The following is a 56140-nucleotide window of genomic DNA, read 5'->3' as shown; positions in this document are numbered from 1 at the left end:
GAATGGCCGGCCGAAGGCTTGTCCGAGGCGCGCTACGGGCATCGGGAATGGGATGCATCCCGCGCCTCAGACCGGGCGGAAATCCTTCAGGAGCCGGGGCTTAAGAAATTGCTGACCGAGGGGTGAACGGCAGGGTTTATTGCATTATATTCAAAATTTCATTGGTTTGGATGCGTAATATTTCTTAAATGGTTATTTTAGCTTAAAATTTTTTGAAATGGGCAAAGTTAAATTGGACGAAATCGATCACCAGATCCTGGATATGCTGATCGACAATACCCGTACCCCCTTTACTGACATTGCAAAAAAGCTGCTGATTTCTGCCGGCACGGTCCACGTCCGGGTTAAAAAAATGGAAGAAGCCGGGATCATCAGGGGCAGCTCTTTGACTCTGGATTACGTCAAGCTCGGGTATTCTTTTATCGCCTATGTCGGGATTTTCCTGGAGAAGACCCACCAGACCAAGTTTGTGTTGGAGCGGCTTACCCAGATACCAAATGTTACCGTTGCGCATATCACCACCGGGAAATTCAATATTTTCTGCAAGATCCGGGCAAAGGATACCAACCACGCCAAGAACATTATCTTCAAGATCGATGATATCGAGGGGATCAGCAGGACGGAAACCATGATTTCCCTGGAGGAGAGTATCAACGATAAGAAGCGGCTAATGCACACCATTTTCAACGAACTGTAGCCGCCAGGGCCCATGAAGCGTTCCGAACTGACTTCCTCCGATTGCCCTGCGTATTACCAGGGCTACCTGAATACCCTGCCTCCCGATGCCGACCTGCTGACCATGCTGGGGCGGCAGCTGGGAAATTTCCCCGAATTCATCAAAAGCATCCCCCCGGACCTGTGGTCGTACCGGTATGCCGACGGGAAGTGGACCCTGGCCGAAAGCCTGGGACATGTATACGATACCGAGCGTGTTTTTCAATACAGGGCACTGCGGTTTGGGCGGAAAGACGCTACACCGTTGCCGGGCTTTGAACAGGATGAGTGGATTTGGGCCAGCCCTGCGGGGAAATGGTCGGCCGAAAGGCACCTGGAAGAGTACCAGGCAGTGCGGCAGGCCACACTATCCCTGTTCCGGGATTTCTCCAGGGAGGATCTCAGCTGGAAGGGTACGGCCAGCGGCAAGCCCATGAGCCTGGGAGCCATTGGGTTCATTATCTGCGGCCACCAGCGGCACCACCGCAACATTATCCGGGAGCGCTACCTGGATCAGTAAGCTGCCGGGGTCAGTCTTCTTCCAATTGCAGGTCGGTTTCCAGGGACCCGTCGTATTCGGATTCAAACAGGTCCTCTGACGGAACATCCGTATCGTCATCGAGGGACAGGAAATCCGACATGAGCCGGTTTAAGTCCTTGCCGATTTTCACCAGGTAAAGAGCCTCGGGAGTGCGTAGTTCCACAGCTTCTATCCATTCCCCCTTGGCATTGCGAAAGGTGAGCACGTCCTCATCTCCATATCCCTGAGGATACCGCTGCAGGAGTGCCGCAGCCAGCTCCTGGGTGAGTTTTTTGTAATCGATGATAATGCGCTTCATAACAACAGGTTTGGTTGCCCGGGCCTACACCCGGAGGTTCTTACTGTCGAATCTAATTGATTTTCAGGCCTGTTGCAGAAAAGAGTTGTGAAGCGCGGGGTTTTAGTGTATCAACCTGCTAATCCCTGTAGTAATCAAAGGCTTCTGCCAGGATCCCGGCAGGTACCTCCTGGTTGTAAACGGCCTTTCCGATCCGTTCCAGGAGGGAAAAAAGCACCCGGCCGTGCGTGTTTTTCTTATCGTGGATCAGCAGACGGAAGATTTCGGGTTGTTGCTGCTTCGGTATCCGGGTTTTTGGGAAAAATTTCAGCAACCCCTCCCGGATCCGGTTGCATTCGTCCATACCCAGCCCGGATATGCGCGTGGAAATGTACGCCTCCATAATCATCCCGATCGCGATGGCTTCCCCGTGGAGCAGGGGCTCAAGGTCCGGCCGGCCCAGGAAATGGGATTCGATGGCATGTCCCAGGGTATGCCCGAAATTCAGGATCTTCCGCAGGTTCTTTTCTGTAGGGTCAGCCAGGACCACTTCATTTTTCAGGGCAACGGAATGCCGGATGTGCGGGATAGATTCCACCGGGGATTCCAGGGCAGCCAGTTCCTCCCAGTAACCCGCATCGCGAATCAGCCCGTGCTTGAGCATTTCCGCAAAACCGCTGCGAAGTTCCCTGGCATCCAGGGTCTCCAGGTAGGTGGGGGATATGAGGACCATCTCGGGTTGGTTGATCACGCCGATCTGGTTCTTGAGGGGCCCGAGGTCCACCCCGGTTTTCCCGCCTACCGAGGCATCCACCATGGATAGCAGGGTGGTGGGGATGTTGATAAACCGGATGCCCCGCTGGTAGGTGGAGGCCACGAAACCGCCCAGGTCCGTTACCACGCCCCCGCCCAGGTTGACCAGCAGGCTCTGCCGGTCGGCCCCGTTCTCGGACAGCCCCTGCCAGACAGCCGTGCAGCTTTCGATATTCTTATGTGCCTCCCCGGCAGGGATCCCCAGGTGTACCCATTGGCCGGCCTCCGGGAAATTTTCGCAGAGGACCGGTCTGCACAGGCGCGAGGTATTGGAGTCCGTCAACAGGAAAATCCTGGAATAGGGGGTTTCCTCCAGGTGGGTTTTCAGGGCCCCCAGTGCCGCTTCCTCAAAATGGACGGAGTGGGAGGCCGTCTGGATCGGATTCATGGATGGATTGCTTTCCGGGCAAAATAACCGTTTTTTTTGATTAAATCTTTACAACCCGTCTAAGTATATTTGTGGCCTACAGAAACAGCATTGCATGAAGCGCATCTTTGAGAATACCGAAACAGCCTTTATACTGAAATCCGATGCAGAATTGGAGCGCGCCTACTACCTCTTCAAGCTCATTTCCCATGAGCCGCTGGTAAAGATCGGGACGAGCCTAACCAATTTTGCGATCAAGGCAAAGCTCCCCGTCGAAGGGATTATCCGCACCACGGTATTCGACCATTTTTGCGGGGGCGTCAGCGAGGAGGATTGTATGCCGGTGGTGGAACATATGTGGGAAAAGGGGGTATGCACCGTCCTGGATTACTCGGTGGAAGGCAAGGATTCGGAAGACCCCCTGGACGATGCCCTGGCGAAGACCCTGGAAATCCTTCAGTTTGTGAAGGAAAAGGAGGCCATGCCCTTTGCCGTATTCAAACCAACCGGGTACGGCCGCTTCGGGCTTTTTGTCAAGAAGAGCCGGGGCGACCAGCTGACCCCCTCCGAGGCAGCGGAGTGGGAGCGGGTGGTCAAACGCTTCGACACCACCTGCAAAAAGGCCTATGACCTTGGGGTTTCCCTCCTGATCGATGCAGAGGAAAGCTGGATGCAGGATGCCGCCGACGACCTGGTAGAAGAGATGATGCGGACCTACAATACCAAAGAAACCATCGTCTTCAATACGCTGCAGATGTACCGCTGGGACCGGATGGATTACTTTCGCGCCATGCACGAGCGGGCCATGAGCGGCGGGTACCGGATCGGCGTCAAGGTCGTCCGGGGCGCCTACCTGGAGAAGGAAAACGAAAGGGCGGAGGAGAAGGGGTATCCAACCCCCATCTGCAGCTCCAAAAAGGAAACGGATGAGAATTTTGACGCAGCCGTCCGGTACGGGCTGGACAACCTGGAAACCGTCTCCCTTTTCTCCGGCACCCATAACGAGCTAAGCAGTTACAAGCTCATGGAATGGATGGAAGAAGCCGGCATTGACAATAACGACCCGAGGATCTGGTTTGGGCAGCTTTACGGCATGAGCGACAACATCAGTTTCAACCTGGCCAAAGCGGGTTACAACGTGGCCAAATACCTGCCGTTCGGGCCCGTCCGAGATGTAATGCCCTACCTGATCCGCCGTGCAGAGGAGAACACCTCGGTTGCGGGGCAGACCAGCAGGGAGCTCGAATTATTGAAAAAAGAAAGGAAGCGGCGGAAACTTTAGTCTTCCATGACACTGTTGTACCGGGTAAGCCGGGTCACGGAATCGCACCGTTCCAGGGTGAGCTGGAATAAATCCTCCTCGAAAGCACCGGTTACCACAAAGACGCCGCAAGGTTCCGAGCGGGGGTCACTCAGGTCGAACTCCACATCGCCCTCCCTGAGCAGGTAGGCCACCGCCAGCGTATCGACCCTGGCACGTATTTCCGGGTCTACTTCCAGGGGTTGTTCCCGCAAGGCCTTCAATACCCGGCAATTGGGCAGGTAACAGAATTCAACCCCGGTTTCCTCCGACTTTCTGCGCAGGAAAAAAGCCAGGAACAACAGGCCCACTGACAAGCCAATGGCGTAATAACCAAACCGCTTCAGGAAGGACATATTAAAAAATAAGGAAGTTGATATCGCTGAACTTCATTCCGAACCATTCGCCCACCGTGCGGTTGGTGAGTATCCCGTGGTACATATAGAGGCCATTGCGAAGGCCCTTGTCAAAGCGCAGGGAATTTTCGAGCCCCCCGTCTTCGCCGATCTTCAGCAGGTAAGGGGTGAAAATATTGCTGATGGATACCGAGGACGTTTTCGGGTAGCGGGCCGGGATGTTGGGGACCGCATAGTGGATGACGCCGTATTTTTTGTAAGTGGGCTTGTTGTGCGTTGTCAGTTCGCTGGTTTCGAAGCAGCCGCCCATATCGATACTCACGTCGATGATCACCGAGCCCTTCTTCATGTTTTCGACCATGGTCTGCGAAACCAGGATGGGGGAGCGGTCCTTTCCCCGAACGGCGCCAATGGCCACATCGCAACGCTTCAGGGCTTTCAGCAGGTTTTTGGGTTGGAGGGTGGAGGTATAAAGGGGCCTGTTCAGGTTGGTCTGTATGTTTCGGAGTTTGGTAATGGAGTTGTCAAAAATCTTGACGTTGGCGCCAAGCCCCAGGGCGGAGCGCGCCGCAAATTCCCCAACCGTCCCCGCGCCCAGGATCACTACTTCCACCGGGGGCACCCCGCTGATGTTCCCGAACATCATGCCGTTGCCCTGGTCGGCCGCCATAATCTCGGCCGCGATCAGTACAGAGGAGATCCCCGCAATTTCACTCAGGGAACGGACGGCCGGGTATTTGCCGTCGTCGTCACGGATGTACTCAAAGGCGATGGCGGTTATCCGCTTTTTGGCCAGGGTCTCAAAATATTCCTTGTCCCGCGTCTTGATCTGCAGTGCGGATATAATCGTACTCTGGGGGTTGATCTGTTCAACTTCCGAAAGGGTAGGGGGCTCCACCTTGAGGATCAGCGGGCAACCGAACACCTTTTTGGTGTCACGGGTAATCCTGGCCCCGGCATTGGTATAGTCCAGGTCCGAAAAACTGGCGCCTTCGCCGGCACCCGACTCAATGAGCACCCTGTGCCCGTGGGCTACAATGGCCCCTACCGCATCGGGCGTAAGGCAAATGCGTTTCTCCTGGTACAGGCTCTCTTTGGGGATACCGATAAATAACTCGCCCTTTTGCTGGAGGACTTCCAGCTTTTCTTCCTGAGGGAGTAACTGCTGTTTGCTGAAGGGAGAAGAAGGTTGGTCCATAGGCCCTGTGTCGTAAACTACTGCTTGGGTCTTCTATCAAAAGTACAATAAAATGGCATAATCTACCGCAATCAAAAAAAGAGGACCAGGGTCCTCTTTTACTACTGTTGGGTTCGCCTTTTTAGAACAGGCTTTTTAGGGAGTGCTGTAGGCTATTGAAAATCCGATTTAGTGCTCTCCTAGGCGTTTTATCCGAAAGATCGTTCACTGCCACATTTGAGTCATCTATTGGATCTACATTGATGTTAATTCCTACTTTCTTCAGTTGTTCTTGCTCCTTGTCCTTATAATATTTTAGCTCAGCGTTCATTGCTTCCAAATCTATTCCATGTACATACTTATCAAAAAGTTTAAGCCTAATGAAATATACAAAAGGAATTACAACCATACATATAGGTAGCAACCAGAGAATATTGTCCGTATCAACAACATCGTCCGTAGAATAGACTACTTCAAAGAGTTGAAATGCATACATACATATGGGGATCAAAAGAATATGGTACCACCAATGTTTACAAGTAAAAAACCATATGGTTAAAAGGTACATAGGAATTATTTTTCCTATTAAAAACCACATATACGTGCTTACATCGGCAAAGCCATTGCTGTCAATTACTAAACCAAAAAATTCAAAATTAACTCCTTCAGTTTTCGGGAAATATTGATGAAGTTTAAACAGAAAGGGAGAACAAATTATAAGTAATAACGCAAGGGATTCTAAAAGGAATCTCTTTCGTGCTATTTTCTGTGTTGTAATTGGTCGATCCATAATTGACTAGTATTCTTAAAAGAATATTGCTTATATGCAACGAAAAAAGGGCCAGCTTATTGGCTGACCCTTATATATTATCGACTAAAAGCTATTTTCCTCGACGAATACCTCTAAACTTTTCTTGAAAGAAAATTGAGGTTAGTTATTTCTTCCTGGAATAACAATTTTACTTTTTTCAACTGATTGGGTGTCATTTCGTCCAGGAATCTTTATTTTACTTTTTTCAACTGAATCGGAGTTATCCCGTCCAGGAATTTTAATTTTACTTTTTTCAACACCTTCATATAATTCATCACCTGAATCATTAGAGCAAGCAGCAACTGATAAAATTGCCATAGTCAGGAAGGCGTAAAAGAATTTTCTAGTGTTCATCATGGTTCGGAGGGTTTAATGGCAACATTTCATTGTCAAATGTAGGAATTATTATATCCTACTCATATCAATTAAATTCAAAAATAATGTATTTCATCGATAGAATCAAACATTTTACCGAAAAAAGTGTAATTCATCGATTAACATGCAATAAAAATGCAGTCTGAGCGATACGAAAATCCTTACACTTAGAGTTGGGAAAGAAGTAGTTTTCGTGAAGAATTCTCTAAGATCTCAATATTTATTTCTATTCGGTTTTCTGGCAGTAGTGTTTCTATAATTGAGGGCCATTCAATAAATACCCATTTATCAGAGTCTAAGTATTCCTCGATTCCAAAGTCTAAAGCTTCCTCTTCCGTTTTTAGTCTGTAACAATCTAAATGATAAGCTATTACATTATTATTCGAATATTCATTAACTATCCCGAATGTGGGGCTATTGCCCGAGTCTTTTATCCCCAAGAATTTAAGGCAATGCTTTACTAAAGTTGTTTTACCGGATCCCATAGGACCTCGTAAGCAAACGATTCCTGGATCTTTAGAGGCCATTACTTTTGACGCTACTTCATCAATTTTAGATAGCTTATAAATTAGTTGCTCCGCCATTATATAACGTTTTGATTTTTTTGACTTAATAATGTTCGGCACATCGAAAATATTCTGTATATTGAGGTTATATTAATTATAGTAGAGCCTATTCAATTAACTAAGTATGAATCGTCATCAACTCTGGTTAGAATTGACTTTAGCAATAGTTATTACAATCTCACCTTTTGTAATATTCACTCATTTATTTTTTAGTCCCACCCAAGATTACTTAACTTTTTTTGAAAGTCGGTATTTTCATGGTTTCTCTAATAATCAAAAATATATTTGGCTTTTACTAAATTCTTTTTGTCCACTCCTTCTCAACTCACTTTTCTTCATTTGTACTTATCAAAAGTGGAGGTTTTTCATTTTGCCAATAATCGCTTTGAATTTTGGTAGTTTCCTATTTTACTTTTATCAGGATGTCAGGCTAGTTTCATTTGTACTTTCTAAAGAAACTATTATACCTGCGATAATCCTTCTTTCTGTTTTAATAATAATTGATCGAAGGTTAATTTCTAACTATCGTAGATCAATATTTAAGGTTGAATTAAATGTTGTAATTAAAGAATTGTTAAGTGGGAATTTCAGATTATTTATTTCGAAATCGAATGAGATAATTAATTCAAATTCTAAAAAGAGTTTAAAGAATTTCACATGCAAAGTCTATCATTTAATTCAAATATCCGACCAAAAGGCGGAATTGATAAAAAGAGAAGAAAGACATATCAAAGAGAATTTTTTATGCTCTGATTTAATAACTGGATTCTTAATTCTGGCAATTGGATCACTTTACTTGATATATGATTTATTTCCAAGATCAAGTTCGTTGGAATTCGCAGGATTTAACTTGCCTACTTTTGGTTTCAGGGATATTCAATCACTTATATGGTATTCCGGCCAAAAATTAGCTATGATTTCACTTCTATCTTTATGGTTTATATCAAGTATGCATTGGTGGAGGTGGTCATTGATGTCTCCTATTGCACTATATTCATATCAATTTTGGGATATCTTCTCTGTAAGTTCAGTTGTTGAAGAGGGTGGGAATTTAATTGTTCTACCAATGACCTGCATAACTCTTATAATGATTGTTTGTTTAGGCACTACAATAAGAAATTATGTCAGAGTTTTGAATTATCGAAATCAATTGCGACAAATCATGGAGAGAAATATCAGGCTGTTGAGTAATGGCTCCAATTAAAGAATTTCACACTATCCTAGGGTAATCCTAATCCCTCCCCATTTCCTTTGCGACTTCTTTGACCAGGTTACGAAGCTCCTGGTGTTGCCGCTCCTTAATTTTTTCCTCTATGATGCGCTCGATGATTGCCTTTTTCTTTGGCGGAAGCTGGTCAAAGTCCAGGATCTCATCTGCCTGCTGTGATTTGAGCATCGCACCCTCCCCTGTTAGTAGCCAGACCACATTGAGATCCGGGTAAGTCCGCAAAATGGTTTCAATGACATCACTTCCCACGGAAGCATTATTTTTTTTCATTCTGAGGGTATAGCCGTTGCTGGCACCTATAGAAAGATCGAATTGCCGGGCACTCAACCCGATATGCTGTATAAACTGGATGAGCCGGTCGATAGTTTTGATCATAATGCTGCGATTGCTTTGCACTAATATACGCTATCTTCACGAAATAAGAAAATATACTCTGTAATAGAATAAAAAATATAAATAAATAGAATATATTTTAAACTATAGAATTTATTCTATATCTTTATTTCAATCGGTCCCTCATAGAATCAATCATAATCTTACAACCTCCTTCTATGAAAAACATAAAGCATATCGAACGGCTTCAAAGGCTTCACAACCTGATTAAAATGGAATGTACAGGTTCTCCTTCTGAAGTAGCCTTCCGACTTGGGATCAGCGAACGAACTGTTTATTATCTGATAGAGCAGCTCAAAGATTACGAGGCACAAATTGGATATGACCGCAGCAGAAAGACCTACTTCTATAAGGATGACTTTGTACTTGAAGTCAATTTCTCCATTTGCATCGGTGCCCATGACCATGTTATGGAAATACTGGATGGCAGTTATCTGAAAGGCAATCGTTTCCACCCGCAACACTAAGAGTCCTGGGCTTGGTGACCGCTTAAGGTGGCCATGTTGCAGGCATCACCTCGGTCGCGGACATCACTTTGGCCGCAGCACCACAAACGGCACCACCATTTCTTCCAGGGATACGCCCCCGTGCTGGTAGGTGTTGCGGTAATAGCTTACGTAATGATTGTAGTTGTTGGGGTAGGCAAAAAACAGGTCGTTTTTGGCAAAGATGTAAGAACTGCTCATGTTGATGGTGGGGAGGTGCAGTTCTGCCGGTTTCCTGCAGGCCAGCACGTCCTTCTCCTCATAGGTAAGGCTCCTTCCCGTTTTATACCGCAGGTTCAGGCTCGTTTCCTTATCGCCGATAACCCGGGAGGCCTGTTTGACATTGATGGTTCCATGGTCTGTGGTGATAATCATGCGGAACCCGAGCAACTGTGCCTCCTGTATAAGCGCCAGCAGCGGGCTGTTCCGGAACCAGCTGAGGGTTAGGGAGCGGTAGGCTTTGTCGTCCGAGGCCAGTTCCTTGATGACTTCCATCTCTGTCCGGGCGTGGGAGAGCATGTCCACAAAATTATATACGACGGCAACCAGGTCAAGGTCCTTAAAAGACTTGAACTGCTGCACCAGCTGTTTCCCCTGCTTGAGGCTGCTGATCTTGTGGTACTCCCATTTCAGGTGGAGCCCGAGCCTTTTGAGCTGCGCCCCCAGGAAGTCTGCCTCGTGCAGGTTCTTCCCGCCCGTATCCGTATCGTTCTTCCACCAATCCGGGAATTTCCGCTCCATCTCCAGGGGCATCATCCCCGAAAAGATGGCATTGCGCGCGTATTGGGTGGCCGTAGGAAGGATGCTGCAGTAAGCCTCTTCGGATTCCTTTTTATAATAGGGAGCCAGGGCGTCTTCGAAGGCAAACCACTGGTCGTACCGGAGGTTATCGATCACCACCAGCAGGGTAGGACCCTCCCGGAGTATGGGGGCAATGCGCTGGTTGAAAAGCGTGTGGGATAGGACTGGCGCGTCGCCCCCGGAAAACCATCCCGGGTATTCTTTTTCGATAAATTTGCCGAATTGCTGGTTGGCTTCTGCTTTCTGGGATTCGAGGATCTCGAACATGCCGCTGTCTTCGATGGATTCAAGCTGCAATTCCCAGTAAATCAGTTTTTTATATAGTTCCGTCCAACCTTCCCACGAATTGATCATGGAGAGGTCCATGGCAATTTTACGGAATTCCTGCTGGTACCCGGCTGTGGTCTTTTCGGATACCAGGCGGCTGTGGTCCAGGTTTTTTTTGAGGGATAACAGGATCTGGTTCGGGTTTACCGGTTTGATCAGGTAATCGGCAATCTTGGAACCGATGGCGTCCTCCATAAGGGATTCCTCTTCGTTTTTGGTGATCATCACCACGGGGAGGGACGCATTGCGCTGTTTGATTTCCGTAAGGGTTTCGAGCCCGGAAAGCCCGGGCATGTTTTCGTCCAGGAATACGATATCAAAGGATTCTTGCCCGATGGCCTCCAGGGCATCCTGCCCGCTATTGCAGGTCACCACCTTGTAATTGCGCTCCTCCAGGAAAAGCAGGTGGGATTTCAGGAGGTCAATTTCGTCATCTACCCACAGGATGGTAAAGTTTTTCATGCGCCGGTTTTAATGAGAGGATTCTGGGCTCGGATGCTGTAGAACCCGCTGCGGGATGTGAATCTGGAGGCAATTGGCTACCTTTGATCCACCTAAAGCAATCCGCGTTGAAACACGTTCCCAAGCTCAAGATTTTCAACGATCCAATTTACGGATTTATAAGCATACCGAACAGGCTGCTGTTTGATTTAATTGCGCACCCGTATTTTCAGCGCCTGCGCCGCATCTCCCAGATGGGGATGAGCTACCTGGTCTATCCGGGGGCCCACCATACCCGCTTCCACCATGCGTTGGGAGCCATGCACCTGATGCAATACGCCATACAGCTCCTGAGGCGCAAGGGTTTTGACATAGACGATGAAGAGGAAAACGGCCTGTTGTGCGCCATCCTCCTCCACGATATGGGGCATGGCCCCTTTTCTCACGCCCTGGAGCACGAACTGGTGCCCGGTCAATCCCACGAGGCGCTTTCCCTGCGCTTTATGCAGCAGCTCAACAGGGAATTCGGCGGACAGCTGGACGTGGCGATCGAAATCTTCAAAGGCACCTATAAAAAAGGCTTCCTCAACGAATTGGTTTCCAGTCAGCTGGATATGGATCGCCTGGATTACCTGAAACGGGACAGTTTTTACACAGGGGTGGCAGAAGGCAATATCAATTCGGAACGGCTGATCACCATGCTGACCGTTTTCGAAGGGAAACTGGCCGTGGAGGAGAAGGGGATTTACTCCGTGGAAAAATTCCTGATGGCGCGCCGCTTTATGTACTGGCAGGTCTATTTGCACAAGACCGGCTTGGCTGCCGAACAGGTCCTTGTCCGTGTCATCCGGCGTGCAAAAGAGCGTTACCAGTCCGGAGACCTTGAAAATTGCGGCCGGAACCTTTCCTTCTTCCTGGGGCGGGACGGAACTGCAGCCCCGGACCCGGAAGAGTCCCTGAAGTGGTTTGCACGGCTGGACGATGTGGATATCCTCTCGGCCCTCAAGGAGTGGCAACTGGACCCGGACGCCGTATTGTCACGGCTTTGCGGAATGCTGCTGGACCGGCGGCTGCCAGCCATCAAGATCAAGCAGAAACCCATTTCCCGGGATCGCCTGGAGAGCAGGCTCGACAGGATTTGCCAGGAGTGGGGGATGAGCCCGGAGGAAGCCTCCTACTTTGTCTTTTCCGGCGCCATTTCCAACAGGGCCTACAACCAGGAAAGGCAGAATATCAATATCCTGAGGGACAATGGTAAAATCCGCGACGTGGCAAGCACCTCGGACCAACTCAATCTGCAGGCCCTCTCGGCCGATGTGGTGAAGCACTATATCTGCTACCCCAAGAAAGGCGTATACTAATTTTTCTTACTTTTGTCTCCACTGAAATCAATTAGCACGCAGCACACTTGGAATTTACGGCCAGTCAGATTGCAGGCATCCTTGAAGGCGAAATTGAGGGCAACCCCGAAATTGCCGTTCACAAGTTGTCAAAAATTGAGGAAGGCGAGGCTGGTTCACTGACTTTCCTGGCCAATCCCAAGTATACCCCCTATATCTACAGCACTGAGGCCTCCATTATCATTGTCAATAAGGACTTTGTGCCTGAGCAGTCACTTTCCACCACCCTGATCAAGGTGGAGGATGCCTATAAGTCCTTTTCAAAACTCCTGGCGTATTACGACCAGGTCAAAAGTACCAAGACCGGTATTGAAAGCCCGGTCCATATTGCCGATTCGGCCGTATATGGGAAGGATTGCTACCTCGGCGCATTCTGTTATGTGGGAAACAATGTCCGGCTGGGGGACAATGTGAAGATTTACCCGAACGCCTATATCGGGGACAATGTGGTCATTGGCGACAACACCATTGTGTTTGCCGGCGCCAAAATCTATTCCGAAACTCAAATTGGCCGCGACTGCGTGGTACACAGCGGCGCCATCATCGGCGCCGACGGATTCGGGTTTGCCCCCGATGACGAAGGGGTCTACTCCAAGATCCCGCAAACCGGGAACGTTATCCTGGAGGACCACGTGGATATTGGTGCTGGCACCACCATCGACCGGGCCACCCTGGGTTCGACCATTCTGAGGCGGGGGGTCAAACTCGACAACCAGATTCAGATTGCTCACAATGTGGAAATCGGCGAACATACCGTAATCGCTGCACAAACGGGCGTGGCCGGATCTACGAAGATCGGCAAGCATTGCATGATCGGCGGCCAGGTGGGCATCGTGGGCCACATCCTGATAGGTGACCGGGTCAAGATACAGGCGCAGTCCGGCATTGGCCGCAATGTCCGGGATGATGAAGTGCTGCAGGGTTCCCCAGCCCTCAATTACGGGGACTTCAATAAATCATACGTCCATTTTAAGAACCTTCCCAGGTTGGTAAACCGGGTAGAGTCGCTTGAAAAGAAAAACGGTAATTAGCTATATGACCAAGCAAAGAACCATTGCCAAGGAGGTAACCCTGCAGGGCGTAGGCCTGCATACCGGCGAGCAGGTTACCATGAAGTTTGTTCCTGCCCCCGAGAACCATGGTTTTGCCTTTAAGCGTGTCGATCTGGAGGGGGAACCGATTATCGAGGCGGATGCCAACTATGTGATCAATACCCAGCGCGGCACCAACCTGGAGAAACGAGGGGTGAAAATCCAGACCTCCGAACACGTGCTGGCGGCCCTGGTAGGCCTTGATATCGACAATGTCCTGATAGAGCTGGATGCCCCGGAACCCCCGATTATGGATGGTTCCTCCAAATATTTCGTCGAGGCCCTCGAAAATGCAGGGATCGTCGAGCAGGATGCCGAACGGGAGGTCTACGAAATCACGGATGTGGTTTCCTATCGGGATGAGGCCACCGGGAGCGAAATCACGGTCATCCCCTCGGACGAATACCAGGTAACCACCATGGTGGATTTCGGCACCAAGGTACTGGGGACCCAAAATGCCACCCTGGAACACCTGTCCGATTTCAAATCGGAGATTGCCAACGCGCGTACCTTCAGCTTCCTGCACGAATTGGAAATGTTATTGGAAAACGGCCTGATCAAAGGCGGGGACCTGAACAATGCCATCGTTTACGTGGATAAGGAGATTTCCGGGGATACCATGAAAAAGTTGGAAAAGGCCTTCAAGAAAAAGAAACTGTCCGTAAAGCCCAATGGGATTTTGGACAACCTGACCCTGCACCATCCGAACGAGGCGGCCCGGCATAAACTGCTGGACGTGATCGGCGACCTGGCCCTGATCGGGACCCGGATCAAAGGAAAGGTAATTGCAAACAAGCCGGGCCACTATGTGAACACCCAGTTTGCCAAAAAACTTTCCAAGACCATTAAGATGGAGAAGCGGAACAAGGTTCCCAAATACGACCTGCACCAGACACCCCTGATGGATATCACCCAGATCATGAAGATGCTGCCGCACCGGCCACCCTTCCTGCTGGTGGATAAGATCCTGGAACTGTCGGACACCCATGTGGTGGGGGTCAAGAACGTCACCATGAACGAACCGTTTTTTGTGGGGCACTTCCCCGGCGCCCCGGTTATGCCCGGCGTCCTCCAGGTGGAAGCCATGGCCCAGACCGGCGGGATCCTGGTATTGAGTACCGTTCCCGATCCGGAGAACTACCTGACCTATTTCATGAAGATTGACAATGTAAAATTCAAGCAACAGGTGGTTCCAGGGGATACACTTATTTTCAAATGCGATCTGATGTCGCCGATTCGTCGCGGCATCTGCCATATGTCCGCTTACGCCTATGCGAACGGGAAACTGGTTTCCGAGGCGGAACTGATGGCCCAGATCGTAAAAACCAAAAACGACTAGTATGAATCAACCGCTGGCCTATGTGCACCCGGGTGCCAAGATTGCCAAAAATGTGGTTATTGAGCCCTTTGCGACCATCCATAACAATGTAACGATCGGGGAGGGTTCCTGGATCGGGTCGAACGTGACCATCATGGAAGGGGCCCGCATTGGCAAGAACTGCAATATTTTCCCGGGAGCCGTTATCTCGGCCCCCCCTCAGGACCTGAAGTACAATGGGGAAGAGACCACAGTCGAGATCGGGAACAATGTCACCATCCGGGAATGCGCCACCATCAACAAGGGGACGACCGACCGGATGAAAACGGTCATCGGCAAGAACTGCCTGATCATGGCCTACTGCCATATTGCCCATGACTGCATCGTGGGGAACAATTGCATCTTTTCCAACAACTCTACCCTGGCCGGACATGTGACCATCGGGGAGTACGTGGTGCTGGCGGGCCTGGTGGCAGTCCACCAGTTTGTTTCCATCGGCACCCACGCCTTTGTCACCGGGGGGTCGCTTGTCCGCAAGGACGTACCGCCCTATGTCAAGGGTGCCCGGGAACCGATGTCCTATGTGGGGATCAATTCCGTAGGCCTGCGGCGCCGGGGCTTTACGGCAGAAAAGATCCGGGAAATCCAGAATATCTACCGCATCCTTTACCAGCGCAACTACAACAATTCCCAGGCCGTACAGATCATCGAGGCCGAAGTGGAAGCAACCCCCGAACGAGACGAGATCCTCCAGTTTATCCGGGATTCGCAACGGGGCATTATGAAAGGTTATTTTAGCAACAATTGATTTATGGCAAGTACATCTGATATCCGGAAAGGGCTCTGTATCCGGTACAACAACGATATCTATAAAATCACTGAATTCCTGCACGTAAAACCGGGGAAGGGACCTGCTTTTGTCCGTACCAAGCTCAAGAGCATCACCACGGGCAAGGTCCTTGACAACACCTTTTCGGCAGGTCACAAGATCGATGACGTGCGCGTGGAAACCCGCTCCTACCAGTTCCTCTATGCGGACGGGCAGACCTACCACTTCATGAACACGGACGACTACAACCAGATCGCCCTTCAGGAAAGCGCCCTGGATACCCCGGACCTTTTGAAGGAAGGGGAGGTGGTCACCATCATGTTCAATACCGAGGACAGCATGCCCCTTTCCGTGGATATGCCGGCCAGCGTGGTACTGGAAGTGACCGAGGCGGAGCCCGGGATCAAGGGGAATACCGCCACCAACGCCACCAAGGTGGCCGTAGTGGAAACCGGCGCCCGTATCAATGTCCCGCTTTTTATCAACGAAGGGGACAAGATCAAGATTGATACTTCCAATGCCGCGTATATGGAACGCGCGAAAGAATAAATAAAGCAGCAGATGAAATTCCCCAGGAAGCATACCCTTCGTGAAATAGCCGACATCCTCGGCATCGGTTTTGTGGGGCCTGAGGAATTCCCGGTGACCGGGATGAACGAAATACACGTGGTGGAGCCCGGGGACATCGTGTTTGTGGACCATCCGAAATACTATGACAAGGCGCTTAAATCGGCAGCCACCACGGTTTTGATCAACAAGGAAGTGGACTGTCCGGAGGGAAAGGCCCTGCTGATCTCTGAAGATCCTTTCAGGGATTTTAACCGGCTCACCAGCCATTTCAGGCCCTTTTCAGGGTTTGGCGAGGCCATTGCGGAAACGGCGACCATAGGCGAAGGCTCGCATATCGGGCCAAACGTCAGGATCGGTGCGCATGTGCAAATTGGCCGGGACTGCATCATCCACCCGAACGTAACCATCGGGGATTACTGCGTCCTCGGGGACCGGGTCGTGGTGCAATCGGGTACGGTGGTCGGTTCGGATGCCTTTTATTACAAAAAACGGCCCGAGGGCTTTGACCGGTTGCTTTCCGGGGGGCGGGCCGTGCTGGAGGACGACGTGGAACTCGGGGCTTTATGCACCATAGACCGCGGCGTCACCGGGGATACCCGTGTGGGCTCCGGCAGCAAGCTGGACAACCAGGTCCATGTGGGCCACGACACGGTTATCGGCAGTCGCTGCCTGATTGCCTCACAGACTGGGATCGCGGGTTGTGTGGTGATTGAAGACGAGGTGACCCTCTGGGGCCAGGTGGGTGTAACCAGTGCGATCCGCATCGGAAAAGGCGCTGTGGTGCTTGCACAGACAGGAATCTCCAAATCCCTGGAGGGCGGCAAGACCTATTTTGGAAGCCCGGCGGAAGAAGCTCGGGAGCGGCTGAAACAACTCGCCGCCCTGAGACAGATCCCCGCCCTGGCCGTGAAACTCAAAAAACAATAGCATTTCTATGGCCCGATCGGCGGGTAAGGCCTATTTTTGTACAAACCAAAAAACGGATAAATGAGCGTTCTAGTTAACAAAGATTCCAAAATTATAGTTCAGGGTTTTACCGGCAGCGAGGGAACTTTCCACGCGGAACAAATGATCGAATACGGCACGAATGTCGTCGGGGGGGTTACCCCGGGCAAGGGCGGCCAGGAGCATTTGGGCAAACCGGTTTTCAACACCGTTGAGGACGCCGTCAAACAAACCGGGGCAGATACCACCATCATCTTTGTGCCGCCTGCATTTGCCGCTGATGCCATCATGGAGGCCGCCAGTGCGGGAATCGGGGTAATCATTACCATTACAGAGGGGATCCCGGTCGCCGATATGATCAAGGCCCACAGCTATGTAAAGGACAGGGGGAGCCGGCTGATCGGCCCCAATTGCCCGGGTGTCATTACCCCGGGGGAAGCCAAGGTGGGAATCATGCCGGGTTTTGTATTTAAAAAAGGGAATGTGGGCATAGTTTCCAAATCCGGAACCCTCACCTATGAGGCTGCCGACCAGGTAGTCCGGCAGGGCCTGGGAATCACCACAGCCATCGGTATCGGGGGGGACCCTATTATCGGGACCACCACAAAGGAAGCGGTGGAACTGCTCGTCAACGACCCGGAAACCGAATGCGTGGTGATGATCGGGGAGATCGGTGGCCAACTGGAGGCCGAGGCAGCCCGCTGGTATAAGGAGAGTGGCAGCAAAAAGCCGGTAGTCGGTTTTATTGCCGGCGAAACAGCCCCCGCCGGAAGGACCATGGGGCATGCCGGTGCGATTGTCGGGGGAAGCGACGATACGGCCCAGGCCAAAAAGCGCATCATGCGGGAATGCGGGATCCACGTGGTGGATTCCCCGGCCAAAATTGGCGAAAAGGTATCGGAGGTCCTCTCCTGAAACCGTTAAGAGATTGATAAAGTCCCGCCTCTGCGCGGGATTTTTTATGGCGGCTTGGCTCAAACCCGTTATCTTTGAATAAAAGCCATCCTAAACCAGTATCCATGAAAATCCTAGAAGGAAAAAAAGCAATTATTACCGGGGCCAGCCGCGGAATCGGCAGCGGGATCGCAGAAGTCTTCGCCAGGGAAGGTGCCGATGTGGCCTTTACCTACAGCAGCAGCGACGGGCCGGCCCTGGAGTTGGAAAAGAAACTCAAGGCCATGGGCGTAAAAGCAAAGGCCTACAAGAGTGATGCCTCGAGCTTTGAAGCCGCCGAAAGCCTTGTAAACAGTGTTCTTGAAGATTTCGGCGGGGTGGATATCCTGGTGAACAATGCCGGGATTACCAAGGATAACCTATTGATGCGGATGACGGAAGAGGACTTCGACAAGGTGATAGACATCAACCTGAAGTCGGTATTCAATATGACCAAGGCAATCCAGCGCACATTCCTGAAACAGCGCAGCGGATCCATCATCAATATGAGCAGCGTGGTGGGGGTCAAGGGGAATGCCGGACAGGCGAACTACGCGGCCTCCAAGGCCGGGATGATTGGTTTCACCAAGAGCATCGCCTTGGAGCTCGGCTCCCGCAACATCCGCTGCAATGCGATTGCCCCCGGCTTTATCGAAACGGAAATGACCGGGAAACTGGATGAGAAAACCGTCCAGGGCTGGCGGGATGCCATTCCGCTTAAACGGGGAGGTACCCCGGAGGATGTGGCCAATGCCTGCCTGTATCTCGCCTCCGACTTGTCGGCCTATGTGACGGGTCAGGTATTGCACGTGGACGGCGGTATGCTTACCTGACATTTTGCTTCTGGACCCCGGCAGGAAATGCCCGGGCCCTCAGAGGAAGGTATTTTGAATGAACTGCAAAAGTACCGAATTATGATTCTGGGTTATACAGGGGTGGTCCTCCTTTGCGGGCTGCTCGTACTGCTGGTAGACAAGCGTGTCGACCGGCACCTGAAAATGAATTAAAAGAGAAGAAAGACTAAATGCCCGACCACCCGGTATTATGGATTGTGCTCTGTGCCATCCTGAGTCTTGGACTGGTTTGGTTTCAGTATTTTTTCAAGCCAAAGCAGGTCCGGTTCCGGGTACTGCTGGCAGCCCTCCGCTTCCTTGCGCTGATGGGGATGCTACTCCTATTGATTAATCCCAGGGTAACCGAAACACGCACCTACCTGGAAAAACACCGGCTGGTACTCCTGTTGGACAACAGCGCTTCCATCAAAGAGGATGCCCGCCAGCAAGTCAGGGATATCCGCACTGCCTTTGGATTGGGTCCGGAATTCGAAACCCGGTTCGACAGGGATGTTTACACCTTTGGCGGGGAACTTTCCTTATCGGACAGCCTTGATTTTTCAGCTAATCGCACGGACATCAGTGCCGCCCTGGACCGGTTGGACAATACACTGTCCACTGAAAATGCCTCTATTGTGCTGGTGACGGATGGCAATGAGAATTCGGGCCGCAGTTACCTGCATGCCCGGGAAAGAAGTGCAGCCGTTTACCCCGTCGTTGTCGGGGATACCACGCGGTATCGGGATGTCCGTGTGGATCAGCTCAACGTAAACCGCTTTGCCTTCCTCGACAACCAGTTCCCGGTTGAAATATTGCTTTCCTACTCGGGCCGGGAACCGGTATCCGCAATTCTCACCCTGAGCGACAATGGCCGCCGCGTACACAGGGAAACCCTGACACTCGAACCTGGAAATTCCACCCGACAGCTCGAAATTTTACTGCAGGCCGGTTCTGTTGGGTTCCACAGGTTGGAAGCCACTGTAGCGCCCCTCCCATCAGAACGCAATACAGCCAATAACCGTCGGCTGGCCGGGTTGGAGGTAGTGGACGAGCGAACCCGGATTCTGCTGGTATTTACCAGGAACCACCCGGATATCGGGGCCCTGCGGCGCAGCATTTTGAAAAATGAACAACGCGAAGTGGCCCTGGTCAGCCCGGAAGAAGCCCAGGACCAGCTGGATGAAGCAGACTTATTGGTGTTGTTTCAGCCGGACACCCGGTTCAAAAAACTCTATGAAGCCCTCAGACAGAGGGATATCCCCCAGATCACCCTGGCCGGCCCCCTGACCGACTGGGGCTTCCTGAATACTGCCCAAAACAGCTACGAACTGGAGGAAATGGGGCCCTATGACGAAATGTTGCCCCTGCGAAATGCCGCCTTCGATTTTTTTGACCTTTCGGATTGGGATGTCTCGGAATATCCACCCCTGGAGGGCCGGTTGGGGAACCTCCTCATTGCAGCCGACAACCAGACCCTGTTGGGCCAACGCGTCCGCGGAATCGATATGCAGGAGCCATTACTCGCCTATATCAAAGGTTCCCGTCGGGAGATCCTGTTTATGGGAAGCGGGATCTGGAAATGGCGGATGGCTGCCTATCGAGAAGCAGGGAATTTTGAAGGCTTCGATGCCTTTATGGCCAAGACCCTTCTCTTCCTGACAGCCGGGGGCAGCAGCAAACGCCTGAGCCTGGAATACCAGCCCCTTTACGAAGACAGCGGAAACGCCCTCATCCGGGCCCGGTATTACGACGAATCCTTTGTGTTTGATCCGGATGCCCGGCTGGTCCTGCAACTGGCGGACAGCACGGGCCGGGCATTGGAACCGCGGCCCATGGCCCTGCGAACCGATTATTTTGAAGCCGATGTGACAGGACTCCCCCCCGGGACCTACCAGTTTACGGTACGTGCCGGGGATTCCGGCTTCAGCGAATCCGGGGCGTTCAGCCTCCTGGCATTTGACCTGGAAAGCCAGCAGCTTTCCAGTGATGCCCGCAAACTCGGGCAGCTGGCCGGACAGTCCGGCGGCACCCTGTATTTCCCCGGAACCACGGGAGCGTTGCGGGACAGCCTCCTCAATTCCGACCGCTTCCGGCCGGTGCAGAAAAGCCGAAGGAATGTCGTATCTTTAATAGATTACCACTGGTTGCTTTTTGGCATTGCCCTTTGCCTCGCAGCGGAGTGGTTTATTCGAAAATATAATGGATTGCTATAATTAAATACAACTATGGACAGATTACCCAAAATTGCCTTACCGGCAATCATCACAGTTATTTTACTCATCATATTAATTTCCAAATCGGCCATCACGATCGGCTCCGGTGAAGCCGGGGTGCTGTACCGGACCTTCGGGGACGGGGTGGTAACCGATGAACCCCCGCTGGGGGAGGGATTCCACCTGGTGGCGCCCTGGAACAAAGTATTCATCTATGAAGTGCGGCAACAGGAAGTTTTCGAGAAGATGAAGGTGCTTTCCAGCAACGGCCTGGACATACAGCTCGATGCTTCGGCCTGGTTCCAGCCCAGGGCAAACGAGCTCGGGAAACTCCACCAGGAAAAGGGGGAGGAATACAAGGAGCGCATCCTCCTTCCGGCCATCCGTTCCGCTGCCCGGTCGGTGGTGGGCAGGTATACCCCGGAGCAACTCTATTCCAGCAAACGGGATGCGATCCAGCAGGAGATCTTCTTGGAAACCCAGAAAATCGTGGATGACCAGTATATCCAGCTCAACGAAGTGCTGGTCCGCGATGTCACCCTCCCTGAAACTATCAAGGAGGCCATCGAACGGAAACTGAAACAGGAACAGCAGTCACTGGAGTATGAATTCCGGCTGATCAGCGCCGACAAAGAAGCGCAGCGCCAGCGGATCGAAGCACAGGGTAAGGCCGATGCAAACCGCATACTCAGCGCTTCGCTGACGGATAAAATCCTTACGGACAAAGGGATAGAAGCCACGTTGAAGCTTGCGGAATCCCCCAACGCCAAAGTGGTGGTGGTCGGATCCGGGGAAAACGGGCTTCCGATAATCCTCGGCAATAATTAAATGCCCGGTTTTTATCTTTAAAAAGTTTGGCTTACTTTTACCGTCGTAATGAAGAAATCCAACACACATCATCATATCGGCTCCTGCGCTCAGGCGAGGTAGCGGTATATGTTGTGTCGTAAACCACATATTCTGACCCGTTTGAGCAATCAAGCGGGTTTTTTTATTTAACCACAACTGGTAACTATTTTTGCAAAACCTATGGATAAAATAAAGATCGCCATCCAGAAAAGCGGCAGGCTGAACGAGGACTCCCTCCGGATCCTAAAGGATTGTGGTATCTCCATCGACAATGGCCGCGACCAACTGAAGGCAGATGCCCGGGATTTCCCGATGGAGGTGCTCTACCTGCGGAACGGGGACATCCCACAGTACCTCAGGGACGGGGTGGTGGATATCGCCATCATCGGGGAGAATGTCCTCTTTGAAAAAGGGTCGGACATAGGGGTGAGCGCACGACTGGGATTTTCTAAATGCCGGGTTTCCCTTGCGCTTCCCAAGTCGGAACGCTATAGCAGCATGGCCGATTTAAAGGGGAAACGAATTGCGACTTCCTACCCGAATACCGTCCGGCACTTCCTCGACAAGGCGGGGGTTGAAGCAGAGCTGCACATCATCAACGGTTCGGTGGAAATCGCCCCGAACATCGGGCTGGCCGATGCTATTTGCGATATCGTATCCAGCGGCAGTACCCTGTTCAAAAACAACCTGAAGGAGGTGGAGGTCTTCTTGCAGAGCGAGGCGGTCCTTGCGGTATCACCAAAAATAGGCCCGGCCCAGGAGGCCATCCTGGAACGACTTCGCTTCCGGATCCAATCCGTGCTCAAGGCCAGGCAGAACAAATACGTGCTGATGAACGCCCCGAATGAAAAGCTGGAGGAGATAATCGCCCTGCTGCCCGGGATGCGCAGCCCAACCGTCCTCCCCCTGGCGGAGGAAGGCTGGAGTTCCGTCCACACGGTGATCAACAGGGAGCACTTCTGGGAAGTACTGGACAAGGTGAAAAAAGCCGGTGCAGAAGGTATCCTGGTGTGTCCGATAGAGAAAATGGTCCTTTAAGAAATGGAAATGATGCAATTGATCCCTTATCCGGAACCTTCCCGCTGGAAGGAATTGCTGCAACGGCCAACGGCATCTGCGATGTCGCTGGAGGCAATCGTGGACGAAGTCTTTACCGCTGTCAGGGAATCCGGGGATCCGGCAGTACGGCAATTTACCGAAAGGTTCGACGGGGTGTCCCCTGAAAGCCTGGTGCTTCCAAAGGAGGAGGCCGACAGGCTGGCGGCAGAGGTTCCCGCTGACCTGAAGGCCGCAATAGACCTGGCCTACGACAACATCCGAAAGTTCCACGAGGCCCAACGCACCGGTGTGGTCCGGGTGGAAACCCGCCCCGGGGTAACCTGCTGGCAGGAAAAAAAGCCCATTGAAAAAGTAGGCATTTACATTCCCGGGGGGACTGCGCCCTTATTTTCCACGGTGCTGATGCTCGCCATCCCTGCTGCGCTGGCGGGCTGCCGGGAAATTGTCCTTTGTTCCCCCCCGGATGCCCAGGGTGCGCTCCATCCGGCCATCTGTTATGCGGCGGGTATTTGCGGGGTACATACAATTTGCCGGGTGGGCGGTATCCAGGCCATTGCCGCCATGACCTACGGGACCCGGGAAATCCCTTCAGTCTATAAAATATTCGGACCCGGCAACCAATACGTTACCCAGGCCAAGCAACGAGCTGTCAAAGAAGGCGTTGCGATCGACATGCCGGCCGGTCCCAGTGAAGTCCTCGTGGTTGCGGACAGCTCGGCAAAACCCGCCTATGTGGCTTCCGATTTACTGAGCCAGGCGGAGCACGGGCGGGACAGCCAGGTCCTGTTGCTTACGGACGATGCCGAACTTCCTGGCGCTGTACGGGAGGAATTGAGGAAGCAATTGCGGGAACTGCCCCGGAGGGAAATCGCAGCGGACGCCCTTGGCAACAGCAAAATTGTGCTGCTGGGCTCGGTCCGGGAACTCGCCGATATGATCAATGCCTACGCCCCGGAACATTTGATTGTCTGCCACCGGGAAGAAGCCTTTCTGCTGGCTGAAATCCGCAATGCGGGCTCCGTGTTTTTGGGCAATTACACCCCGGAAAGTGCCGGGGATTACGCTTCCGGGACCAACCATACCCTCCCTACGAACGGATTTGCACGACAGTACAGCGGGGTCAACCTCGACAGCTACACCAAGAGCATCACCTACCAGCGCCTGAGCAGTACAGGGATCCGGGAAATCGGTCCGGCCATCGCGACCATGGCCACAGCCGAGGGGCTGCACGCCCACGCCAGGGCGGTATCCATCCGCCTGGAGGACCTCAAAGCGAAAAAAGGAAATAAAAACGGGGGAGATGACTAGGCGGCATACCATTGATGAACTCGTGCGGCCTTTGGTACGTGAACTGAAGCCTTATTCTTCCGCCCGGGATGAATATACGGGGGAGACCGGGGGTATGTCCTTTCTGGATGCCAATGAAAATCCTTTCGATACCGGGGTCAACCGTTATCCGGACCCGCACCAGCGAAGGCTGAAGAAGCGCATTGCCGAGTTCCGACAGGTCCCTGAGGACCACCTGCTCTTGGGAAACGGGAGCGACGAGGTGCTGGACCTGTTGTTCCGCGTATTTTGCGAGCCCGGAACGGATGCCGTCATTACCTTGCCACCCACCTATGGCATGTATGGGGTGCTGGCGGACATCAATGGGGTCCGGAATATACAGGTACCCCTGGGACCGGGGTTTCAGCCCGATGTGCCAGCCATCCTTGCACAAAGCGGGAAGCATACCAAACTCCTGTTTCTCTGCTCCCCGAATAACCCTACGGGCAATTCCCTGGATCAGGAAAGCGTGGTTTCCCTACTGGAGGCGTTTCCGGGGCTCGTGGTCATTGACGAGGCCTACATCGACTTTTCGGACCACCCGGGGTACGCACCCCTGATGGCTACCTATCCGAACCTGGTGCTGACCCAGACATTTTCGAAAGCCCTGGGCATGGCAGGGATCCGGCTGGGGATCTGCATCGCAAACCCGAAGGTGATTGACTACCTCAAACGCGTGAAGCCCCCGTATAATGTCAATGAACTGACCCAGCGCTTTGCCCTTGAAAACCTGACGGATCCAGGGCGCATCCGCCGGCAGGTAGCCCAGCTCAACCAGGAACGCCGCCTGCTTTCCGAATCCCTTGAGGAGATATCCTTCGTAAAGGAGATTTTTCCGTCTGACGCCAATTTCCTTTTGGTGCGGGTAGACGATGCGGACCAGCGGTACGCCCAATTAATCCAGAATGGGATTGTTGTCCGGAACCGTTCCGGGCAATTAAACTGTAAGAATACGCTGCGCCTGACCATAGGGACACCGGAGGAGAATACGCGGTTGCTCCGGGTGCTGGCGTCACTGCCCGATAAAATTCCGGCCAAATGAAAAAGAAACTACTATTTATCGACCGGGATGGGACGCTGATCCGCGAACCGGCGGACGAACAGATCGATGCCTTTGAGAAACTCGAATTCCTGCCCGGCGTCTTCCGGTACCTCGGGGCCATTGCCCGGGAAACCGACTATGAACTGGTAATGGTTACCAACCAGGATGGACTGGGGACGGCATCCTATCCGGAGGACACCTTCTGGCCCGTACAGGAATTCATGGTTGATGTGCTGAAGAATGAGGGGATTATTTTCCGGTCCATCCATATCGACCGGACTTTTCCGGAAGAGGGGGCGGCTACCCGGAAACCGGGAACCGGCATGCTCCGGGACTATCTGGCCCCGGAATGGGATTTGGAGGGCAGCTATGTGATCGGCGACCGGCTCACCGATATGAAACTCGCTGAAAACCTTGGGGCCCGCGGGATTTTCCTGAACGCACACCCTGAGTTGGGTGCCTCGGAAATAAGCGATTCGGCAGAAAGCCTTTCCAGGGTTATAGCCTGGGAGGGGACCCACTGGGAGGGGATCTATGAATTCCTGAAGCTGGGGGCCCGCGAGGCAACCCTCACCCGGAAGACGGCCGAAACGGATATTGAGATACGGCTGCGGCTCAATGGAACCGGAAAAAGCGATATCCATACCGGACTTAAATTTTTTGACCACATGCTGGACCAGCTTGCCCGTCACGGACAAATGGACCTGTTAATACGCGTGGAAGGGGACCTCGAAGTAGATGAGCACCACACCATTGAAGATACCGCCATTGCCCTGGGGGCAGCCGTATCGGAGGCCCTGGGCAACAAACTGGGCATTGAGCGCTATGGTTTTTGCCTCCCGATGGACGATTGCCTTGCCCAGGTCGCCCTGGACTTTGGCGGCCGGAACTGGCTGGTCTGGGACGCGGAGTTCCACCGGGAGAAAATCGGGGATATGCCAACGGAAATGTTTCTGCATTTTTTTAAGTCCTTCTCGGACAGTGCCCGCGCCAACCTCAACATCAAGGCAGAAGGCACCAATGAACACCATAAAATCGAAGCGATCTTCAAAGCTTTCGCGAAAGCCGTGAAGATGGCCGTAAAACGGGACCCGGAGCGGATGATCCTGCCTACGACCAAGGGAATGCTTTAACAAGGGAACCAAATGGACATTGCAATTATCGATTATGGGGCCGGGAACATACAGAGCATCCGCTTTGCCCTGGAGCGCCTGGGATACCATGCTGAGCTCACTTCGGATGCCGAGCGGATCCGCAGTGCCGACCGGGTCATTTTCCCCGGGGTGGGCGAGGCCGGCAGCGCCATGGCAAAACTCGTGCAGAGCGGCCTGGACAAAGTTGTTCCCGAGCTCCGTCAACCCGTGCTGGGGATTTGCCTTGGCATGCAGCTGATGTGCCGGTACTCCGAGGAAGGGGATACCCGCGGGCTGGGTATTTTTGAGGTGGACGTGAAACGGTTTCCCAGGGGCCTCAAGGTGCCCCAGATCGGGTGGAACAGCATCCACCACCTTCGGGGGCCCTTGTTCGAAGGGATCCCGGAAGCCACCTACATCTACCTGGTGCACAGTTTTTATGCACCTGTATCACCGGATTCCATTGCGCGCAGCGACTACGGGTTCGAATACAGTGCGGCCCTGGGCCGGGATAATTTTCTCGGTGTCCAGTTCCACCCGGAGAAAAGCGGGGCGGATGGCGCGCGGATGCTGCGTAATTTTATAGAAATGCCAACATGAGGATTATTCCAGCCATTGATATCATCGACGGGAAGTGTGTCCGCCTGACCAAGGGGGATTATGCCACCCGCAAGGTTTACCACGAGGATCCCCTGGAGGCCGCAAAGCTTTTCGAGGACCACGGGATACGCTATCTGCACCTGGTTGACCTGGATGGGGCCCGGTCGGCGCATATTGTGAATTACAGGGTACTGGAACGCATCGCTCAGGGTACGAACCTGCAAATTGACTTCGGGGGCGGGCTGAAATCGGATGATGACCTGCGGATTGCCTTTGATTGCGGCGCCCGGCAGGTGACCGGCGGCAGCATAGCGGTCAAGGAACCCGACCGGTTCCTGGGCTGGGTTGCCAAATACGGCCCGGACCGCATCATCCTGGGCGCTGATGCCCGGGACGGGAAAATTGCGGTATCCGGATGGCAGCAGGGAAGCGACCAGGAATTGCTCCCTTTTGTACAGGACTACCTTACCAAAGGGGTGGAATATGTCATCTGCACGGATATCTCCAGGGATGGGATGTTGCAGGGCCCCTCCACGGAACTCTATGGGGACCTGTTGCGGGAAACCCGCAAAACGGGAAACGGTTTCCGGTTGATTGCAAGCGGGGGAATTCGAAGTTTGGAGGACCTACGGGAACTGGGGCAGGTGGGGTGCGAAGGCGCCATCATCGGCAAGGCCCTCTACGAAGGCGCCATTGGCCTGGAGGAATTGAAGGATTACATCAAAGCAGGCTAACGTGGAATGGACAGAGGACTTCAAGGAAAATTGCCTGTTCCGGATCGATGAATCGGTGCGGATGCTGAGGATTTGCATGGGCCGGATCCCGGATTCGGGGTTTTGGGAACGGGAAAACCCTTCCCTGAACTCCATGGGAAACCTGTTGCTCCACCTTTCGGGGAACATCCGCCAATATGTGATCAGCGGCCTGGGGGATAGCCCGGACAACCGGGATCGGGATGCGGAGTTCGGGGCCGGGGGGGAGTTGTCCAGGGATATCGTCTGGAAACAGTTTTCAGCCACGGTGCAGGAGGCACGGGAGGTGATACGGAGGGCCGATTCCGGGTCCCTGCTCAAAAAACGCAGGGTACAGGGGTTTACCTTCAGCGGGATGGGGCTCGTCATCCATGCCGTCGAACACCTGAGCTACCACACCGGACAGGTGGCCTACCTGGTGAAAGCCCGAAATAACGAAGACCTCGGCTTCTATGACGGGGTGGACCTGACTGTAAACAATACCTGACCATGCTAGCAAAACGGATCATACCCTGCCTCGATATAAAGGACGGCCGCACGGTCAAGGGCATTAACTTTGTAGACCTGAGGGATGCCGGGGACCCTGTGGAGTTGGCCGAGGCGTATGCCCGGGAAGGGGCGGACGAGCTCGTCTTCCTGGATATCTCGGCTACAGAGGAAAAACGCAAGACCCTGGCAAAGCTGGTCCGCCGGGTGGCAGAGCGGATCGATATCCCTTTTACGGTGGGTGGGGGCATCTCTTCCGTGGAAGACGTGGATATCCTGCTCCACAACGGCGCCGACAAGGTTTCGGTCAATTCTTCCGCTGTGCGTTCCCCGGAACTCATCGATTCCCTGGCCGCCAAATTCGGGTCCCAGTGCGTGGTTGCAGCTCTTGACGCCAAATGGGTCGGGGGCCACTGGAAAATCCACCTGGTGGGCGGCAAGGTGCCCACAGACCTGGAATTGTTCAGCTGGGCCCGGGAAGTCGTCAGCCGGGGGGCAGGGGAAATCCTGTTTACCAGCATGGACCACGATGGCACCAAAGGCGGATTTGCCAATGAGGCGCTCGCGACCCTGACGGAAATGGTGGAAGTTCCGGTCATCGCATCGGGTGGGGCCGGGTCGCCCGGGCATTTTGCCGATGCATTTACCAAGGGGAAGGCCGACGCTGCCCTGGCGGCCAGCGTTTTCCACTTCGGGGAGATCCCCATCCCCGAATTGAAAGCCTACCTGAGGCAACAGGGGATACCTGTGCGAATTTAAACGAATACTCATGGATTCTATCGATTTTGACAAAGCAGGCGGGCTCGTACCCGCCATCATCCAGGATGCAACCACCCATAAGGTGCTCATGCTGGGATATATGAATGACGCGGCACTTAAGGAAACCCGTTCCAGTGGCCGGGTTACCTTTTACAGCCGGAGTAAGCAGCGTCTCTGGACCAAGGGCGAATCCAGCGGCAACTTCCTGGAATTCGTGGATGTCCGGATTGATTGCGACGGGGACGCCCTCCTGGTGAGGGCACGGCCTACCGGACCAGTATGCCATACCGGATCGGATACTTGTTGGGGTGAAACGAATGCCGCTCCTGAATCCTTCCTACCCGAACTCGAAGCGATCATCGCCCGCAGAAAACAACAAGCCGCGTCGCCCACTTCAGATGATTCGAGCTATGTGGCGGGCCTGCTGAAACGAGGGGTGGCCAAGGTGGCACAAAAAGTAGGGGAGGAGGCCGTGGAAACCGTAATCGAGGCCATGGGTTCGGATGACGGCCTGTTCCTCGAGGAGAGTTCCGACCTGTTGTTCCACTGGATGATCCTGCTGCAGGCCAAGGGGTACCGGTTGCAGGATGTCGAGGCGATTCTTGCCCGTCGCCACCGCGAACGGCGTTAAGATTTCTTAAATAGTTCTCGCGACTGCCCGAATTGTCTTAATTTAGGGTTGCGCTATGAATACAAGAAAAGGATTCCGGTTTACCGCTTACCAGGCACCTGAACTCACCCCGTTCGAGAAACTCTTCGATATCTTCCAGGAACTCATTACCCATACCTCGGGCGACGTGGATGAGGCCATCGACTGGCTTCGGGAACTGGACAAGGAATACGACCTCACCGACGAGGAATACACCATTGACGACTTTATCGAGGAGTTGAAGGCCAAGGGTTTCATTCGCGAGGAACCCAAGTTCGGACCGGACGGAGAAGGGGAAGGGGAGCCCGGAGATCCGGCCCTTTCCATTACCTCCAAGCTCGAACGCATGTTGCGCCAGCGCGCACTGGAACAGATTTTCGGGAAACTCCGGAGAAGGGGGCGGGGCAACCACCGCACCGGTAAGGCCGGACCCGGAGATGAGCATACGGGGGATTTTCGATCCTACCGCTTTGGGGACAGACTCGAGCAGATTTCGATGACCGAAAGCCTTCGCAATGCCCAGATCAATCACGGGATGGATAGTTTCCGCCTCGATGAAGACGACCTGGTGGTGGAAGACACCCATTTTAAGGCGCAAATGAGCACGGTGCTAATGATCGATATCAGCCACAGCATGATCCTTTACGGGGAAGACCGCATTACCCCGGCCAAAAAAGTAGCCATGGCGCTGGCAGAGCTGATAACCACCAGATACCCGAAGGACACCCTGGACATCCTGGTATTCGGCAATGATGCCTGGCCCATCAGTGTGCGGGAACTTCCCTACCTCAAGGTGGGGCCCTACCACACCAACACGGTGGCCGGACTGCAGCTGGCCATGGACCTGCTGCGTCGGAAGCGCAACACCAACAAACAGATTTTTATGATTACGGACGGGAAACCGTCCTGCCTCAGGATGCAGGACGGCACCTATTACAAGAATAGCGTGGGCCTGGACGATTTCATTGTCGAGAAGTGTTACAACATGGCTGCCCAGGCGCGTAAACTGCATATCCCGATCACCACGTTCATGATTGCCCGCGACCCCTACCTGATGCAGTTTGTCCGGCATTTTACCGAGGCAAACAAGGGAAAGGCCCTTTTCACAGGTCTGAAAGGACTGGGGGAGACGATTTTTGAAGATTACGAAACGAACCGCAAAAAACGCCTGAGAGGCTAAAGGCCAGAAACCTATGACAAAAGAGATATCAAAAGCCCCTGAAATAAGTACCCTCGGAGAATTGAAAAAGTCGGGATACACCTCCCGGTCCATCAAAGACGAGATCCGCTCCAACCTGATCGAGCGCATCCGTTCCGGGCAGCCGGCCTTTGAGGGGGTGTGGGGCTATGAAAATACAGTGATCCCGCAATTGGAACAGGCACTCCTTTCCCGTCACCACATCAACCTGCTTGGACTCCGGGGCCAGGCCAAAACCCGTCTGGCACGCCTGATGGTGGGGCTCCTGGACGAGTGGATGCCCGAATTGGCCGGTTCGGAAATCCATGACGACCCGCTGAAACCCATTTCCCGATATGCGAGAGACCTGATCGCTGCAGAAGGCGACAAGACGGAAATCGCGTGGGTCCACCGTTCGGAACGGTTTTATGAAAAACTCGCTACCCCGGATGTTACGGTGGCCGACCTGATCGGGGATGTGGACCCCATAAAGGCCGCCAACCTGAAGTTATCCTACGCGGACGACCGGGTGGTGCATTTTGGGATGATACCGCGCGCCAACCGGTGTATCTTTACCATCAATGAGTTGCCCGACCTCCAATCGCGTATACAGGTAGCGCTTTTCAACATCCTGGAGGAGGGGGATGTGCAGATACGCGGCTTCAAGGTCCGACTGCCCCTGGACCTGCAATTTGTCTTTACGGCCAACCCTGAAGATTATACGAACCGGGGGAGTATTGTAACCCCCCTCAAGGACCGCATCGGGTCGCAAATCCTGACACACTATCCTGAAGACATACCCACCGCCCGTAAAATCACCGAACAGGAAGCGGCCCTGGACACCCATCAGCTTTCCGGTATCCGAATCCCGGAGGTGGCCCGCAACTTGTTGGAACAAATTAGTTTCGAAGCCCGCAACAGCGAGTACGTGGACAGCAAAAGCGGGGTGAGTGCGCGAACGAGCATCACAGCCCTGGAAAACCTGGTCAGCACCGCAGAACGCCGGATGCTGCGAAACGGGGATACAGAAACGACCGTGCGGCTCACGGACTTTTTGGGGGTGATCCCCGCAATAACCGGGAAGATCGAGTTGGTTTACGAAGGGGAGCAGGAAGGAGCGGATTCCGTGGCCCAATTGCTCATTGAAGACGCAGTGAAAACAGTTTTTGCAGACCATTTCCCGGAAATAAAAAAATTGGAGCATAAGGATGCCGAGAGCCCGTACGATGGCATCGTGCAGTGGTTCTTTGAAGGGGATGGGCTGGAACTCGATGACGACCTGGCCGACGGTGCCTACCGGGACGCCCTGGACAGTGTCCGCCCCCTGGAGGATTTGCTGCGGGAATATCAACCGGATGTGGATCCCGCCGATCGCTATTTTATGAAGGAGGTTATCCTTTGGGGACTCGTAAACTACCAGAAACTAAGTAAAAAACGCTTTTCGGAAGGGTATCGCTTCGGCGACCTGTACGGCAGCTATATCCGGGGGCTCTAAGGGCTGCCCTATTGCCAGGAATCGATGTTTTCGTTGATCTGATCAAAATTGAAGGCACCGACAAGGTTGCGGCGGAAATGAAAGGCCGCTCCCGTCAGAAAGACCAGTGCCACGTGCAGGGCTAAAATAAACAGGCCTACAGGCAGGAACGTGGCGGGAATGATGTGGGAGTCGTAATCGTCGTAACTCATCAGGATATAGAGGGTATCCACTCCTTTAAAGAGATAGATAAAAAGTACGGCATACATCCCGTATTCCACATTCCGCAATTGGGGGTCCGGGTATTCGTTTTCCCGGATCTTGAACTGGATGGCGTAGAGGTAGACAAAATGCAGGATGCTGAATAACGGCAGGATATAATTATCGATTTTGAGCAGGTAAAACTGGTTGGAATACAACCCGTAAAAGTTCAGTACGATCAGCATGGGCAACACCAGCAGGCTGGCATACAAACAGAATTTCCAGTTAATGAATCCGGATGGGGTAAAAAGCTTCTTTAAGGCTTTCACAGATGTGGGGAATTTTGATTTGCTTAAAGAACGGCTGGTGATTTCTTATATTTCAGGGAATTCGACGAACGACCACTAATGTTGCGAAGTGCCACGAGGGTGTGGTGAAAAAACCTTTCCCAATCCAAGAAGCTGGGTTAAAGGGCCGTTCATCGGACGGACTGTTTCCGGTCAGGATGCGGTTTTTCTATTTCATCCGTAGCACGAAACCCTATGAGGAGACCATCTTCACACCATTTCCTGCTTCGCCTGGAATTCCTCGGGTTCCGTTTTCACGGCTGGCAGGAACAACCCGGGAAGCGCACGGTTTCCGGAATGCTCCAAAAGACCTTCCGCTTTGCTCTTCCGGAAGCCCAGGTAAAATTGATTGGGGCGGGGCGTACAGATGCCCGGGTTTCTGCCCGGGATTTTGCGGTACTGGTAATTGCCGGGTGCCCTGAAAAACCGCATGCCGGAAACCTGCTGGAGGCGCTTAATGCGAATCTGCCCCCGGATATCAGGGCTTCCTCCCTGCATGAGGTCAGCCGGGAATTCAACCCCATCCGCGATTGCGAGCAAAAGACCTACCGCTATTATTTCTACAGGAAGGGGCCTCCGGACCCCTATGTGGCCCCTTTTGTGGCCTACCTGCCGGGGATCCCGGAACTGCACCCCCTTGAAGAGGCCGCCCGGCTTTTTATAGGCACCCGCGATTTCCGGTGTTTTACGGCAAGCCCGACCCCCGAGAAGAAATATGTGCGGCAGATTGACGAATGCCGGATCGTATCAGGGGAGGTGGTCCCCGGAATTGAAACAGGATTCAGGGCAGATATGCTCGAAATCAGCGGCCCCGGATTTGGCCGGAACCAGGTACGGCTGATCATGGCGGCCCTCGTGGCTGTTGGCAGGGGGGAGGTCCGGCCGGAAACCCTGCAGTCATGCCTGGAAACGGGGGAGGGCTGGAGCAGCCAGCGGGTGGCACCTGCCTCCGGGCTGCATTTGGTCCGGACTGTCTTCAAGGCCGGAACCACCTAGTTTACTAACTTTGAAAAAAAGACGAACATGGCGCGTAAGATTCCTACCCGCATCGGGTTGAAGAACCGGAAATCCAAACAACGCCGCAGGAAAATCGGTAAGGCTCCCGGTACGATCACTTATCTGGGGGAGCGCTCAGGAGGTGTTTCCAGCATTGAATTGCTCACCTACAACCAGGAAGAATACCGGAAGGAACAGTTGACGCGCCCCGAGATGCTGGAAAATATTCCCACGTCCACCACGGAGCTCGTCAATGTGGTGGGGCTCAGCGATGAGGCGCTGATGACCCGTCTGGGGGAGTTGGCCAATCTGAATGCACTCACTGTAGAAGATATCGTCAATACGGATCAGCGACCTAAGGTCGATGAATACGAGGCCTATATTTTTGGGGTATTCAAAATGCTCTACCTGTCGGAAGACCGGCGGATTATCAAGGAACATGTCGCCCTGGTGCTTCAGGAAAAACGCGTGTTTGTTTTCCAGGAGATCGCGGAAGACGTTTTTGACGGCGTCCGCCAGCGTATCGAAGCCCATTCCGGCCGCATCCGGAGCCGGGGAGCCGATTACCTGTTTTTTGCCCTCCTCGATGCCCTGGTGGACAATTATTTCCTGGTCCTTGAGGTGACCGAGGAAAAACTGGATGCCCTGGAGGACGAGATATATCTGAAACCCAATTCCCATACCGCTTTTAAGATCCAGCAACTCCGAAAGGAGATCATCTCCCTCAGGGGCTGGATGGCTCCTGTCCGAGACCTGATTGCCCGGTTGATTGAATCCGACTCCCCTTTGATTACCAAGGATACCCGCCTGTTCCTGAGGGACGCCCTGGACCACGCCAACGAAATTCACGAAACCCTGCAACTGCAGCGGGAAATGGCCTTCAGCCTGATGGATATGTATATGAGCAGCGTGAGCAACCGAATGAACGAAGTGATGAAGGTCCTTACCATCATGGCTTCCATTTTCATCCCCCTGACTTTTATAGCAGGGATCTACGGGATGAATTTTGAATACATGCCGGAACTGAAATGGAAATACGGATACTTCGGCGTTTGGGGGCTCATGGGAGTGATTTTTATCGCCCTGATCCTTTATTTCCGACGGAAAGGATGGCTCTGATCTTCCAGCCAGTTTTGATGTAATCTTCTGTCAGGCGCCCGAGGGCGTTAAAGGGGACCTTAGTTGGCGTTAAGGTTTTCCCAAAGCCGCTTTGGGCCTTAACACTTATTAACCAAATTCTTCACAAACCCTGTTAAGTCTTGTTAAATGACTTGTTATCAACATATTATAATGTTATATTAAAAGTGTTGGTTGCAATTGGGTTTTATGGGAGGCAATGAACGAAAACTTCCCGGAGAACTTTTGCAAATCGATAAAAATGAAATATAACTCTAAACAAGTCAATAAGATGAATTATTTGAATATCAATGAGGAAAAGCTTCTGCCCGTAGTAGTCGAACTCAATACGCTACTGGCGGACTACCACCTATATTATCAGAAATTACGGAATTTCCACTGGAACATCCTCGGTCAGAATTTCTTTGACCTGCATGAAAAGTTTGAGGAATTGTATGAGGATGCCAGAACCAAAATCGACGAGATCGCAGAGCGTATCCTTACGCTTCGGTACCATCCGATGAGCAATTTGAGCGCTTACCTGGAAGCTTCTTCAATTGAGGAGAGTGACAGTACGCTGAAAGATACTGAAATGGTACATGAGATTCTCAAAGCCCATGAAGTGCTGCTCAGGCAAATGTCCCGGGTGGTGGAACTTGCAGATTCCGTAGGGGATGAAGGCACCATCGATTTGATTGGCGCATACATCCGCGAACTCGAAAAAATGAGCTGGATGCTGGATGCCTGGAATAAGACACCAGCCGAGCGCTTGAAAGAAGCAGTTGCCTGATGGCCTGTAAGCCGTCAGGACAAGCCCGAACACGCACACAAAGATTAACGAATCAGAAAATACAGATATATATGAGAATTTTAAGAACACTAGCAATAACCGCAATTTTAGCACTGCCTGTCCTGGGAACCGCCCAGGAGAAGGAGATGATGGACAAGAAAGATGCAACCATCAGCTCCGAGACCACCATGAAATCCTATACCATTGACCAGGGGGACACCCAGGTAACCAATAAGGTGAAAATCGAAACCATGCGTTCCCAGGAACTTGCACTCAGCAAAGAGGACGAGAACCAGGTCAACCAGGACCGGGTCTATCCTGAGAAGCATGTGACCAAGCAGGTATGGATTGACAATGATGCCGACAGCGACTACGACGAAACGCTCAAATTCCGCTATACCAAGCCGAGCGTCAGTCATAACGATTCCGATTTCGTGCTTGTAACGAACAATGAGGAAATCTTTGTCGCAGTTGACAACGGGAATTCCCTGCAGATCCTCGAAGCGGTTTCCATCATGAAGGACGACTGGAAGTTAGAAGCCAAGGAAAGCCTGATTTATACGGACAACGAAGGGAATACGATCAACTTTTACATAGATACCTATGAAAGGATGACCTCAGAAACCACGTCCTCCAAATAGTTTCCCCTGCCTGAATAACCAAACCGCCTTTGACCAGAAAAAAACGCCTTCGGGCGTTTTTTTTATTCAAACAGGTCGGACGATAGGTAGCGGTCCCCCCGGTCGCAGACGATGGAGACGATACACCCCTGATCTAATTCAGCAGCCAGTCGCATGGCTGCCGAAGTAGCGCCGCCGCTGCTCATCCCCGCGAAAATGCCTTCTTCCGAGGCAAGGGCACGGGCCGTTAAACGGGCTTCCTCTTCGGTCACCTCCATGATTCGGTCTACCCGGTTGGGCTGGTAGATCTTTGGCAGATAGGCCTGGGGCCATTTGCGGATACCGGGGATGCTCGCCTGGTCATCGGGTTGTACCCCTACGATCTGGACATCCGGGTTTTGTTCCTTCAGGTAGGTACTGGTACCCATAATGGTGCCTGTAGTGCCCATGGAGGAGACAAAATGCGTGATTTCGCCTGCCGTGTCCCTCCAGATTTCCGGTCCGGTGGATTTGTAGTGCGCCTTCCAGTTATCCGGGTTGGAGAACTGGTCGAACATTTTATAGCCTGCCTCGCGGACCCGTTCCTCCGCATAATCACGGGCTCCCTCAATTCCGATATCCGAAGGGGTCAGGGTTACTTTTGCCCCGTAGGCCCGCATGGTCTGAACCCTTTCGGCGGTTGCGTTTTCCGGCATTACCAGTTCCAGGTCCAGGTCGTACAGCCGGGCGATCATCGCCAGGGCAATCCCCGTATTGCCGCTGGTCGCTTCGATTAATTTGCTTTCGGGCCCGATTTCCCCCCGGTCGAGCATGCCGCGGATCATATTCAGTGCAGCCCGGTCCTTTACACTGCCCCCCGGGTTCTGTCCCTCCAGCTTGAAATACAGGGAAACCCCCGGTTTTGTGACGAGTTTTCTTGAGCGTACCAGTGGGGTATTCCCCACCAGGTCTTCGAGGCTACCCCGCATGCTTTTCGGTTTTGATCCGGATTTCGGGGGAATGAAAAACGGTTGAGTTCGGAGGGACAGAGGCAGTCAGCCAGGCGTTCCCTCCAATTACTGAGTTGGCCCCTATGACGGTGTCGCCCCCCAGGATGGTGGCGTTGGCGTAGATGGTTACATTGTTTTCAATGGTGGGGTGCCGTTTGGTCTGCTGTAATTTTTTGGCCACATAGAGCGCCCCAAGGGTTACCCCCTGGTAGATCTTCACATTGTCGTGGATGATGGCAGTTTCCCCGATAACCACGCCCGTGGCATGGTCGATAAAGAAGGAACGCCCGATCCGGGCCCCCGGGTTGATATCCACGCCGGTGCGGCTATGCGCGTATTCGGTCATCAGGCGGGGCACCATCGGGAACCCCATGCCGTAAAGCTCATGGGACAACCGGTAAATAGCTATCGCGTAAAAGCCCGGGTACGCCATGTAGACTTCTTCCAGCGACAGGGAAGCCGGGTCGCAGGCTGCGATGGCGCGGGCATCCAGGTTCAGTTTCTCCAGGATCTCCGGTAGTTTCCCAACGTAGCTCGCCCAAATTTCCTTACAGGGTTTCTCCTTTTCCCAGCACGCCAGGTCCACCAATTCCCGGAACGCCACCTCCAGCCGGTCCAGGTTTTCCGAAACCGGGGTTTCCTGGTCAAAAAGTGTGAGAAATAGCAGGTCGGTAAACTGTTCGGTCCTTTTTTTCAACCGAAATCTTAATGCGGGATTATCCTTGTGTGCTTCAATCTCTCGAACAATTGCTTTTTTATCCATTATTCCTATCGCTATGCTTCTCAAATGTAGGTATTAATATTTACGACCCCCGCCATATTTGCGTAACTTTAGCACTCTATGCCCGGTCATGCTGCTGCCAGCAAGGGCGCACAAGTATTGGTCGTATGGAAAATACAGGGATAACACCCGGGGTACTGGATTTCCTGAGCGAACTGAAAACCAACAACAACCGGGATTGGTTTGAGAAACACAAACCCCGGTTCCGGAAGGTTCAGGGCCAGGTTAAAAATTTTTATAATGATATCGCCGACCGGCTGCGGGAACACGATGAAATAGAACGCGTCAAGCTTTTCCGTATTTACCGGGACGTGCGTTTTTCTGCAGATAAAACCCCCTACAAAGCGCATTTTGCCGGGTCTTTTTCCCGGGCCGGGGCCCATTTGCGTGGCGGGTATTACCTCCGGATACGCCCCGGGGAATCCTTTGCAGCCGTTGGTTTCTGGGACCCGCGCCCCCCGGACCTCTTGCGTATCCGGCAGGAACTCGAACAGGATGCGTCCGAATTCCGGGAGTGTATCGAAAAACCGGGCTTCCGGCAAGCTTGGGGAAACCTGAAAGGAGATGCCGTAAAAACCGCCCCTAAAGGGTTTGGCAGGGACCACCCGGATATCGATTTGATCCGGCATAAGCAATTTATCTTTGTCAGGGAACTGAGCGATGGGGAAGTAACCGATTCCGCATTTGCCGATACCCTGGACGGGTACTACCGTGCTGTCCGCCCCTGGTTTGACTTGATGAGCCAAATCCTTACAACGAATCTGAACGGGGAGTCCCTACTGGACCAGTGAGGGTACTTCCAGGAGCTGCACCTGATCCTTGATCCGCTCGATAACCATCTGCATCATACGCTTGTTGAGCGCAGAGGAGTTGGAAGTATAAGCGCCGTATTCCTCGAGGGTAAACTGGCCAATAACCATCCCCTTGAGGGAGTTTCGGAATTTGATGTCCTTCTGGATGGCATTTTCAATGTAATGGAGCTTTTTTTCCACCCCGAGCTCAAAAAAGTGCCCTTTGTGCTTTACCGCATAATTGCGGAATGCGGCAAGGAGGAGGTCATTCTGTAGTTTGATGACAGGTCGCAGGGTGGTATTCTGAAATTGTTCGTCCTGGGACATGCCGGGATGCGAGGCGGCTTGGGATATGTGCGGCCGGATCCCGAGGCAATCGGATGATCGGGTGCTCATGACGCGAAGTTTCTATAAAATTAGGCATTCTGCTTCCGGTGACGAATCCGAATACCCAGAGTTGTTAACGGCTTTATGAACAAAGGCGGTTCGTACAGGGTTTCCCGATCAGAAGAGGAAGGAGAGCAAGGACAAGGCCAGGGCGATGGCCATTTTGACCAGCGTATACATTGTTTATTGCGATTAAGTTTCCCTTAAGGTATGAACTCTTCATCCCGGGACCAGTGGATTTGTGAAAACTTTATTTTGAGCTTAACAAAATTTATGAATATTGAATTCGCGCCGGAATTAACATAACCGCAACATCAATGCCATCTGCCTTGGGATATCTTTACTGTAAAATCAGCCAATTATGCGTTTCAATACGAGAAAATGGGTCAAGCCAGGGGACCTGAATGCCAACGGGACCCTTTTCGGGGGTCGCCTGCTCTCCTGGATCGATGAAGAAGCCATCCTCTACAGTATTATCCAGCTCGAAAATAAAAAGATCGTCACCAAGTACATGTCGGAAATAAACTTCATGAGTACCGCCGAATCGGGGGACATCGTGGAGATCGGCATCGAGGTGGTCAAATTCGGCCAGTCTTCACTGACCCTGCGCTGTGAGGCTCGCAATAAAATGAACCACGAAACCATCGTAACGGTCGATCAGCTTATCGTGGTCAACCTGGATGAAAACGGAAAACCAAAGCCCCATGGGAAAACCCGGGTGGAGTTCGTGAAGGACCGGTTGGCCAGGGAGAATCAGTCCTGATTCCGGGATGCTGCAAAAGCCTGTACTTCTTCGAGCACCCGAAGCAGGTTTCCACCCCAGAGTTTCCGTATCTGATCCTCCGTATAGCCCCTCTTTACAAGTTCCAGGGTAACGTTGAACGTCTCGGATGCATCGGACCAGCCCTCGATACCGCCGCCACCGTCAAAATCGGAACTTATGCCCACATGGTCAATCCCTATAAGCGCGACCATATAGTCGATATGGTCCACAAAATCGGCCACATTGACCGCAGGGGGGGCATCTTCACGCGTATTGGCCAGGCTGTCAGCCATGTTCCGGACGCGCATGTAGGATTCCCTAAAGGCTTTACGCTGTTCGCTGGTTAGACTCCTCAACTGGGAGCGCTCATACCATTCCAGCCCGAGGGAATCCGCAATTTCCCGCTGCAGGTCCCGCAAATAATCGGCCCGGGCCGCACTCTTTGACTCGTTTAGGTAGCTGGCAAATGCCACTGTCTGGACCACTCCTCCGTTTTCCTTTAATTTGAGCAGTTGCTCATCATCCAGGTTCCTGCTGTGATCGCAAAGAGCCCGAGCAGAAGAGTGGGAGGCGATCAGCGGGACTTCGGACAATTCCATCATCTGCAGGGAGGCCGCTTTGGAGGGATGGGAAATATCAATCATGATGCCTAGTCTATTCATCTCTTTTACAGCTTCTTTGCCAAGGTCACTTAAGCCATCGTGCAACCAAATTCCGTCTTCTTCTCCCGTGTTGGAATCCGAAAACTGGCTGTGCCCGTTATGCGCCAGGGATACATAACGAGCCCCCAGGTCATGGTAGCGTTCAAAATTTGCCAGGTCCGTCCCCATGGGGTAGGCATTTTCGACGCCGATCATTGCCACTTTACGTCCGGAGCCATGGATTTCCCGAACCTCCGCCGCGGTGAGGGCCAAACCGATCTGATCGGGAGCGATTTCCTCACAGAGCCGGTGGATGGCCGCGAACTTGGACATCGCATTTTCAGCAGCCTGTTCGTAACCTTCCGGGGTAAGGGTATCCTGGCCGGTGTATACAATGAACCAGGCCACATCCAGTCCTCCCGCCTCCATTTTGGGAAGGTTTACCTGGTTTTCAAGGCGTTGGGTATAGTTGATGCTATCCGTAAAATTAGCTACGTCAATATCGTCGTGGGTGTCGATAGTGATTACCGCGTCGTGGATGGCACGGGCCCTTTCCTCCAGGGAGAGTTCAGGTGTTTTATCCGATTTTCCGCAGGCTGCTGCCAGCAATAACAGGGGGAGTATGCGCGAGAGCTTCATAAAGTGAAATGGTTTTACCAACAAATAACTGGGTTTTACAACACCATGGGCAAGATAGGGAACATTTAATTGTAGGCCCTGGGGCTAATGCGGATTTTTACCAGAACCCCAGAAAAACCAACCGGTAAAACCCAATCCATGACAACCAATTCCCATGGCCTGCTCCATCAGATCGCCGCGTTGCGAACTTCCCTCGAAGAATTTTCTTTTGATCAATTGAGCATCGAAGAAGCCAAGTCCCTCAAAATGCGCTTTGAATCATTCCGAAAGCAGCTCGAAGAGAAAATCTGGAATCCCGGTTCCTGGGAAACCCCGGATACGGATACAAACAACGGGAAGGATGCCCACTTGCTGATTGCTTCAGTGAGCCATGAAATCCAGACACCGCTAAACGGGATCATCGGTTTTTCGGACCTGTTTGCGGAGAGTGGGCTGAACCCCCAACAACAAGAGTTTGCAAGCGCCATCCGTTCTGCAGCTCACTCCATGCTCGAAATCATCAACGAGCTCCAGGATTATTCCAGGCTCCGAGCTGGGATTGAAAATACCGTCACTATCCCTTTCAGCCCAAAGCAGGTCCTTGAAGAAGTGGCCTACCTTTGCCGGACCCTGATTGTCCGAAAGAGTGTCGCCTTCCATGCGGAGATTGATCCCATGCTTCCAGGGACCCTCATTGGAGACCCCTCCGAGCTTTCCAAAATCTTGATGACCCTGCTGGGTAATGCCATAAAAAACGTCGATAAAGGAAACATCGCATTGCGGGTCCGCTCCGAAGTTCGGATGGGAATCTGTACGCTTCACGGGGAGGTGAAAGATATTGGGACGGGGATCTCCGAAAGCGACACCCCGGGGATTATCAATGCTTTCCAACAGACATCCCATCCCCTGCAAACCCGTTTACCGGGCCATGGGCTGGGGCTGAGCATTGTCAAGGAACTCATCGAACGGCAGGGGGGGAGCATCTGGGTCGAAAGCGAACCGGGCAAGGGCACATGCTTTGTGTTCCGGATTCCCTACCCGGTGGATAAGATGCGAGTCAGGCCTTATGCCCCGGATGAATTACATGATAAAATCTGCCGCACCATCAAAAACAGCCAGCAACCAGGGACGCATCAAAACAAGGCCGCATATACCGAAGGCGAAGCCGATCTGCTGCTGCTCTGGGAAGAATGTAAGGGGGATTTGGGGATGCTGAAAGACCTGATGGCACTGCTTAAAAACAACCTGCTGGAATTTCTGGGAAGACTCAGGATCCATATCCCTAATGGGGATTTCAGGGAAATCCAGGCGGCTTCCCGCAAGGTACAGGAGGACCTGAAGTTGATCCGGGCCGGCAGGTGGCTGGAAGACGTGGAGCGCATCCACCGCCTAAGCCTGCAAAACCGGGGTCTGGAAGAAATTGCCAGCAGCCACCGGGAACTGGTGCTGGGGTATCCGCAACTGGAACGCTTCATGGACCAGGAACTGGAAATCCTTCGCAAACGCCATGGCGGCAGCTGAAAAAGATTCATGTTATGGAGGATGAAAAGATCAAAGTCTCCCGGGTATCAAAGACCGGTATCAACCGCGTTGAAAACCCACATGTTGGGACCCGAAGGCGAGAAGGTGGCGGAAGGTCCAGCAGCCCGCTATTCGAACTCAATGGCCTCCCTGCAAAGGCCACAGGCGAACCCGGCTATTTCAGGGCAGACCTGAACAGAACCACCTCGGCGGAAAGGTTTTCGATTGTACGGGAATTCTATGAAAAATGTGACTTGGAGTCCAGGCTCATCCTGATCGATGCGATCCCGGAAGTAGGGGAATCCAAGGAACTGGCCTTTCTCAGGTCACTGACAGAGGACGAGATCCCCGAAATAAGGGCGAAGGCCCTGGAATCCTGCAATATCCTGGAAAACCGCCTGCGAAACCAAACGGGGGGGCTTTTGTGCGGCGAGCCGGTCGGATCAGAAGAATCTCCGGAAATGCCTGCAGGAACGCGGAGTTATGGCAGCAGATTTGCAAATTTCACCCCGGATTTCAAAAATATTCGTGAAATCCCGGCGTCCGGGTAATATGTGGTTCCATTACTGGTAAAATTGTCAATGAGCCGAGACCCAAGTGTTTAATATCGCGATTTTTCCCGGCTTCTGGCGCCGGATTGCACTGCCGGTATTGGTTCCGGGTATTAACCACCCCTAAAACCTCCTTGTCAACAACAATGGCCTCTTTCACCACAAAATCTTGGCGGGCCATGGGAATTAAATTAGGTTTAATCCAGTGTTATTGAGTATCCCGAATCATTAGACGAAGCGTAACCGAAACCAAACTTACCATGTTATACGATACCTACGGGGAGGAATACCTGACATTTCTCCGAGAATTAAATGAAATATTAAGTTTAAACGAACTGGCCGAACTGGATTACCTGTAGACAGGTCAGTTGGTTACCTGAACCCCAAATCCCCAATATTATGGCAAACTACAATGAAGACAATGCGGCCTATATGGACTTTATACAGGCCCTGAATGAAATGCTGCTCGATTTTAATATCAGCAGGCTTAGCTGTTCTTAATGTTTAGTGTGTAAAGAAAAAAGCGGCAGAAATGCCGCTTTTTTTTATTATCCCAAATACGCTTTGAGCAATTTACTCCTTGAATGATGCCGCAATTTTCGAATCGCCTTTTCGCGGATCTGCCGGACGCGTTCCCGCGTCAGGTCAAAGGTTTGCCCGATTTCTGCAAGGGTCATGGATTGCTGGTCCCCGATCCCGTAGTAGAGCTTAACTACATCGGCTTCCCTGGGTGACAGGGTCTCCAGAGCGCGGTTGATTTCAGTATTCAGCGACTGCAGCATCAGGGATTTGTCCGGCTTGGGCGACTCGCCCGAACGAAGGACGTCATAGAGGTTGGAATCTTCCCCTTCGCGCAGCGGGGCATCCATACTGACATGGCGCCCGGAATTTTTTATGGATTGTTTGACCTCACTGACGGTCATATCGAGTTCCTTGGCGATTTCCTCTGCTGAAGGTGGCCGTTCATGGGCCTGTTCCAGGTAGGAAAATGTCTTTTTGATCTTGTTAATGGAACCGATCTTGTTCAAAGGAAGGCGTACCACCCTGGACTGTTCGGCAAGCGCCTGAAGGATTGACTGGCGGATCCACCAAACAGCATACGAGATAAATTTGAAACCGCGCGTTTCATCAAAGCGTTTGGCAGCCTTTACCAGGCCGACATTCCCCTCATTTATCAGGTCAGGCAGTTTCAGGCCCTGATTCTGGTACTGCTTGGCAACAGATACCACAAAGCGCAGGTTGGCCTTGGTAAGCTTTTCCAAAGCGACCTGGTCTCCCTGTTTAATTCGCTGCGCGAGTTCTACTTCTTCATTGGCGGTTATTAAATCTATCTTACTTATATCTTGCAGGTACTTGTCAAGCGATTTGGACTCCCGGTTTGTAACCTGCTTGACAATTTTTAATTGCCTCATGTACGTATATAGGATTTTAAGTTAACATCTTCTCATTATAAGCTTTTCTGCGCTCTTTTCCAAAAGACGGGCATCCTACTTATACATATTTTATGAGAATTTCGCAAAGTTTTAAGATTATGGCCTCCCGGGGAAGCCCATATTTTGGCCGGGAACGCGTATATTAAGCACACGATGAGCAAACGCGCCCTGAAGAAGTACCTCGCCGGTCTGGACCAGGAAGCCCTGGCCGGGCAATTACTGGACCTCTACGACCGGTTTCCACAGGTAAAAACCTACTACGATTTTGTATTCAACCCCAGGGAGGACCGGCTTCTGCAGGAGGCCAAGTCAAAAATCCGCCGGGAATTTTTCCCGCAACGCCGCAAACGACCCAAAGCCCGGAGGTCAATAGCCCAGAAATATATCCGCCACTTCAAAACGCTCGGCATGGAACCCCACCTGCTGGCAGACCTGATGGCTTTCAACCTGGAAACGACAGCCGAATTCGAGAAAACCAGGAATTGCCCGGAGGCCTTTTACAGGAGCATCTACAAATCGTATGAGGAATGGACGGCACATATGGTCCACCATGGGATCTTTATGGAATTTCAACTGAGGCACGACAATTTCCTTAGGGCCCTGGAGATGGCAGACTGGCCCAATCTGGAGGATTTCCTGGCCCGCAGTGAACAAATGACCCTTTAACCCTCTCAACAATGGCATTGGTCATCATTCGAAACGACGACAAAACCGAAACCTGGATCCGCGCAATCCGCGAACAGGCCCCGGACATCCCGGTCTTTGATTACCACAAACCCCATCCCAGGGAAACCGTCCGGATGGCCGGGGTCTGGAAACATCCGTCAGGAAGTCTTGGGGAATATCCCGGCCTTCTCGGGGTGCACGGCCTGGGCGCAGGGGTGGATTTTATACTGGAAGACCCCGGCCTGCCTGAGAATTTGCCGGTCCTCCGGGTAGTGGACCCCTTCCTGGCCGGGGATATGGCCGAGTATGTGCTGGCACAGATCCTGTCGTACCTCCGGCAACTGCCCCGGTATACACTCGATAAGGCCAACCGGGCGTGGCATCCGGTTTCCTACGCGCGTATCGGGGACTTCCGCGTTGGCATCATGGGACTTGGCACGCTGGGCAAAGCCGTGGCGGAATTGCTGGTCCGGGCGGGTTTTTCAGTTACCGGTTGGACCAGCCATTCCAGGCCCCAAACCGGTTACACGGTTTTCACGGGTCCTGAAGAAAAACAAGCCTTCCTCGCCGGGACGGATATCCTGGTCTGCCTTTTGCCACTTACGCCGGATACCCGGGGAATTTTAAACGCGGAGACTTTTGACTGCCTCCCGGGGGGAACCTTCCTGATCAATGTGGCCAGGGGGCCCCTGCTGGATGAGGGGGCACTTATCCGGGCCCTGGATACCGGAAGACTGTCCGGGGCCTGCCTGGATGTATTTTCCACCGAGCCGCTACCCGATGCGCATCCCTTTTGGAACCACCCTTCCATTCAGATCACCCCCCACGTGGCCAGTGTTTCCGAGCCTGCCTCAGTGGCCGGCCAGATCATCGGCAACTACCGGGCCTTGCTCCGTGGTGATTCTCCCGAAAACCAGGTGTCGCGACTGAGGGGTTATTAACGGACCCTGTTAAGAAATCCTGCCTGTAAATTTCATCAAACCTTAAAAAACGGCTAGTTTTGCAAAATTGAACCTCCCGCAACGGCAGGGGTAAAAAATTTTGCAAAAAGAAAGCTTTTGAGCGCACAAACCGAGTCTACCGAAAAAACCCTGTATGATTATCAGCTGGAAGACCTGGGCAAGATTTTTAAATGCCTCGAGGAATCCCCGGAGGATATCAACCTGCTCTACCAGTTGCCGACAGGAGGCGGGAAAACCGTAGTTTTTTCAGAAATCGCCAGGCGGTATATTCGGCAGACCGGCAAGAAGGTCGTGGTTTTGACGCACCGCATCGAGCTCAGCCAGCAAACCTCCCGGATGCTTCACGGTTTCGGGGTCCGGAACAAAATCATCAACAGCGAAGTCAAGGAACTGGACGAATCGGATGATTATGAATGCTTCGTGGCCATGGTGGAAACCCTGAACAACCGGCTGCAGGAAAAGGCCATCACCATTGAGGGGGTAGGCCTGGTAATCATCGACGAGGCCCACTACAATTCGTTCCGGAAATTATTCAAGTATTTTGAGAAATCGGTTATCCTCGGGGTGACGGCCACGCCGCTGAGCTCGAACATCAAGCTCCCGATGAAAGACCACTACAAAAAACTCATCGTAGGGGAATCCATCGCTTCCCTGATCGAAAAGAAATTCCTGGCCCGGGCCAACCTCTATAATTACGATGTCAGCCTGAAGTCGCTGAAACTCGGGATCAGCGGAGACTATACCGTGAAGTCCTCCGATGCCCTATACGGGAACCAGCAGATGCTCGGGAAATTGATGGGGGCCTACGAAGAATTGGGGAAAGGGACCAAAACGCTCATCTTCAACAACGGGATCAGCACCTCGAAATACGTTTACGAAACCTTTAAACGGGCCGGGTACCCGATCCGTCACCTGGACAATAAGAACACGGCTTCGGAACGGCGTGAGATCCTGGACTGGTTTGCCAATACGCCGGATGCCATCCTCACCTCCGTGAGCATCCTGACCACCGGCTTCGACGAGCCCAGTGTGGAAACCATCATCCTGAACCGGGCCACGCGCTCGCTGACCCTCTATTTCCAGATGATCGGCCGCGGTTCGCGTATCCTGAAGGACAAGGAGGAATTTACCGTGATTGACCTGGGGAACAACATTGCCCGATTCGGCCCCTGGGATGCCCCGGTAGACTGGCAGGAGATCTTCCATTTCCCCGATTTCTACCTGGAGAACATCCGGAACGATGATGAGATCGAACGGGAATTCGTCTATGAGATGCCCAGGGAACTCCGGGAGAAATTCCGGCGTTCCGACAATATCGACTTTGACGTCAAGGAGGAATACAAGAAAGTTTTTGCAGCAGGAAAAAAATCGAAACTCGTACTGGAAAAAAGCATTGAGCAACACGCGCAGATCTGCGTGGAAAACAGCGAAGACGTTTTTGATGCACGCATTCTGGCCAAGGAACTCCGGGAGGAAATTGAATACCGCATTAAGCAATACTCTTATTGCATTATGAACAACACCAAAAATTACCGCGACTGGCTGCAGGAAGATTACGAGCGGCGGTTGCGCCTCAAGATTTCGCAATTGTTCGCCGCCCGCATGTAGGGAATCCGTATCCTGTTTGGTTTGGAGCAGAGCCCCTGACCCCTTGAATTCCGCCATTGCCTCCAAAATTGGATCATGGCGTATCTTTATCTGCAAATTCCGATTGTCAACACGTAAATCAAACCCATGAAATCACCCGACTGGAAATCTGCCGGAGACTTTGAGGACATTACCTACCGCAAGGCCAACGGCGTGGCCCGAATTGCCTTTAACCGCCCGGAGGTGCGCAACGCCTTCCGTCCCAAAACCACAAGCGAACTTTACAAGGCGTTTTACGATGCCATGGAAGACCGTTCCATCGGCGTCGTATTGCTTACCGGGGAGGGACCTTCCCCAAAGGATGGGGTTTATGCCTTTTGCAGCGGGGGCGACCAACGCGCCAGGGGGCACCAGGGTTATGTTGGGGAAGACGGGTACCACCGGTTGAATATCCTGGAGGTACAGCGGTTGATCCGGTTTATGCCCAAGGTGGTCATCGCAGTGGTCCCGGGTTGGGCCGTGGGAGGGGGGCATAGCCTCCACGTGGTTTGCGACCTGACCCTGGCCAGTGAGGAACACGCCATTTTCAAACAGACCGATGCAGATGTGACGAGCTTTGACGGCGGCTATGGTTCTGCCTACCTCGCCAAACTCGTCGGCCAGAAGCGGGCCCGGGAAATTTTCTTTCTAGGCCGGAATTACAGCGCCCGTGAAGCATTTGAAATGGGGATGGTCAACGCAGTTGTACCCCATAAGGACCTTGAGCAGACGGCCTATCAGTGGGCACAGGAAATCCTCGCAAAGTCGCCCACCTCCATCAAGATGCTCAAGTTTGCGATGAACCTCACGGATGACGGTATGGTGGGGCAGCAGGTATTTGCCGGGGAAGCCACCCGGCTGGCCTATATGACCGATGAGGCCAAAGAAGGGCGCAATGCCTTTTTGGAGAAGCGCAAACCCGACTTCGGAAAGGATCAGTGGATACCCTGAACTAAAAAGAGCCCTGATCTTGCGACCAGGACTCTTTTACGAGAACACTATATGAAAATGAAAAAAATTAACTCCGTTGTTTCATTTGAACAGTGTAAACATACATCGGCGATTCGGAAGTAGAAACAATTTGTTGTGAAACTGTCCTGGGATGTGGTGAAAGAAATAAAAGGCGTATTTCTCCCGGTAAAAGGCACCCGTCCCCTGACGGAAAGCGACCCGGTTTCAGCCGGGTATGGCCGCTACAATCTGGCTTAAGAAGGCATTTACATCAAAATCCGGGGATTCCGCCAGACCGGTCCGTACCACCACAAGGTTTTTGGAGGGGATGATAAACACGTGCTGCCCCTGGTACCCGTTGGCCATATAGAGGTCCCTGGGAACATCCGGGTACTGCCCCCCGGCATTGAGCCAGAAATGGGCACCATAGCGATCACCGGAGTGGGCAGTGGGGCGCGACACCCAGTCCACCCAGTCGGGATGGAAGATCTGTTCCCCCTTCCAGTTGCCCCGATGCAGGTATAGCAATCCGAAGCGCCCCCAATCGCGGGTGGAAGCCCAACCATAGGAAGAGCCGACAAAGTTACCGGCAGCATCCGTCTCAATGAGCATGCTGTGCATCCCAATCCGGTCGATAAGTGCGGAATAGGGAAAATCCAGGTACTCCTGATAGGTGTTGAACTCCCTGCGCAACAAACCGGACAACAAGTTGCTGGTGCCAGACGAGTAATTCCAGGCCGTCCCGGGCTCCGACTCCAGGGGTTTGGCGGCCTGTATCGCTGGCATGTCGGGCTTCAGGAACAACATCTCGGTCACGTCGGAAATACGGGTATAGTCTTCTTCCCAGGCCAGGCCGCTCTGCATCCGGAGCAAATGCTCAAAGGTAATGCGGCTCCGCCCGTCTCCCTGCCACTCCTCCAGGCCCGTGGGGGATGTAATGTCCAGGCGTCTTTGGAAATCGAGGATGCCGAATAGCGTAGCCAGGACGCTTTTGGTCATGGACCAGCCGAGCACGCGGGTATCCGGGCCAAACCCTGGCACGTACCGCTCTGCCAGGACATGGTCCTTATACAGCACCAATACGGTACGCGTGCGTTGGACCTCCGGTTCGGAAAAGGCCTGCTCCATACCCGCTTCCAGTGCGGCGTAATCCACCTCGGGGAAAATCGTGTCCCTGGGTTTCAGGTCGCCCAGGGGGTAGGGCAGGGAATCGAACGCAAACTGCCGCCTGGGCTTTATCTCTTCCGATGGCACCTGGTAGTCACCCATGACCAGGTAACACCCGAGGCCCTCCCGGCAACGTGCCGTCCGCTTCTGCATCCCCAGCACGCTGGATACCGCCCCGGAAATAGTGCTGTCATACCGGCTGGAGGCCATAGAAATCAGGGGGACCTGATGGTCGTCCTGGTTGACGGAAGCGGGTGAGCGACCAGAAAGAAATACGGTAGAGGCCATGTTCTTGGCGGCATAGCCGCTGATCATGGTCAGTTTGGGATATTGACTCCAAATGAGCCCAAGTACCAGCAGGACGGGTATAAACCAGAATCGTTTCAGGTATTTCATGAGTTTCTGTTCGCTTGGAAAACTAAGATACTATTATTTAAAACCCATTTACCAACCCAACAACTCGTAAAAATCCCGGATTTGAGCGATTCTCGGGAATGGATTACATTCGTGGTTATGATGGGAATGCGATGCGGCGCAGCCTGCCTTCTGGCTTTTTTATTATATGCCGGATCCTGTAAAAGGGTACCGGAAGCGGAAGCCTATACCTGGAAGGAAATGGAGGTGACGGTGACCGCCTATAATTCGGTGCACTGGCAAACAGAAGGTAACCCGACCGTTACGGCCTGGGGGGATACCCTGAGGGAGGGGATGCGGTGCATCGCCGTTTCCCGCGACCTGATCCCCCTGGGCCTGGACCACGACAAAGAAGTCGTAATAGAGGGGCTCCCGGGAACCTTCCTGGTAAAGGACAAGATGCACCGCCGGTTCAAAAGGCATATCGACCTGTACATGGGGGAAGATGTGGCAGGTGCCCGGGAATGGGGCCGGAAAAGGCGGGTTATCAGATTCAAGGTACCGCTGCCTGCAGATTCCCTACAGATTCCTGAAACCCCCTGATATACCTGACCTCCAATGACGAAGAAACTACCAATCTTTATTGTACTCCTACTTGTTGCCCTGTTTACCGGGTGCAGCAGTTACCAGCCACTCCTGGCAGATCGTCCCATCCGCTTTGACCAAAACCGGCGGGAACTGACCCGGGCCTACCTGCAGGACCGGTACGGCATCCGTCAGGAAGGGGTGGGCATACAACCGGAAATGATTGTACTCCACTGGACGGCCATCCCGACCGTCGAGGCTTCCTTCGATGCCTTTTATCCATCGGAGCTGCCGGATTCGCGTGGGGATATCACTTCCGCAGGTGCCCTGAACGTATCGGCCCACTACCTGGTCGATCGGGACGGCACCATCCTGCAATTGATGCCCGATACGGTCATGGCGCGGCATGTAATCGGGCTGAATCATTGTGCCATCGGCATCGAAAATGTCGGGGGTACCCCGGAAACACCCCTGACGAAAGCCCAGTTGCAGGCCAATGAATGGCTGGTGCGACGGTTGGCGGCTAAATACCCCATCCGCTACCTGATCGGCCACTATGAATATACCCGCTTCGAAGGGCACCCGCTCTGGCTGGAGCAGGATAGCGGATACCGGACGGAAAAAACGGATCCGGGGGTGGGGTTCATGAAAAAAATCCGAAATTCGGTCCGTGACCTGGGATTGGAACCGGCACCTGAAAAAACTGCACCATGAAAAGACTGATACTAATCGCCCTGACGGGCCTGTTTGCAATACCGCTGACCGCCCAGACCGAGTCCTTTACGGAACGGTTTTACGAGAGCTACGAAGACTACCGGGAACCATCCATCGCCGAACGCCGGATCAAACATGCCGATATTCAGCCGCTCATCGACGCCCTGGCTGATAAGCCTGGAATTGAGGTCCGCCGGGTGGGGGCCTCGATAGAGGGACGCCCCTTGCGCCTGATAAGCCTGGGGAGGGGGGAAACGGATGTTTTCCTCTGGTCCCAGATGCACGGGGATGAGCCTACTGCAACCCAGGCGATATTCGACATCCTCAATTTTTTTGCGGCCCCGGAATACGCCTCCGAAAAAACCCGGCTCCTGGATTCCCTCCGGTTGCACTTCCTGCCAATGCTGAACCCGGACGGGGCAGAGGTATTCCAACGCCGCAATACCCTCGGGATCGACATCAACCGGGATGCCCTCAGGTTGCAATCGCCGGAGGGGCAGGCGCTAAAGCGGGTAAGGGACAGCCTGGAGGCCGAATTCGGCTTCAACCTCCACGACCAGAGTACTTATTACAATGCAGAGCGGACGCCGAAACCGGCAACCATCTCCTACCTGGCTCCGGCCTATAATTATGAAAAGGATATCAACGAGGTCCGCAGCCGCGCCATGCAGGTGATCGGCTACATGAACCGGATCATCCAGCGCTATGCGCCAGGGCAGGTGGGCAAATACAACGATGATTTTGAACCCAGAGCCTTTGGCGACAATATCCAGAAATGGGGTACAAGCGCCATCCTGATTGAGTCCGGGGGGTATAGCAACGACCCCGAAAAACAGGAAATCCGGAAATTGAATTACGTGTCCATCCTGTCGGCCATCTATGCCATCGGCTCCGGCAGTTACCGGGAAATGGGGCTGGACACCTATGAAGGCATCCCGGAAAACGACCGGAAGCTCTTCGACCTGAAACTCGAACGGGTGACCTATCCGCTTTTGGGGGAAGATTACATCATTGACCTGGGGATCCACCGGTTTGAGGTGGATACGCCGGACCATTCGGATTTCTGGTACAGCAGCCGGATTGCGGACCAGGGGGACCTCTCGACTTTTTATGGGTACGAAACCCTGGACGGGTCGGGGTATCGGTTGCAGGCAGGAAAGGTATATGACCAGGTACTGCCCGACATGAAGGCCGTGGCAAAACTCGATTTCTGGTCCCTGCTTGAAAAGGGCATCACCTATGTCCGGGTTACCGGCCTTCCGCAGAAAACCCCTTCAACCCCATTTCCCGTCCACCTTGTGGCACCGTCCTTCAAGGCGCCGGAGGCCCGGTGGGAGGTAGGGGACAACCCGACATTTGCCCTCACGCGCGAGGGCGCGGTGAAATACGTGGTGGTCAACGGGTTCCTCTATAAACCCGGGAGCCGGGAAGGATCCGGGAAAAACAGCATGATACTCCGCTGAAGGTTCCTCAATAACCAAAAGTGATCACTGTTTGGGATCCGTGCATCAGCAGGAGCACGAGCATACTTGCGAGGGTGACGACGATTGCGATAAAGAGGCTGATCACCAGGCTTTTGAACCAGGCGGTAAGCGGGCCAATGGCACTTTCCTTTACGATTTGAGTAAGTACATCCATGACGGGGTGTTTTAAAGTTACACTTCGCGTTTGTTTTTAGGATGGATGTTGCAGGTTGTGTTGTTACCATTAAAACAAGCCCGGCTTCAGAAACCCTACCCGATTTCGCCGAAATACCCGGTTCAGCCGCCAGCCTGCCAGGCTGGGGCATAAAAAAACTCCCGGGGCGGGAGTTTTTAATATTTTATCGGATTGTAAATCGCGGGCTACTGGCACCCGGCTGTGAAGCCCGTAGCATCGAAAGAAGTCTGTACCGCGCCCTGCAGGCCGCCGTTCTGGACCCGGATGGCCAGGTTGTTGACCCCGCTTCCGTCCCGCTTGGGGCTGCAGTATTCGAAGAGGTAAAAACTGTTGGCCCTTTCCGATACTTTCTGAGAAAGCTGGTTGAAAGTCGCCTCGAGTTCCTCCTTGTTCCCCGCAAAAACACTGAAAGTCTTCCCGATTTCCTCCAGGACTTCCGTGTCGATTTCGGCCCCAAGGCCAATGGTGAAAAACGAAATATTGGAATTGGCCTTATTGACCTTGTCAAGGGCCTGGTTTTGCGAATAGCGGGAAGCCTGGTCGGTACCGTCAGTGAACAGGACCACCGAAGCCGCCCCGATGGTATTGTTCTGCTCGCTTTCCCGGAGCAGGTCCGAAGCGATGTCCGTACTCTTGATGACCGCCCCGTATAAATCCGTGGAGGGGTCGTTACTGATATCGGGGGTAATCCCTTCCACGGCAGAGATCAGCTCCTCCCGGGAAGTGGTGAGGGGGTTGAGTTCGTGCAGGATGTCCTCTCCATCGAACCAGTAAATGGCCATCTTGAAGGATTCAGCCGGCACCGCAGGCATGACGTTGTTGATGAAACTGGCGGAGGCCGACTTGAGTTCCGTAAGGCTTCCGCTGAGTACGCTGTTGCTCAGGTCGAGGACCAGGAGCGTATGGTTTTGAAAAATCTGGGAATTCGGGGAAATCCTGGACTGGGATTCGGAGGAGGAAATCGTACTGAAACAATCGTCGTTCCGCCCCTGCTCGTAAATAGTAAATTTGTCTGCGGTCAGGCCGGCTACCGGATTCCCGAATTCATCGGAGACCCTGAAAAAGACGGAAACCTTGCCAGGCAGTGTTGTATATTGATCCTGAATGGATAGGATGAGTTCGTTTTCGCCGAAATTCAGGCAGTTGTCCACCGGCTTGCCGAGGCCCAGGTCTCCGTTGCCATTCAGGTCAAAGGATACATCGTCATCGGCATTGCCACAGGAAAGAGCCAGGCTGGCCAGGGTAAGCATAAGAAACAGGGAGCGGATTATCTTCATTATAGTGGTTCTTTTGATTTCCATGGAAAACGATGAATTGGAGATTCTAGTATTCCAGGATCCAAAATTCCCGGACAATATGTATGCCGGACGTATAACGGGAGCCGCATATTTCAAAAATTGTAGTTCAGGACCAGGCTCAGATGGAATAACCCGACCTTGTTGATAAAGACCTCGGGTACCCCCATGTTCCGGTGATCGGAGAACTTGGCGGTAAGCAGGAGTTCGGGTTTCAGGTTGGGGAGGGCAGCCAGATCAAAAAACAAATCAAGATTGGCGTGGGTATAATCGGGCATGGCATATTTGTTCAGAGAGGCGTTCCCGATGTCCGGTTTCCAGTGGTGCCCCAGACTGGCAATGGACCGAACCTTTAATTTCTCTTCCCCGAATACGCGCTGGTAGGAGGCTACCACTGCATGGCTGTCTGCGGTGCCCTCGCTCCGTTCCCGCTTCTGGAAGCTGAAGAGGTCTTCCCGGCCCCATTCCCGGGGGGAGAGGAACATACCGCCCGGAAGTATCCGGGTATACGACAGCGAAATGCCGGAGGTGCCCTCCATATAGCGGATCCGCGCCCCCAGGATATCGGAATGCACCGGAGTGAAGTAACGAAGGCTGTCGATGGAATTTCCACCCTCACCGACCCGGTTCTGGTGCAGCCATTCCCCTTGCAACTGAATGGTTGGCGAAAGTTCCAGGGTCGGTTGCAAATAGAAACTGTTGGAGATGTTATCGGTATACTGGTTCCAGAGATTCACGCGTACGGCCGGGGTAATCTCCACATCTGCATTGAAAAGAACCACATATCCCGAATCCGTATTCCCCGGATAGCGGGCGGGTCCACCATCCACCCCCCGCCCGGCAGGATAGGGGCCGATACTTTCGCCGATTTTCAGGAATTCAACTGTAGACCGGGGTGCCATCCGGTTGATCACGCCCAGCTGCAACTGCCTGCCCGGTTCGGGCCGGTAACGATACCACAGCCCCTGGACCAGGCTGGGGATCATCCTCCCGTCCTGCGGGTTGATCAGGGGCGAATTGATTTTCATCCGGCCCAGACGGAAATCGTGATCTGCCAGGGCGAGATAAGCATATAATTCCCCGAGTATGATCACCACGTCATTGGCCAGGTCCAGGCGGTCAAAAAGCCCCTCTTCGTATCGGCTGAGTCGCCCGGTCTGTGGATCTGCAATCTGCAGGTCCTGAATACCGAGGTTGGTGGAGTTG

At 52.9% G+C, this 56140-nt stretch carries 62 protein-coding genes (2 of these 62 running past the window's edge); 42 read left to right on the top strand and 20 right to left on the bottom strand.

Annotated features, from left to right (window positions below; genetic code table 11):
• The 3 genes from H7F20_RS14895 to H7F20_RS14885 form a co-directional block, all read left to right on the top strand.
• On the top strand, nt 1-126 hold the 3' end of the coding sequence (locus H7F20_RS14895; protein WP_185786956.1) for a M14 family zinc carboxypeptidase. The gene continues 984 nt to the left of window position 1, outside the view; 126 of the gene's 1110 nt are visible here — the last part of the coding sequence; its start codon lies beyond the left edge, outside the window; the stop codon is at nt 124-126.
• 91 nt (nt 127-217) lie between these two features.
• Nucleotides 218-697 (top strand): Lrp/AsnC family transcriptional regulator, encoded by a 480-nt coding sequence (locus tag H7F20_RS14890; RefSeq protein WP_185786955.1) that lies wholly within the window; start codon nt 218-220, stop codon nt 695-697.
• Between the two features lie 12 nt (nt 698-709).
• Nucleotides 710-1234, top strand: coding sequence for a DinB family protein (locus H7F20_RS14885; protein WP_185786954.1), 525 nt, complete (start codon nt 710-712; stop codon nt 1232-1234).
• 10 nt (nt 1235-1244) lie between these two features.
• On the opposite strand, the gene H7F20_RS14880 is transcribed toward H7F20_RS14885, so the two are convergent.
• Nucleotides 1245-1553, bottom strand: a complete 309-nt coding sequence (locus H7F20_RS14880; protein ID WP_185786953.1) for a hypothetical protein — start codon at nt 1551-1553, stop codon at nt 1245-1247.
• 118 nt (nt 1554-1671) lie between these two features.
• Nucleotides 1672-2733 (bottom strand): 3-dehydroquinate synthase, encoded by a 1062-nt coding sequence (gene aroB, locus H7F20_RS14875; RefSeq protein WP_185786952.1) that lies wholly within the window; start codon nt 2731-2733, stop codon nt 1672-1674.
• A 94-nt stretch (nt 2734-2827) separates the two neighbouring features.
• Here aroB and H7F20_RS14870 point away from each other — a divergent pair, with 94 nt between their 5' ends.
• Complete coding sequence (locus H7F20_RS14870) at nt 2828-3994, top strand: proline dehydrogenase family protein (RefSeq protein ID WP_185786951.1); 1167 nt, start codon at nt 2828-2830, stop codon at nt 3992-3994.
• Here the strand turns inward: H7F20_RS14870 and H7F20_RS14865 are convergent.
• The 5 genes from H7F20_RS14865 to tsaE form a co-directional block, all read right to left on the bottom strand.
• Nucleotides 3991-4368: a DUF4258 domain-containing protein gene (locus H7F20_RS14865; protein ID WP_185786950.1), complete on the bottom strand. Its 378-nt coding sequence runs from the start codon at nt 4366-4368 to the stop codon at nt 3991-3993. The genes H7F20_RS14870 and H7F20_RS14865 overlap by 4 nt on opposite strands.
• A 1-nt stretch (nt 4369) precedes the next feature.
• The gene (locus tag H7F20_RS14860; protein WP_185786949.1) at nt 4370-5566 is read right to left on the bottom strand and encodes an alanine dehydrogenase; all 1197 of its coding nucleotides are present in this window, start codon (nt 5564-5566) and stop codon (nt 4370-4372) included.
• A 121-nt stretch (nt 5567-5687) separates the two neighbouring features.
• The gene (locus tag H7F20_RS14855; RefSeq protein ID WP_185786948.1) at nt 5688-6335 is read right to left on the bottom strand and encodes a hypothetical protein; all 648 of its coding nucleotides are present in this window, start codon (nt 6333-6335) and stop codon (nt 5688-5690) included.
• 141 nt (nt 6336-6476) lie between these two features.
• Nucleotides 6477-6713 (bottom strand): hypothetical protein, encoded by a 237-nt coding sequence (locus tag H7F20_RS14850; RefSeq protein WP_185786947.1) that lies wholly within the window; start codon nt 6711-6713, stop codon nt 6477-6479.
• Nucleotides 6714-6898: 185 nt separating this feature from the next.
• A complete protein-coding gene (gene tsaE, locus H7F20_RS14845) occupies nt 6899-7315 on the bottom strand; it encodes a tRNA (adenosine(37)-N6)-threonylcarbamoyltransferase complex ATPase subunit type 1 TsaE (protein WP_185786946.1) in 417 nt (138 codons plus the stop codon).
• A 106-nt stretch (nt 7316-7421) separates the two neighbouring features.
• Here tsaE and H7F20_RS14840 point away from each other — a divergent pair, with 106 nt between their 5' ends.
• A complete protein-coding gene (locus H7F20_RS14840) occupies nt 7422-8501 on the top strand; it encodes a hypothetical protein (RefSeq protein WP_185786945.1) in 1080 nt (359 codons plus the stop codon).
• 27 nt (nt 8502-8528) lie between these two features.
• Here the strand turns inward: H7F20_RS14840 and H7F20_RS14835 are convergent, their stop codons facing one another.
• On the bottom strand, nt 8529-8900 hold the full coding sequence (locus H7F20_RS14835; RefSeq protein WP_185786944.1) for a hypothetical protein: 372 nt from the start codon (nt 8898-8900) through the stop codon (nt 8529-8531).
• Nucleotides 8901-9076: 176 nt separating this feature from the next.
• On the opposite strand from H7F20_RS14835, the gene H7F20_RS14830 reads away from it, so the two are divergent.
• A complete protein-coding gene (locus tag H7F20_RS14830; RefSeq protein ID WP_185786943.1) occupies nt 9077-9385 on the top strand; it encodes a DNA-binding protein in 309 nt (102 codons plus the stop codon).
• A 63-nt stretch (nt 9386-9448) separates the two neighbouring features.
• On the opposite strand, the gene H7F20_RS14825 is transcribed toward H7F20_RS14830, so the two are convergent.
• On the bottom strand, nt 9449-10993 hold the full coding sequence (locus H7F20_RS14825; RefSeq protein ID WP_185786942.1) for a response regulator: 1545 nt from the start codon (nt 10991-10993) through the stop codon (nt 9449-9451).
• 107 nt (nt 10994-11100) lie between these two features.
• On the opposite strand from H7F20_RS14825, the gene H7F20_RS14820 reads away from it, so the two are divergent.
• From H7F20_RS14820 to H7F20_RS14720, 21 genes are all read left to right on the top strand, one after another.
• Nucleotides 11101-12333 (top strand): HD domain-containing protein, encoded by a 1233-nt coding sequence (locus tag H7F20_RS14820; protein WP_185786941.1) that lies wholly within the window; start codon nt 11101-11103, stop codon nt 12331-12333.
• Nucleotides 12334-12380: 47 nt separating this feature from the next.
• Nucleotides 12381-13403, top strand: coding sequence for a UDP-3-O-(3-hydroxymyristoyl)glucosamine N-acyltransferase (gene lpxD, locus H7F20_RS14815; RefSeq protein ID WP_185786940.1), 1023 nt, complete (start codon nt 12381-12383; stop codon nt 13401-13403).
• Between the two features lie 4 nt (nt 13404-13407).
• Complete coding sequence (locus H7F20_RS14810) at nt 13408-14802, top strand: bifunctional UDP-3-O-[3-hydroxymyristoyl] N-acetylglucosamine deacetylase/3-hydroxyacyl-ACP dehydratase (protein ID WP_185786939.1); 1395 nt, start codon at nt 13408-13410, stop codon at nt 14800-14802.
• Between the two features lies 1 nt (nt 14803).
• Nucleotides 14804-15589, top strand: coding sequence for an acyl-ACP--UDP-N-acetylglucosamine O-acyltransferase (gene lpxA / locus H7F20_RS14805; RefSeq protein ID WP_185786938.1), 786 nt, complete (start codon nt 14804-14806; stop codon nt 15587-15589).
• Between the two features lie 3 nt (nt 15590-15592).
• Nucleotides 15593-16159, top strand: coding sequence for an elongation factor P (gene efp, locus H7F20_RS14800; protein WP_185786937.1), 567 nt, complete (start codon nt 15593-15595; stop codon nt 16157-16159).
• A gap of 12 nt (nt 16160-16171) precedes the next feature.
• The gene (locus tag H7F20_RS14795; protein WP_185786936.1) at nt 16172-17107 is read left to right on the top strand and encodes a UDP-3-O-(3-hydroxymyristoyl)glucosamine N-acyltransferase; all 936 of its coding nucleotides are present in this window, start codon (nt 16172-16174) and stop codon (nt 17105-17107) included.
• Between the two features lie 60 nt (nt 17108-17167).
• Entirely contained in the window at nt 17168-18040 is an 873-nt protein-coding gene (gene sucD, locus H7F20_RS14790) for a succinate--CoA ligase subunit alpha (RefSeq protein WP_185786935.1), read from the top strand.
• Nucleotides 18041-18144: 104 nt separating this feature from the next.
• The gene (fabG, locus tag H7F20_RS14785) at nt 18145-18891 is read left to right on the top strand and encodes a 3-oxoacyl-[acyl-carrier-protein] reductase (RefSeq protein ID WP_185786934.1); all 747 of its coding nucleotides are present in this window, start codon (nt 18145-18147) and stop codon (nt 18889-18891) included.
• A gap of 191 nt (nt 18892-19082) precedes the next feature.
• Complete coding sequence (locus tag H7F20_RS14780) at nt 19083-21104, top strand: VWA domain-containing protein (RefSeq protein WP_185786933.1); 2022 nt, start codon at nt 19083-19085, stop codon at nt 21102-21104.
• 12 nt (nt 21105-21116) lie between these two features.
• Nucleotides 21117-21932, top strand: a complete 816-nt coding sequence (locus H7F20_RS14775) for a prohibitin family protein (protein ID WP_185786932.1) — start codon at nt 21117-21119, stop codon at nt 21930-21932.
• Nucleotides 21933-22133: 201 nt separating this feature from the next.
• Complete coding sequence (gene hisG / locus H7F20_RS14770) at nt 22134-22991, top strand: ATP phosphoribosyltransferase (RefSeq protein WP_185786931.1); 858 nt, start codon at nt 22134-22136, stop codon at nt 22989-22991.
• 12 nt (nt 22992-23003) lie between these two features.
• Entirely contained in the window at nt 23004-24320 is a 1317-nt protein-coding gene (hisD, locus tag H7F20_RS14765) for a histidinol dehydrogenase (protein ID WP_185787182.1), read from the top strand.
• Entirely contained in the window at nt 24313-25380 is a 1068-nt protein-coding gene (gene hisC / locus H7F20_RS14760; RefSeq protein ID WP_185786930.1) for a histidinol-phosphate transaminase, read from the top strand. The genes hisD and hisC overlap by 8 nt, the downstream gene beginning before the upstream one ends.
• Nucleotides 25377-26513, top strand: a complete 1137-nt coding sequence (gene hisB / locus H7F20_RS14755; RefSeq protein ID WP_185786929.1) for a bifunctional histidinol-phosphatase/imidazoleglycerol-phosphate dehydratase HisB — start codon at nt 25377-25379, stop codon at nt 26511-26513. Before hisC ends, hisB begins: the two co-directional genes overlap by 4 nt.
• A 12-nt stretch (nt 26514-26525) precedes the next feature.
• A complete protein-coding gene (hisH, locus tag H7F20_RS14750) occupies nt 26526-27113 on the top strand; it encodes an imidazole glycerol phosphate synthase subunit HisH (RefSeq protein WP_185786928.1) in 588 nt (195 codons plus the stop codon).
• Nucleotides 27110-27847, top strand: a complete 738-nt coding sequence (gene hisA / locus H7F20_RS14745; RefSeq protein WP_185786927.1) for a 1-(5-phosphoribosyl)-5-[(5-phosphoribosylamino)methylideneamino]imidazole-4-carboxamide isomerase — start codon at nt 27110-27112, stop codon at nt 27845-27847. The genes hisH and hisA overlap by 4 nt, the downstream gene beginning before the upstream one ends.
• 1 nt (nt 27848) lies before the next feature.
• The gene (locus tag H7F20_RS14740; protein ID WP_370588516.1) at nt 27849-28352 is read left to right on the top strand and encodes a DinB family protein; all 504 of its coding nucleotides are present in this window, start codon (nt 27849-27851) and stop codon (nt 28350-28352) included.
• Nucleotides 28353-28354: 2 nt separating this feature from the next.
• A complete protein-coding gene (gene hisF / locus H7F20_RS14735; RefSeq protein ID WP_185786926.1) occupies nt 28355-29110 on the top strand; it encodes an imidazole glycerol phosphate synthase subunit HisF in 756 nt (251 codons plus the stop codon).
• 10 nt (nt 29111-29120) lie between these two features.
• The gene (gene hisIE / locus H7F20_RS14730; RefSeq protein WP_185786925.1) at nt 29121-29741 is read left to right on the top strand and encodes a bifunctional phosphoribosyl-AMP cyclohydrolase/phosphoribosyl-ATP diphosphatase HisIE; all 621 of its coding nucleotides are present in this window, start codon (nt 29121-29123) and stop codon (nt 29739-29741) included.
• A 55-nt stretch (nt 29742-29796) separates the two neighbouring features.
• Nucleotides 29797-30939 carry a VWA domain-containing protein gene (locus tag H7F20_RS14725; RefSeq protein WP_185786924.1) on the top strand — a complete coding sequence of 381 codons (1143 nt, stop codon included), beginning with the start codon at nt 29797-29799 and terminating at the stop codon, nt 30937-30939.
• A 13-nt stretch (nt 30940-30952) separates the two neighbouring features.
• A complete protein-coding gene (locus tag H7F20_RS14720) occupies nt 30953-32431 on the top strand; it encodes an AAA family ATPase (protein WP_185786923.1) in 1479 nt (492 codons plus the stop codon).
• A gap of 8 nt (nt 32432-32439) precedes the next feature.
• On the opposite strand, the gene H7F20_RS14715 is transcribed toward H7F20_RS14720, so the two are convergent.
• On the bottom strand, nt 32440-32940 hold the full coding sequence (locus H7F20_RS14715; protein WP_185786922.1) for a hypothetical protein: 501 nt from the start codon (nt 32938-32940) through the stop codon (nt 32440-32442).
• A gap of 213 nt (nt 32941-33153) precedes the next feature.
• Between H7F20_RS14715 and H7F20_RS14710 the strand changes: the two genes are divergently transcribed.
• From H7F20_RS14710 to H7F20_RS14695, 4 genes are all read left to right on the top strand, one after another.
• The gene (locus tag H7F20_RS14710; RefSeq protein ID WP_185786921.1) at nt 33154-33954 is read left to right on the top strand and encodes a tRNA pseudouridine(38-40) synthase TruA; all 801 of its coding nucleotides are present in this window, start codon (nt 33154-33156) and stop codon (nt 33952-33954) included.
• 27 nt (nt 33955-33981) lie between these two features.
• Nucleotides 33982-35073 (top strand): magnesium/cobalt transporter CorA, encoded by a 1092-nt coding sequence (gene corA, locus H7F20_RS14705; RefSeq protein ID WP_185786920.1) that lies wholly within the window; start codon nt 33982-33984, stop codon nt 35071-35073.
• Nucleotides 35074-35362: 289 nt separating this feature from the next.
• On the top strand, nt 35363-35860 hold the full coding sequence (locus H7F20_RS14700) for a Dps family protein (protein WP_185787180.1): 498 nt from the start codon (nt 35363-35365) through the stop codon (nt 35858-35860).
• Between the two features lie 71 nt (nt 35861-35931).
• Entirely contained in the window at nt 35932-36501 is a 570-nt protein-coding gene (locus H7F20_RS14695; protein ID WP_185786919.1) for a hypothetical protein, read from the top strand.
• Between the two features lie 62 nt (nt 36502-36563).
• Here H7F20_RS14695 and cysM read toward each other — a convergent pair whose 3' ends face one another.
• Nucleotides 36564-37448 (bottom strand): cysteine synthase CysM, encoded by an 885-nt coding sequence (cysM, locus tag H7F20_RS14690; RefSeq protein ID WP_185786918.1) that lies wholly within the window; start codon nt 37446-37448, stop codon nt 36564-36566.
• Complete coding sequence (epsC, locus tag H7F20_RS14685) at nt 37438-38232, bottom strand: serine O-acetyltransferase EpsC (RefSeq protein WP_185786917.1); 795 nt, start codon at nt 38230-38232, stop codon at nt 37438-37440. The genes cysM and epsC overlap by 11 nt, the downstream gene beginning before the upstream one ends.
• Nucleotides 38233-38357: 125 nt before the next feature.
• Here epsC and H7F20_RS14680 point away from each other — a divergent pair, with 125 nt between their 5' ends.
• Entirely contained in the window at nt 38358-39041 is a 684-nt protein-coding gene (locus tag H7F20_RS14680; RefSeq protein ID WP_185786916.1) for a DUF2461 domain-containing protein, read from the top strand.
• On the opposite strand, the gene H7F20_RS14675 is transcribed toward H7F20_RS14680, so the two are convergent.
• Nucleotides 39027-39437, bottom strand: coding sequence for a glyoxalase (locus H7F20_RS14675; protein ID WP_185786915.1), 411 nt, complete (start codon nt 39435-39437; stop codon nt 39027-39029). The two genes, H7F20_RS14680 and H7F20_RS14675, sit on opposite strands and share 15 nt — an antisense overlap.
• Before the next feature lie 352 nt (nt 39438-39789).
• On the opposite strand from H7F20_RS14675, the gene H7F20_RS14670 reads away from it, so the two are divergent.
• Nucleotides 39790-40191, top strand: coding sequence for an acyl-CoA thioesterase (locus tag H7F20_RS14670; protein ID WP_185786914.1), 402 nt, complete (start codon nt 39790-39792; stop codon nt 40189-40191).
• Here the strand turns inward: H7F20_RS14670 and H7F20_RS14665 are convergent.
• On the bottom strand, nt 40182-41471 hold the full coding sequence (locus H7F20_RS14665) for a dipeptidase (RefSeq protein WP_185786913.1): 1290 nt from the start codon (nt 41469-41471) through the stop codon (nt 40182-40184). The genes H7F20_RS14670 and H7F20_RS14665 overlap by 10 nt on opposite strands.
• A gap of 138 nt (nt 41472-41609) precedes the next feature.
• On the opposite strand from H7F20_RS14665, the gene H7F20_RS14660 reads away from it, so the two are divergent.
• Together H7F20_RS14660 and H7F20_RS14655 are read left to right on the top strand one after the other, a co-directional pair.
• Complete coding sequence (locus H7F20_RS14660) at nt 41610-42971, top strand: HAMP domain-containing sensor histidine kinase (RefSeq protein WP_185786912.1); 1362 nt, start codon at nt 41610-41612, stop codon at nt 42969-42971.
• Nucleotides 42972-42985: 14 nt separating this feature from the next.
• Nucleotides 42986-43522 carry a hypothetical protein gene (locus H7F20_RS14655; protein WP_185786911.1) on the top strand — a complete coding sequence of 179 codons (537 nt, stop codon included), beginning with the start codon at nt 42986-42988 and terminating at the stop codon, nt 43520-43522.
• On the opposite strand, the gene H7F20_RS14650 is transcribed toward H7F20_RS14655, so the two are convergent.
• Nucleotides 43488-43703 carry a hypothetical protein gene (locus H7F20_RS14650; RefSeq protein ID WP_185786910.1) on the bottom strand — a complete coding sequence of 72 codons (216 nt, stop codon included), beginning with the start codon at nt 43701-43703 and terminating at the stop codon, nt 43488-43490. The genes H7F20_RS14655 and H7F20_RS14650 overlap by 35 nt on opposite strands.
• Before the next feature lie 367 nt (nt 43704-44070).
• The gene (locus tag H7F20_RS14645; RefSeq protein WP_185786909.1) at nt 44071-44934 is read right to left on the bottom strand and encodes an RNA polymerase sigma factor RpoD/SigA; all 864 of its coding nucleotides are present in this window, start codon (nt 44932-44934) and stop codon (nt 44071-44073) included.
• A 174-nt stretch (nt 44935-45108) separates the two neighbouring features.
• Here H7F20_RS14645 and H7F20_RS14640 point away from each other — a divergent pair, with 174 nt between their 5' ends.
• The 4 genes from H7F20_RS14640 (at nt 45109) to H7F20_RS14625 (ending at nt 49160) form a co-directional block, all read left to right on the top strand.
• Nucleotides 45109-45621 (top strand): DUF6155 family protein, encoded by a 513-nt coding sequence (locus H7F20_RS14640; protein ID WP_185786908.1) that lies wholly within the window; start codon nt 45109-45111, stop codon nt 45619-45621.
• Between the two features lie 11 nt (nt 45622-45632).
• Nucleotides 45633-46562: a glyoxylate/hydroxypyruvate reductase A gene (locus H7F20_RS14635; protein WP_185786907.1), complete on the top strand. Its 930-nt coding sequence runs from the start codon at nt 45633-45635 to the stop codon at nt 46560-46562.
• 117 nt (nt 46563-46679) lie between these two features.
• Nucleotides 46680-48191, top strand: a complete 1512-nt coding sequence (locus tag H7F20_RS14630) for a DEAD/DEAH box helicase (RefSeq protein WP_185786906.1) — start codon at nt 46680-46682, stop codon at nt 48189-48191.
• A 126-nt stretch (nt 48192-48317) separates the two neighbouring features.
• Nucleotides 48318-49160 (top strand): 1,4-dihydroxy-2-naphthoyl-CoA synthase, encoded by an 843-nt coding sequence (locus tag H7F20_RS14625; protein ID WP_185786905.1) that lies wholly within the window; start codon nt 48318-48320, stop codon nt 49158-49160.
• Nucleotides 49161-49385: 225 nt separating this feature from the next.
• On the opposite strand, the gene H7F20_RS14620 is transcribed toward H7F20_RS14625, so the two are convergent.
• Entirely contained in the window at nt 49386-50723 is a 1338-nt protein-coding gene (locus H7F20_RS14620; protein WP_185786904.1) for a serine hydrolase, read from the bottom strand.
• 81 nt (nt 50724-50804) lie between these two features.
• Here H7F20_RS14620 and H7F20_RS14615 point away from each other — a divergent pair, with 81 nt between their 5' ends.
• The 3 genes from H7F20_RS14615 to H7F20_RS14605 are packed head-to-tail and all read left to right on the top strand — an operon-like array spanning nt 50805 to nt 53443.
• Entirely contained in the window at nt 50805-51284 is a 480-nt protein-coding gene (locus H7F20_RS14615; RefSeq protein ID WP_255444109.1) for a 3D domain-containing protein, read from the top strand.
• Nucleotides 51285-51299: 15 nt separating this feature from the next.
• Entirely contained in the window at nt 51300-51980 is a 681-nt protein-coding gene (locus tag H7F20_RS14610; protein ID WP_185786903.1) for an N-acetylmuramoyl-L-alanine amidase, read from the top strand.
• Nucleotides 51977-53443 carry a M14 family zinc carboxypeptidase gene (locus tag H7F20_RS14605; protein ID WP_185786902.1) on the top strand — a complete coding sequence of 489 codons (1467 nt, stop codon included), beginning with the start codon at nt 51977-51979 and terminating at the stop codon, nt 53441-53443. The genes H7F20_RS14610 and H7F20_RS14605 overlap by 4 nt, the downstream gene beginning before the upstream one ends.
• Before the next feature lie 7 nt (nt 53444-53450).
• Here H7F20_RS14605 and H7F20_RS14600 read toward each other — a convergent pair whose 3' ends face one another.
• From H7F20_RS14600 to H7F20_RS14590, 3 genes are all read right to left on the bottom strand, one after another.
• Complete coding sequence (locus tag H7F20_RS14600) at nt 53451-53618, bottom strand: hypothetical protein (protein WP_185786901.1); 168 nt, start codon at nt 53616-53618, stop codon at nt 53451-53453.
• 206 nt (nt 53619-53824) lie between these two features.
• Nucleotides 53825-54916, bottom strand: a complete 1092-nt coding sequence (locus tag H7F20_RS14595; protein ID WP_185786900.1) for a VWA domain-containing protein — start codon at nt 54914-54916, stop codon at nt 53825-53827.
• 113 nt (nt 54917-55029) lie between these two features.
• On the bottom strand, nt 55030-56140 hold the 3' portion of the coding sequence (locus H7F20_RS14590; protein ID WP_221898786.1) for a hypothetical protein. It continues 230 nt past the right edge of the window; the window shows 1111 of its 1341 coding nt (coding positions 231-1341); its start codon lies beyond the right edge, outside the window — the gene reads right to left on this strand; it ends in the stop codon at nt 55030-55032.

The sequence above is a fragment of the Robiginitalea sp. SC105 genome (genome assembly GCF_014243345.1).
Lineage (GTDB): Bacteria > Bacteroidota > Bacteroidia > Flavobacteriales > Flavobacteriaceae > Robiginitalea.
This window is presented reverse-complemented; position numbering and strand designations above follow the sequence as displayed.

Bases quoted from the DNA above. Each gene is read 5' to 3' on its own strand.
- H7F20_RS14680 (WP_185786916.1), top strand. From the start codon at position 38,358: ATGGAAAATACAGGGATAACACCCGGGGTACTGGATTTCCTGAGCGAA.
- corA (WP_185786920.1), top strand. From the start codon at position 33,982: ATGGCGCGTAAGATTCCTACCCGCATCGGGTTGAAGAACCGGAAATCC.
- hisIE (WP_185786925.1), top strand. From the start codon at position 29,121: ATGGATTCTATCGATTTTGACAAAGCAGGCGGGCTCGTACCCGCCATC.
- tsaE (WP_185786946.1), bottom strand. From the start codon at position 7,315: ATGGCGGAGCAACTAATTTATAAGCTATCTAAAATTGATGAAGTAGCG.
- hisB (WP_185786929.1), top strand. From the start codon at position 25,377: ATGAAAAAGAAACTACTATTTATCGACCGGGATGGGACGCTGATCCGC.
- H7F20_RS14600 (WP_185786901.1), bottom strand. From the start codon at position 53,618: ATGGATGTACTTACTCAAATCGTAAAGGAAAGTGCCATTGGCCCGCTT.
- H7F20_RS14880 (WP_185786953.1), bottom strand. From the start codon at position 1,553: ATGAAGCGCATTATCATCGATTACAAAAAACTCACCCAGGAGCTGGCT.
- H7F20_RS14850 (WP_185786947.1), bottom strand. From the start codon at position 6,713: ATGATGAACACTAGAAAATTCTTTTACGCCTTCCTGACTATGGCAATT.
- hisF (WP_185786926.1), top strand. From the start codon at position 28,355: ATGCTAGCAAAACGGATCATACCCTGCCTCGATATAAAGGACGGCCGC.
- lpxA (WP_185786938.1), top strand. From the start codon at position 14,804: ATGAATCAACCGCTGGCCTATGTGCACCCGGGTGCCAAGATTGCCAAA.
- H7F20_RS14720 (WP_185786923.1), top strand. From the start codon at position 30,953: ATGACAAAAGAGATATCAAAAGCCCCTGAAATAAGTACCCTCGGAGAA.
- H7F20_RS14660 (WP_185786912.1), top strand. From the start codon at position 41,610: ATGACAACCAATTCCCATGGCCTGCTCCATCAGATCGCCGCGTTGCGA.
- H7F20_RS14725 (WP_185786924.1), top strand. From the start codon at position 29,797: ATGAATACAAGAAAAGGATTCCGGTTTACCGCTTACCAGGCACCTGAA.
- H7F20_RS14645 (WP_185786909.1), bottom strand. From the start codon at position 44,934: ATGAGGCAATTAAAAATTGTCAAGCAGGTTACAAACCGGGAGTCCAAA.
- H7F20_RS14840 (WP_185786945.1), top strand. From the start codon at position 7,422: ATGAATCGTCATCAACTCTGGTTAGAATTGACTTTAGCAATAGTTATT.
- H7F20_RS14625 (WP_185786905.1), top strand. From the start codon at position 48,318: ATGAAATCACCCGACTGGAAATCTGCCGGAGACTTTGAGGACATTACC.
- H7F20_RS14795 (WP_185786936.1), top strand. From the start codon at position 16,172: ATGAAATTCCCCAGGAAGCATACCCTTCGTGAAATAGCCGACATCCTC.
- H7F20_RS14675 (WP_185786915.1), bottom strand. From the start codon at position 39,437: ATGAGCACCCGATCATCCGATTGCCTCGGGATCCGGCCGCACATATCC.
- sucD (WP_185786935.1), top strand. From the start codon at position 17,168: ATGAGCGTTCTAGTTAACAAAGATTCCAAAATTATAGTTCAGGGTTTT.
- H7F20_RS14890 (WP_185786955.1), top strand. From the start codon at position 218: ATGGGCAAAGTTAAATTGGACGAAATCGATCACCAGATCCTGGATATG.
- H7F20_RS14620 (WP_185786904.1), bottom strand. From the start codon at position 50,723: ATGAAATACCTGAAACGATTCTGGTTTATACCCGTCCTGCTGGTACTT.
- H7F20_RS14870 (WP_185786951.1), top strand. From the start codon at position 2,828: ATGAAGCGCATCTTTGAGAATACCGAAACAGCCTTTATACTGAAATCC.
- H7F20_RS14610 (WP_185786903.1), top strand. From the start codon at position 51,300: ATGACGAAGAAACTACCAATCTTTATTGTACTCCTACTTGTTGCCCTG.
- fabG (WP_185786934.1), top strand. From the start codon at position 18,145: ATGAAAATCCTAGAAGGAAAAAAAGCAATTATTACCGGGGCCAGCCGC.
- H7F20_RS14885 (WP_185786954.1), top strand. From the start codon at position 710: ATGAAGCGTTCCGAACTGACTTCCTCCGATTGCCCTGCGTATTACCAG.
- hisH (WP_185786928.1), top strand. From the start codon at position 26,526: ATGGACATTGCAATTATCGATTATGGGGCCGGGAACATACAGAGCATC.
- H7F20_RS14835 (WP_185786944.1), bottom strand. From the start codon at position 8,900: ATGATCAAAACTATCGACCGGCTCATCCAGTTTATACAGCATATCGGG.
- H7F20_RS14775 (WP_185786932.1), top strand. From the start codon at position 21,117: ATGGACAGATTACCCAAAATTGCCTTACCGGCAATCATCACAGTTATT.
- hisG (WP_185786931.1), top strand. From the start codon at position 22,134: ATGGATAAAATAAAGATCGCCATCCAGAAAAGCGGCAGGCTGAACGAG.
- H7F20_RS14695 (WP_185786919.1), top strand. From the start codon at position 35,932: ATGAGAATTTTAAGAACACTAGCAATAACCGCAATTTTAGCACTGCCT.
- aroB (WP_185786952.1), bottom strand. From the start codon at position 2,733: ATGAATCCGATCCAGACGGCCTCCCACTCCGTCCATTTTGAGGAAGCG.
- H7F20_RS14855 (WP_185786948.1), bottom strand. From the start codon at position 6,335: ATGGATCGACCAATTACAACACAGAAAATAGCACGAAAGAGATTCCTT.
- H7F20_RS14665 (WP_185786913.1), bottom strand. From the start codon at position 41,471: ATGAAGCTCTCGCGCATACTCCCCCTGTTATTGCTGGCAGCAGCCTGC.
- efp (WP_185786937.1), top strand. From the start codon at position 15,593: ATGGCAAGTACATCTGATATCCGGAAAGGGCTCTGTATCCGGTACAAC.
- H7F20_RS14825 (WP_185786942.1), bottom strand. From the start codon at position 10,993: ATGAAAAACTTTACCATCCTGTGGGTAGATGACGAAATTGACCTCCTG.
- epsC (WP_185786917.1), bottom strand. From the start codon at position 38,232: ATGGATAAAAAAGCAATTGTTCGAGAGATTGAAGCACACAAGGATAAT.
- H7F20_RS14710 (WP_185786921.1), top strand. From the start codon at position 33,154: ATGAGGAGACCATCTTCACACCATTTCCTGCTTCGCCTGGAATTCCTC.
- H7F20_RS14810 (WP_185786939.1), top strand. From the start codon at position 13,408: ATGACCAAGCAAAGAACCATTGCCAAGGAGGTAACCCTGCAGGGCGTA.
- H7F20_RS14650 (WP_185786910.1), bottom strand. From the start codon at position 43,703: ATGGCCCGCCAAGATTTTGTGGTGAAAGAGGCCATTGTTGTTGACAAG.
- H7F20_RS14700 (WP_185787180.1), top strand. From the start codon at position 35,363: ATGAATTATTTGAATATCAATGAGGAAAAGCTTCTGCCCGTAGTAGTC.
- H7F20_RS14865 (WP_185786950.1), bottom strand. From the start codon at position 4,368: ATGTCCTTCCTGAAGCGGTTTGGTTATTACGCCATTGGCTTGTCAGTG.
- H7F20_RS14640 (WP_185786908.1), top strand. From the start codon at position 45,109: ATGAGCAAACGCGCCCTGAAGAAGTACCTCGCCGGTCTGGACCAGGAA.
- H7F20_RS14860 (WP_185786949.1), bottom strand. From the start codon at position 5,566: ATGGACCAACCTTCTTCTCCCTTCAGCAAACAGCAGTTACTCCCTCAG.
- H7F20_RS14780 (WP_185786933.1), top strand. From the start codon at position 19,083: ATGCCCGACCACCCGGTATTATGGATTGTGCTCTGTGCCATCCTGAGT.
- hisD (WP_185787182.1), top strand. From the start codon at position 23,004: ATGCAATTGATCCCTTATCCGGAACCTTCCCGCTGGAAGGAATTGCTG.
- H7F20_RS14595 (WP_185786900.1), bottom strand. From the start codon at position 54,916: ATGAAGATAATCCGCTCCCTGTTTCTTATGCTTACCCTGGCCAGCCTG.
- hisA (WP_185786927.1), top strand. From the start codon at position 27,110: ATGAGGATTATTCCAGCCATTGATATCATCGACGGGAAGTGTGTCCGC.
- hisC (WP_185786930.1), top strand. From the start codon at position 24,313: ATGACTAGGCGGCATACCATTGATGAACTCGTGCGGCCTTTGGTACGT.
- H7F20_RS14670 (WP_185786914.1), top strand. From the start codon at position 39,790: ATGCGTTTCAATACGAGAAAATGGGTCAAGCCAGGGGACCTGAATGCC.
- H7F20_RS14635 (WP_185786907.1), top strand. From the start codon at position 45,633: ATGGCATTGGTCATCATTCGAAACGACGACAAAACCGAAACCTGGATC.
- H7F20_RS14830 (WP_185786943.1), top strand. From the start codon at position 9,077: ATGAAAAACATAAAGCATATCGAACGGCTTCAAAGGCTTCACAACCTG.
- H7F20_RS14605 (WP_185786902.1), top strand. From the start codon at position 51,977: ATGAAAAGACTGATACTAATCGCCCTGACGGGCCTGTTTGCAATACCG.
- H7F20_RS14655 (WP_185786911.1), top strand. From the start codon at position 42,986: ATGGAGGATGAAAAGATCAAAGTCTCCCGGGTATCAAAGACCGGTATC.
- cysM (WP_185786918.1), bottom strand. From the start codon at position 37,448: ATGCGGGGTAGCCTCGAAGACCTGGTGGGGAATACCCCACTGGTACGC.